Here is a 57,671-nt window from a genome sequence, read left to right on the forward strand (position 1 = left end):
ACAACACATTCCGTTTTAAGTCTTTTCCGACCACAAACCAAGGTTCCCCTGCTCCTCCAATTCCAAGTCCATGTCGCTGGCCAATCGTATAATACATTAATCCGTCATGTTTTCCCATCACTTTTCCATCCAGCGTTTCCATGTTGCCCGGTTGAGCCGGCAAGTAATTGCTCAAGAATTCTTTGAAGTTTCGTTCACCAATAAAACAAATGCCCGTTGAGTCTTTTTTCTTCGCTGTTGCCAGCCCCGCTTCTTCCGCAATTTCCCGGACTTTCTTTTTCTCCAGATGTCCGATTGGAAACATGACCTTTTTCAATTGTTCCTGCGTCAATTGATTTAAAAAATAGGTTTGGTCTTTATTTCGATCGACGCCACGCAATAAAACAACTTCACCGTCACGCTCTTCCACACGGGCATAATGCCCCGTTGCCAAATAATCCGCCCCAAGTTTCAATGCATGTTCAAGGAAAGCTTTGAATTTGATTTCCTTGTTGCACATCACATCCGGATTCGGCGTCCGTCCGGCTTTGTATTCTTCCAAAAAGTAAGTAAACACTTTATCCCAATATTCTTTCTCAAAATTCACCGCATAATAAGGGATTCCGATTTGGTTGCATACTTTGATGACATCTTCATAATCTTCCGTTGCGGTGCAAACACCGTTTTCATCTGTATCATCCCAGTTTTTCATGAAGATGCCGATCACATCATAACCTTGCTGCTTCAATAAATAGGCAGCAACAGATGAATCCACCCCACCGCTCATTCCAACAACGACACGAATTTGTGATGGGTCTCGAGTTTCTGTCATTTATTCCTTCACCTTTTCTAATTCAATGAATTCGTCATTCTTTTTACTATTCTTGCTGTTCTTTCCGCAGCTTGTTGAATGTCTGCCTCTGTCAATCCCAACCCGAAACTGAATCGAATGGAATTGCGAAGTTCCGGAGCACCTTTTCCGTACATTGCGACAAGCACGTGAGACGGGTCGATGGAACCTGCCGTACAAGCAGATCCGCTGGAAGCATAAACTCCATCCATGTCCAAATTCACAAGGAATGATTCAACATCCATACCTGGAAAACTGATGTTCAAGATATGTTTAAGGAAATATTCCTCATGTCCATTCACTTTATAAGAAATTTGTTCCTGTTCCAAAACCTCCAAAAAGATTTTTCGGAATTGGAGATAGGTTTGCCGTTTTGTTTCCATTTCCCGTTGTGCAATTTCAACGGCTTTTGCAAAACCGACGGCAGCATGGACATTTTCCGTTCCCGCTCTCCGTTTTCTTTCCTGGGAACCTCCGTAAAAAGTGGCGGTGAAAGGCGTTTTTTCCCGTTGATATAGAAAGCCGATTCCCTTAGGCCCATTGATTTTATGGCTGGAAACGCTTAAAAGATCGACATGCAGTTCATTCACATCGATTTTTTCCAGTCCATATGCCTGTACCGCATCCGTATGGAAAACCGCCTGATGGTTTTTCAGTAATTCCCCGATTTCTTTGATTGGTTGAATGGTACCCACTTCATTGTTTCCAAACATGATGGTCACTAAAATCGTATCTTCACGCAAAGCCTCTTTTACCGATTCCACCGAAATGCGACCGGTTTCATCCACGGGCAAATAGGTTACTTCAAACCCCGCTTTTTCAAGCTGTTCACAACTGTGTAGTACTGCATGATGCTCCACTGCTGTCGTAATAATATGTTTTCCTTTCGATTTTAAAGCTTGTGCCACCCCAAAGATGGCCGTGTTGTCCCCTTCTGTTCCTCCGCTTGTGAAAATGATTTCCGTATCTTTCGCACCGATGGATCGAGCCAATATGCTTCTCGCTTCATCCAAAACCTTTCTTGCATAGCGGCCTGCCGCATGGATGCTTGATGGATTGCCGTAAACATTCGTCATCGCTTCCGTCATTTTTTCAATCACTTCTGGGTGCACTGGTGAAGTTGCTGCGTGATCTAAATAAAAGGTTTGCATTCCGATAAACTCCTTTATTAAATGTAAAACATATATCCGTCATATTCGGTATCTTCGCTGTAATTTGCCAAATCCTCAATGGTTGTTGTATCAAGCACTTGTTTTACTGCGTCGCGGATTCGGATCCAAAGTTGTTGTTGAGGCGGCTCTTCATCTTCTATCCCCTCAACCGGCTGGATTGGTCCTTCCAACACGCGGATCACATCCGCCGCGGAAATTTTGCTGGGCGGTATGGCAAGTAAATAGCCCCCATAAGCACCGCGGACACTTTTCACCAAACCGGCGATACGCAAAGGTGATACCAACTGCTCCAAGTATGCCTCTGAAAGATTTTTTTCTTCCGCAATTTTGCGCAGCGGAAGAGGTCCATCCCCATAATGTTTTGCCAACTCAATCATAATTGTTAACCCATATCTGCCTTTTGTTGATATTCTCATCTTATACACCTCAAATTTCTATTTCCGATATTCTTAGTCAAGTATACCATAACACCTTTTATTCCACTTGGAAAAGGTCTATTATAATTTTATATGAAAACTTTTTATTAGTTCATCGGAGGATATACCATGCATAACGAACCTTTAGCTTTCCGAATGCGACCAAGAAATTTGGACGAAGTGGTTGGACAACAGCATATCGTCGGAAAAGATACCGTTTTATATAAAATGGTTCAAAACGGCTATGTGCCATCAATGTTATTATACGGTGAACCGGGAACCGGGAAAACTTCCATCGCTTATGCAATTGCGGGAAGCACAAAACTCCCTTTTTTTCCACTCAACGCGACAATTGCCGGAAAAAAGGATGTCGAACAAATTGTATCAGAAGCAAGGCTCAGTGGAAAAGTCCTATTATTTTTAGATGAGATTCATAGGTTCAATAAACTGCAACAAGATACATTATTACCCCATGTAGAAAACGGGTCAATCATTTTGATTGGGGCTACAACGGAAAATCCTTACCATGATGTGAATCCGGCCATCCGTTCCCGTTGCGGGGAGATTTTTCAATTAAAACGGCTGACCCCTGAAGAATTGGTGCAATTATTAAAAAGGGCACTGGCAGATGAAGAGCGGGGTTTAGGAAAATATTCCATCGACATTTCGGATGAACAATTGACGGACATTGCGATCGCTTCCAATGGTGATGCCCGGAAAGCCCTGACCCTATTGGAATCGGTCTTTCATGCTTCCGAAGAAATGGACGGTACGGTGAAAGTGGAAGACCGCATAATTGAACAATTGTCAAAACGCATAGGAATATATGGGGATAAAGCCGGTTCCCATTTTTATAATCTATTGTCCGCTTTGCAAAAATCGGTCAGGGGCAGCGATGTAAATGCCAGCTTATACTATTTGGCCAATCTGCTTGAGTCGGGGGATTTGATCGCAGTATGCAGGAGATTGCTTGTGATGGCCTATGAAGATATCGGACTGGCAAATCCCCACGTGGGGGCCCATGTCTATGCCGCAACGGAAGCGGCAAAAGTGCTCGGTTTGCCTGAAGCAAGAATTCCGCTGGCCAATGCAGTGATTGAAATGTGCCTGTCGGAAAAATCCAATTCGGCATACAAAGCGTTGGACGCAGCCATTCAAGCAATCCATGAAGGAAAAACCGGCGACATTCCGATGCATTTGAGGGATGCCCATTACGCGGGAGCGAAAACGCTCGGCCATGTCGGTTATCAGTATCCCCACGACCACCCTATCGGCACTTTTGGCGGATGGGTCAACCAGCAATATTTGCCTGACAATCTTCAGAATGCGGAATTTTATCACCCGGTGATTGCCGGTGAAGAGAAGCGGATGGCGTCAATCTATGAAAAATTGAAGGCATTAAAAAAATCGAATGAAGAAAAGTGATGCCTCCGTTCATTCCGATGAAAAGTGCCCATTGCCGCAAGATGGTTTTATTTCCCCACAAAAAAACCCCTAATTTGGTAAATGGATTTTCTCTCATTCATCTACCAATTAGGGGAATTTTTTTCGGGTAATCTTCTATTCTTCTCATAAGACTTCAAACTCATTAACCGTCATTGTTACACGTCAATCAATTTAGTACTTTTTGAACGCAATATGCTTTGAAATTTTCCAAACAATCAGCCAATCCATTATTTTTATCAAAATAATATTTTTCAAAATGAGCATTTTCATTGAATAATAAATCGTAAGTTTGACTGATTTCCTGCAAAAATTCGAAATTGCGCCCTTGCACATGAGGAAGGCAGCCTGCCGCATCATGCAATGCACTTTTGATCAGTTCTTTTTGTTCTTCGGTCATGTCTTTTTGGAGATTCATATATGCAACGGTTTTAAAATACAAGATCCTGCTGACATTGTCTATGAACAATGACCAGTACATTTCATTGTCCGGCAATCTTCCATCGTGTTCTTGAAGATAATTTTTGAAATAAGCGGTGAGTTCATCCAGCAGTTCTTTTAACTCCTCATACGCTTTATCCCATTTTTGTGACGTATCGATATAATTGAAAAGTATCCCATCCAATTCCTCTTGAAGCTGGAATAAATTTAAGATGCCATTCGTCACCTGAATTCTTGGCATAAAATACCCCCTTTGTTTGTGGTTGAAGCTATTATAAATATAACAATAAAACTCTTCTTTTATTTGCTGAAATAATAAAACGTGAAAAAATTGTATTAAGTCTGGTCTTTTATCTTCATTAGTAACAATTTTCGGAATTTGGGGGTATTTCAAAAAAATGCATCAAGAAGCATTGGATTTGAATCTGAAATTCAAAAATTGCGCTTGAAAAAACGGCACTTTGGCAGCTTATTGATTTACCCGCTTAATTGGAATATCTTTTAAAATCGAATTGATTACCCAGCTTGCACAAATCAGACCACAAACGGACGGACAATAAGCATTGGATGAAGGGGGCATTTTGGCTTTTCGGATTGGCGCATCGGGATTCCCCACTTCTTCCACAACATCAGATCTGATCACAATTGGGGATTCATCGGAAAAGACAACCGTAATCCCTTTTTTGATGCCTTCTTTTCTCAATTTCGTACGGATCACTTTTGCCATTGGATCTGTATGGGTTTTTGAAATGTCTGCAATACGGAATCTTGTCGGATCCGTTTTATTTGCGGCTCCCATGCTGGAAATGATCGGAATATTCCGTTTTAAACATTCTTTCATTAAATGAATTTTATAACTGATGGTGTCAGAAGCATCGATGACATAATCAATGTCATATTCAAACAGTTTTTCATAAGTTTCTTCGTTATAAAACATATGCAGGTGGATGACTTCACAATCCGGATTGATGTCCGCAATCCGTTCTTTCATCACTTCCGCTTTCGGTCTTCCAATCGTCGATAAATAAGCGACCAACTGGCGGTTAATATTGGTGATGTCGACCACATCTTTATCCACTAGAATAATGCGGCCGATACCGCTGCGGGCGCATGCTTCCGCAGCAAAGGAACCTACTCCGCCAATTCCCAAAATGGCGACGGTTGTATTTTTCAACTTTTGCAATCCTTCTTTACCAATAGCCAATTCATTTCTTGAAAATTGATGTAACATACCTTTCTGCCTCTCATTCTAATTTTTCTCATCGGAATTATAACATAACATAATGTTAATAGGGTATACGTTTCTATTTCCAATTGATTTTGTTCAAAATAAAAACTCCCCCATCTACATGGAGGAGTCATATTCCCGATTCGATTTTTTCAAGAGAATCCCAAAAAAACGGACGAATCCCGAAAGTGCCGTAGTGCGTAATTAACACTGTTTTGAACCCGCAGCTCGGCAGGTGGGTGCCCTCACTGACTCTTTAAACGTCCCCTGTATGGCGTTCAAATGGGGCATGTTTGCCAAGCCAGGATTTGGGCTCCCTATTTATAGGTGTTCGGTCAAAACTGTTAATGTAGCGCATTCACGCACACTTCAGGATTCGTTTGATTTTATGATAACATCCATTAACCAATATTGCAATGAATATGAAATGGAATACATTATTTTTTTGCTACTATTGTTAATAATCTGATTATTTTTTTGATTATTATTGCCATATAAAAGAGGCTGGGACAAAAGATAAAAAACACCATTTTCTCCCGTGAGAAAATGGTGTTTTTTTGATAATTGAAGAAAATTGATTTCCGTTTCGGGGACGCTTTCCGCGGGCCCGGCTCGAGCCTCCTCGGAGCTCAATCCTTCGCTCCTGCGGGGTCTCGAGAGGGCTCGTCGCAGGAAAGCTTTGAATTTACTTCCTTGAACTTGCTCCGCTTTGCGACTAAGCGTGCGCGACAGAAACTCGCCCCGTCACTTCAATCAATTTTCTATGGTATCGATTTTTTACAAAAAAACCTTTTTGCAGCTCGTTCATTTTATTAGTTATGTCCCAGCCTCTTTATCTTCATTTATTCTGGAAGATCGACTTTGATGTGCAATTCTTTCAATTGTTTTGGCGATACCGGGCTTGGCGCTTCCGTCAACAAGCAGCTGGCTGTGGCTGTTTTCGGGAAGGCAATCGTATCTCTCAAGTTGTTGCGGCCTGCCAGAATCATCACTAAACGGTCAAGGCCCATTGCGATTCCGCCATGAGGAGGCACGCCGTATTCAAAGGCTTCAAGCAAGAATCCGAATTGTTCTTGGGCTTGTTCTTTCGTAAATCCTAATAGTTGGAACATTTTTTCTTGCAAGTCTCTTTCGAAAATCCGCAATGAACCTCCGCCCAATTCGTACCCGTTCAACACGATATCGTAAGCTTGGGCGCGTACTTTTCCAGGATCCGTATCCATCAATTCGATATCTTCATCAAATGGACGAGTGAATGGATGGTGGGCCGCTGTATAACGTTTTTCCTCTTCATCCCATTCAAGCAATGGCCAATCTGTCACCCAAAGGAAGGCAAATTGGGATTCATCGATTAAGCCTAACTCTTTTCCTAGTTTGTTGCGCAATGCGCCAAGAGAAGCGGCAACGATGGAAGCATCATCTGCTCCGAACAATAATAAGTCTCCAGGTTCTGCATCTGTTGCTTTCTTAATATCTTCTACAATTTGGCCTTCAAAGAATTTAGCGATAGGGCCAGTAAATCCTTCTTCCGTCACTTTGATCCAAGCCAATCCTTTGGCACCGTAAATTGCAACAAATTCAGTCAACGCATCGATATCTTTGCGGGTAAACTTGTCATTTGCACCTTTGACGTTAATGGCTTTGACAACGCCGCCTTTTTCAACCGCACTTGTAAATACTTTAAAGTTGCAATCTTTTACAATGTCAGTGAGGTTGATTAATTCCAAGCCAAAGCGAACATCCGGTTTGTCGGAACCGAAACGATCCATCGCTTCTTGGTAAGTCATGCGCGGGAATGGCGTTTGCACTTCAATGCCTTTTACTTCTTTCATCACCGCAGCCAGCATGCGTTCCGTCATATCGATAATCTCATCCATGGACATGAAAGAAGTTTCGATATCCACTTGGGTAAATTCCGGTTGACGGTCTGCACGCAAGTCTTCATCACGGAAACAGCGGGCGATTTGGAAATATTTTTCAAATCCTGCCACCATCAATAATTGTTTGAATAATTGCGGTGATTGTGGAAGGGCGTAAAATTCCCCTTCATGCACACGGGATGGAACTAAATAGTCACGTGCGCCTTCAGGAGTGGATTTTGTCAAAATCGGTGTTTCCACTTCCAAGAATCCGTCATTTTGCAAGAAGTTGCGGATTGTACGGGTTACATCCGAACGCAATTTGAATGTGTTGTACATCACAGGTCTTCTTAAATCCAAATAACGGTATTTTAAACGGACATCTTCGTTGATATCCACGTAATCCTCAATGGCAAATGGAGGAGTTTTTGACGTGTTGATGATATGGATGTTTGATGCAACGACTTCGATATTTCCTGTTTTAATGTTTGGGTTGACTTGGCTTGGGTCGCGAAGCACAACTTGTCCTTCTATTTCCACTACATATTCATTTCTGATTTTATCCGCAATTTCACGGGCTTCAGGGGCTTCATCGCCAAATACCACTTGCACGATGCCCGTACGGTCGCGAACATCAACGAAAATCAGGCTTCCCAAATCTCTGCGGCGTTGTACCCAACCTTTTAAAACCACCTGCTGTCCATGATGTTCTTCTCTCAATTCTCCACAATAATGTGTTCTTTGTGCCATTTTAAATCCTCCAATTCTTTGCTTCTTAACTTAATTGTTGTTTTAAGAAATTAACAATTTCATTGATTTGGACTTTTTCTTGATTGCCGGTTTCCATATGTTTCACTACCACTATGCCTTCTTCAAGCTCTTCCTCGCCAATGATGACAACAAATTTCGCTTGCAGACGGTCCGCGGATTTCATTTGCGCTTTCATTTTGCGCATCATGTAGTCCATATCCGCCGAAATCCCTTTTAACCGGAAGGAGCTGATAAGTTCCACCGCTTTCAGTTTCGCTTCATCTCCAAGGGCAACGATGTAGGCATCAAGCCCATCATTGACTTCCAATTCCACACCCTCTGCTTCCAAAGCGAGGAGCAACCGTTCAATGGATAAGGCAAATCCGATTCCCGGAACACTTGGCCCTCCGATTTCTTCCACAAGGCCATTATATCTTCCGCCTCCGCATAAGGTTGTAATGGCGCCAAATCCTTCTGCAGTGCTCATAATTTCAAAGGCGGTATGGTTGTAATAATCCAATCCGCGCACCAGATTTGGATCAACCTCATATTCGATGCCCAATACATCCAAATACTTTTTCACTTGATCAAAATACTCTTTTGATGGCGGTGTCAAATAATCCGTCAATTTCGGAGCTGTTTCCATCAGTGGATGCTCCCGGTCCACTTTGCAGTCCAAAATGCGCAATGGATTTTTTTCCAATCGGTTTTTACAGTCATCGCAAAATTCATGGATGCTTGGTTTGAAATGGTTGATGAGCGCTGTTCTGTGGGCATCTCTCGTTTCTTTGTCCCCTAAAGAATTGATGACCAATTTTAAATCTTTTAATCCCAATGTTTGATAAATATCCATTGCAAATGAGATGATTTCCGCATCGATGGCAGGATCTGCGCTTCCGATGGCTTCAACGCCAAATTGTACAAACTGGCGATATCGTCCTGCCTGCTGACGCTCATAGCGGAACATCGGCCCCATGTATGACAGTTTCACCGGCTGTTCCGGAGCACCATACATTTTATGTTCCACATAGGCGCGAACCGTGGAAGCTGTTCCTTCCGGCCGCAATGTCAATGAACGGCCGCCCCGGTCTTCAAAGGTATACATTTCCTTTTGAACGATATCCGTCGTATCCCCTACACTCCGTTGAAAAAGTTCCGTATGTTCAAAGATTGGTGTCCGTATTTCTTTATATCGATAAACACGTGCCAATTCCCGTAAAACGGACTCGATTTTTTGCCACTTTGGCGTTTGTTCCGGCAAAATATCCTGTGTTCCTCTAGGTACTTTAAAAGCCATTTTGTATCTCCTTCCTGCAAACAAAATTTGGAACAAAAAAATGCTCTCATCCCTCATTACAAGGGACGAAAGCATATCACTTCCGCGGTTCCACCCTAGTTGACGTGCAGCATACACGTCCACTCAATACGGATAACGGCCGTTTCCGTTTTTCCCTACTCATTTTCAGGAAAAAGCCTCTCAAGTGTTCTTCACAAAAACCGTCAGTAGGAAAGATTTCAGCCTATGTCTTTCCCTCTCTGGACTTCAGGCAATTGCTACTCTCTTGGTCATGGGCTTTCGACAACATTTTCACATTACTTTTTATCATAATTGTGGAATGAAAAGTTGTCAACCATTTTCAAAAAAGTATAGATTTATGCCACACATACATTTTACAATAAAAAAGAGAATTCAACATTTATTGTCATTGAAAGTTGGATGTTTATGAAGCGAACATTATTTTTTCTCTGCATCATGCTGATCGTTACAAGCTTAACTACATATCTTCCATCCTTTGTTTCAGCGGACAATAAAGAAAACCGCATTGTCCATGCTGAAAAATTGCATTTGCGGGAAGGTCCCGGTTTATCCTACCCAATCCTCGATACCCTTGAACAAAATGAAAAGTTGAAGGTGTTGGATTCCGAGGGGGATTGGCTTTACGTCGAAACCGGCGGGAAGAAAGGCTGGGTGGCTTCCTGGTTGACACAAAAAGAGCAAAACCGGGATGCAAAAAAATATGCGGTTATCCAAGTCGATCACTTAAATATTCGGCTGGAACCATCCCTTGATTCTCCAGTGATCGGACAACTATTTACAGGAGAACAGGTGGCCGTGCAAGACGAGAGAGATCAATGGGTTCAAATCCAGTATCAGCAATCCACCGGTTGGGTTTCTTCGGATTTTATTACGATAAAAGAAGAAAAGTATGAAGAAAGCAATAACGCGACTGAAGAACCCGAAAGAATCGAAGCAGAGGAAGCGGATCATTTCACAATCACCGTCGATGCGGTCATCGTGCGAAAAAAACCGAATTTAAAATCGAAAGAACTGGGTATTGCGAATAAAGGCGAGGAATATACAGTCCTGGATCGGGATCACCATTGGCTTCAAATCGATTTTCACGGCAAAAAAGGATGGATTTACAGCTTTTACGGATCTTTTGACTCGGCAGCAAAGGATGAAGACAATCAATCGAATCGGATTACAATCATTTACAATGGTACAAATATCCGGGAAGAACCCAGCACTTCATCCAATGTGTTAATGAATGCCCAAGCCGGTGAGCAATATGATGTCATAACCGTAGATGGCGATTGGTACAAAATTCAGCTTCCGAATGATGAAATCGGGTATGTGGCTGGTTGGGTCGTTTCCACCAATGGACAACCACAATTGGAGGAAAAGAAAGAGAAACGGAAAAAAGGGACATTGAATGGTGTTACCATCGTGCTTGACCCTGGACATGGCGGGAACGACCAGGGAACCGCCGGACTCCGAAACACCATTGAAAAAGAAATCACTTTAAAAACCGCTGAACTGTTAAGATCCAAATTGCAGCAAGCGGGGGCAAACGTGTATTTAACCCGGGAATTCGATGTGTACGTCGGGCTCCAAAAGAGGGTGGCAATGGCCCATCAGCAGGCGGCGGACGCCTTCATCAGCATCCATTATGATGCCAGTGAAGACCGCACCATCTCGGGATTTACAACCTATTATTACCACTCTTATCAGGAATCCCTTGCCCAATATGTGCACGAAGGGGTGGCAAAGCAGTTGTCATTGCGTGACCGTGGCGTGCAGAAAGGGAATTATTTAGTCTTGAGGGAAAATAAACAAAATGCCGTTTTGCTGGAGTTGGGCTATTTAAGCAATCCTGGCGAAGAGAAAGTGATCAATACAGACCGCTTCCGTGAACAGGCAACCATGGGCATTTATGAAGGAATATTAAAATATTTTGATGATCAGTTAAAATAAAAAAGTGCGAAGTAGATTCGCACTTTTTTATTTTTGGCATTCTCCTTCTCACTTTTTATGGTGAAAAAGATAAAGCTGCCCGGAAAAGAACTTTCCAAGCAGCCTTTTTATATTACTTTGATTCCAGAATGATTGTCACCGGGCCATCATTGACAAGGGACACTTCCATCATGGCACAGAAAATGCCCGTTGCCACTTTTAACCCTTGTTCCCGCAATGCTTCATTAAAAGCGTTCCATAGGGGTTCCGCCTGCTCCGGCCGGGCAGCTTCCACAAAGCTCGGCCTTCTCCCCTTTTTCGTTTCAGCATACAAAGTGAATTGGGAGACGGATAAAATTTCCCCTCCATGCTCTTTAATGGAATGGTTCATTTTCCCTTGTTCATCTTCCCAAAGACGGATTTCCGCCACTTTCTTCGCTAAATAGTTCACATCGTCCATTGTATCCGAATGGGTAATGCCGACAAGCAATACATATCCTTTTTCGATTTGCCCTGTCACTTTTCCATCCACTGTCACTTTTGCTTCTTTGCTGCGTTGCAAAACAACTCTCATCGACAAACACACCTCAAAACGACTAATTTATCACCCGTTGCACAGAATAAATATCCGGCATTTGTTTTATTTTTTCAACCACTTTATGCAATACGGAAATGTTCGAAATTGCCAAAGTCAAATGAAGCGTTGCAATCTTATCATGGGCCGCGCGACCGGAAACCGCCAAAATATTCACTTTCGTTTCTGTCACGGCATGCATGACGTCATTTAAAATTCCAGGCCGGTCAAATGCGGAAATTTCAATATCGACAGGATATTCTTTTTTCATGGATGTGTCGCTATGTTCCCATTCCACTTCAATCAAACGGTCTTCACAGCCGGATTGCACGTTCGGACAATCTTTGCGGTGAACGGAGACCCCCCTGCCTTTTGTAATGAATCCGACGATTTCGTCTCCAGGGACCGGCGTACAGCATCGGGATAATCGGACCAATAAATTGTCGATCCCTTTGACAACAACGCCCATTTCCCCGCTGCTTTTCTTCTGTTTCTGGCTTTGCATCTCTTTTTGAAGTTTTTCAAGAGCTTCTTCCTTTTCACGCTCTCTGCGTTTTTTCTCGGCAAGGCGGTTCACCACCTGCTGAGGAGTGATTCCCCCGACGCCGACCGCAGCATATAAATCTTCTTCATTGGCAAAATTCAATTTATTTAAAACCCGTTGCAAATTCTCTTCGGATAGAACTTCTTTTACATCAAATTCTTGGGCTTTTATTTCTTTTTCAATCAATTCTTTTCCTTTTAGCACATTTTCTTCGCGCAAGTGCTTTTTGAAGAATTGTTTGATTTTGTTTCGCGCCTGGGAACTTTGCGCAATTTTCAACCAGTCCCTGCTTGGGCCAAAGGATTGTTTGGATGTCAATATTTCAACAATATCGCCCGTTTTCAGCGGCGTATCAAGAGGCACCATTTTACCATTCACTTTGGCGCCGATGGTACGGTTTCCAACCTCCGTATGCACACGATACGCAAAATCGATTGGAACGCTGCCTGCAGGCAATTCAATGACATCCCCTTTTGGCGTAAACACATAAACCATATCGGAAAATAAATCCAATTTGAGCGCTTCCATAAACTCTTCCGCATTGGAAGATTCGATTTGGAACTCCAAAATTTCACGGAACCAAGTGAGTTTTTGGTCGATGCTTTCCTTATTTGGATTGACCGTTTTCCCTTCTTTATATGCCCAGTGCGCAGCAATCCCGTATTCCGCGATTTTGTGCATTTCTTTCGTGCGGATTTGCACTTCCAACGGATCCCCATATGGACCAATGACCGTCGTATGAAGGGATTGATACAAGTTCTGTTTCGGCATGGCGATATAATCTTTGAAACGGCCAGGCATCGGCTTCCAAAGGGTATGAACAATCCCTAAAACCGCATAGCAATCTTTGATGCTATCAACAATGATACGGACAGCCAATAAATCATAAATTTCATTGAACTCTTTATTTTGCAGAACCATTTTCCGATAAATACTATAAATATGTTTCGGACGGCCGTAGATTTCTGCTTCAATATTGACTTCTTTTAATTGGGAGCGGATTTCTGCCATGACATTTTCCAAATACGCTTCCCGTTCCGTACGTTTTCTTTTCATTAAGCTGACGATTCGATAATATTGCTGAGGATTTAAATAGCGGAGAGCCGTATCTTCCAACTCCCATTTCACCTTCGAAATTCCGAGGCGATGGGCAAGAGGAGCGAAAATTTCCAACGTTTCTTGGGAAATCCGACGCTGCTTTTCTGCGGATAAATGCTTTAACGTACGCATATTGTGAAGGCGGTCAGCTAATTTAATCAAAATGACACGAATATCCTGTGCCATTGCAACAAACATTTTTCGATGATTTTCTGCTTGCTGCTCTTCTTTTGATAAATATTTAATTTTTCCTAATTTTGTGACACCATCGACGAGCATGGCCACTTCTTCCCCAAACTCGGCCACCAAATCTTCCCGGGTAACCGAAGTATCTTCCACCACATCATGAAGGAAGCCTGCAGCCACCGTTTCCGGATCCATTTGGAGATCCGCCAAAATTCCCGCCACTTGAATTGGATGAATGATATATGGTTCTCCCGATTTACGAGTTTGTTCCTTATGCGCTTCTTTTGCCACCTCATAAGCTTTTTTCACAAATTCGACGTGCTCATCATTCATATAAGTTTTTACTTTTGCGAATACATCTTCGGGCGTCAAAATTTGCTCCTTCGCCATGATTTGTCCACCTTCAAAAAATTTTCTGTTTAATAGTATAAGATTAATTTTATAAAAAAAATATATAAAATGTAAAGTCAAGTCTTCGAATATTGCTTTCAATCAACATTTTAGAATACTGTCGGAATTTGTCAAAATTTTTCTGCTGTAATGGATTTCTTTAAATTATATAGTAAAAGAATTCGCACCGCTTTTATTTCGTGCGAATTCTTCAATGGAAATCAATATTGGATCAATGTTTTGATAGGATAATTTCCAATTCTTTCGCGGCCATTTAATTCTGTCAGCTCAATGAGAAATGCACAACCAACCACTTTGCCTCCAAGTTTTTCAACGATTTGGATCGTTGCATCCACCGTGCCGCCAGTTGCAAGCAAATCATCAATGATTAACACTTTTTGGCCGGGTGAAACGGCATCTTTGTGCATGGCAAGAACATTCGTCCCATATTCCAAATCATATTCCACACTCACGACTTCCCTTGGCAATTTTCCTGGTTTACGAACCGGCGCAAAACCGATGTTCAAAGCGTATGCCACTGGGCAGCCGATAATGAATCCCCGCGCTTCCGGTCCAACGATGATTTCCGCTTCGACCTCTTTTGCAAATTCAACAATTTTGTCAACCGCATATTTGAATGCCGCCCCATTATCCATCAATGGTGTAATATCTTTAAAGCTGATCCCTTCTTTTGGAAAGTCTTCCACAATCGCAATATATTCTTTTAAATCCATTCAAATTTCCTCCTTAGGAATATGAAAAATCCTTGATTCGTTCATTAAACCATTGCTTCAACTCAGAATAAGTGGAATACAAAAACTGTTGTTCCAATTCGATTTGCTGTTTGCGCAATTGATATGTGGCCGCTTCTGCAAGGGAGCGTTTTTCGGCAAATTGATTCACTGTAATCAAACCATTTTCTATTGTAACAAAACCGAGTTCAAAAAACACCTTTGTCATAAATTTAATGTTTTCCCCATTCAATCCCAGATGTCTAGATAAATGGGGGATATGCTCGTTCAAGTCAACAAATGGACGGCTCTTTAGCAACGTGTAATAATGCGCAAAATGTTTGCGTGTCGGCATCCCGTTAAAGAACAGAGAATTTGGTGTATAAAAAACTGCATAAATCCGCTTTGGTTTGACGTTTTCAATCAACATTTCCATTTCATGAAGCTGTTTTGGCAAGTCCAGTAACACCAGATACGGCGAAACGGAATCAGAGATCCCATCCCCGATGAACTGTACGGATGGCAGCATTCCGCGGAAGTACTGGACCGTTTCCTCCCGAAAAGCCACAAAGGCAGATTCCATGGGGATCGTTTTCAACAATTGATTCACATTTGCTTTTCCCCGATAATCGAATAATTGCCACTCGGAAGTTTGGACATCCGAAATGAAAAATTGCGCCTTTTTCCGGCCTTGCCATTCGTTGATTTGCAAATCTCCGGCAACGGACAATTTAACGCCATAAGTGATTTCATTATACAAATGGCCTTTGTTGAATCCGACCGCATCAATGATTCCATGGGCATTTTCCAGTTCCATTTTAATATGATCTTCGTTCGCCCCGATTTTTCGCATCGATCGGACAGAGACTTGCTGAATCGCAAATATCGGCTTTTCAAACCCAACGCCAAAGGGTTTCAATGCCTGCACTTCTTCAATGGCTTCCACCGTAGCCTCACTTAAATCGACCAGCACATCTATCGACAACTTTGGCGTCAACAATTCTTCGGTCAAACATTCCGATGCTTGCTGATGGAGACGATTCCGCAATTCATCGATATTGTCAACGGATAATGTCATCCCGGCAGCCATCGGGTGGCCCCCAAAATGAGGGAGAATATCCCGGTTTTTCGCAAGTTCATTGTAAAGATGGAATCCGTCGATGCTTCTTGCGGAGCCTTTCGCAAGGCCGGTCTCCGGATCGATGGATAAGACAATCGTTGGTTTGTAATATTTCTCCACCAAACGGGAAGCAACAATCCCAATGACGCCCGCATGCCACCCTTCCTTTGCAACGACCAGCACCAAGGAGTTTCCTATTTCAGGATTGTTTTCAATGATCTCAATGGCTTCTTTGGTTATCTCATTGACAAAGTCTTTCCGTTCATTATTTTTTTGATTTAATAATTTTGCACCAACCGCAGCGCTTTGCATATCCTCACTCATTAAAAATTCCACGCCGGGTTTTGCATCATCCAAACGGCCAATCGCATTTAAACGGGGGCCAAAATAAAATCCGATGACCTCTTCATCGATTTCATGCTGTTTCACACCTGAGACCTCACATAATGCCTGAACCCATGGCCGGTTTGAATGCCGGATATATTCAATCCCCTTTTTTGCAAGGTACCGATTTTCCCCTCTCAATGGCACCAAATCCGCAATGGTACCGATTGCCACATACTCGAATAAATGTTCAGGCACTTCTCCATATAAAGCGTGAGCCAGTTTAAATGCCACTCCTACCCCCGCCAATTCGCCAAAAGGATAATGCCCTTCCGGAATTCTCGGATGAACGATAACGTCTGCAGGTGGAAGCTCATCCCCCGGTTCATGATGGTCCGTTACAATGACATCCATGCCAAGCTCTTTCGCCAGCCGAATCGGTTCAATCCCGCTAATCCCATTATCGACGGTAATAATCAATTGAATTCCATTTTCATGGGCCTTTCTGAACAATTCTTCATGCGGGCCGTAGCCATGGACAAAGCGGTTCGGGATTTCGTAGTCAACATCCGCTCCCAAATCAAGCAGCACATTGAGCATGACCGTTGTACTTGTAATACCGTCTGCATCATAATCTCCGTAGATCAATATTTTTTCTCCCCGTTCCAGGGCGAGCTCAATGCGTTCCACCGCTTCTTTCATTCCCGATAACAAATAAGGGTTATGTAAATGATCGTCATCTGTATAGAAAATATCCTTCGCTTCATCAATCGTTTGGACTCTTGAAGCCAATATTTTTGCAGCTAAACTGGAAATGTCCAATTCCTTTTGAAGTTGTTGAACAAACATTTCATCGGGTCTCTGAATCTTCCACGTTTTCGTAGACTCTATCATTTTCCTCACTTCCTCACGAAGTTCATTATACCGAAATTTCAATAGAATTGGATATGAATTTTATAGAAGCCGGCAGACAAAAAAAGATGCTCCCAAAGTACGGGAGCATCTTATTCAAACGGTCATTAAACAACCGGCTCGTCTGAACCCCATTGTTTTTTCTCTTTTTTCTTCAACGTTGTACCTTTCTTGTCCATTTCTCTTGATTTAAGCGTATACCAAATCTGTGCCGCGATACAAATGGATGAATACATACCCGTTACCAAACCGATCAGCAAGGCAATCGAGAAGTTTCGGATAGCCGGCGCCCCGAAGATCAAGAGTGCAACGACAACGACAATGACCGTCAACACCGTGTTCACGGAACGTCCCATTGTTTGGCGGAGAGATTTATTAACAATGTCCGCAAGCGCTTCTTTTGTTTTGATTTCACCTTTATGGTCGACATTTTCACGGATACGGTCGAAGGTAACAATCGTATCGTTGATGGAATAACCGACAATCGTCAAGATCGCGGCGATAAACGTAATGTCAACTTCTATACGGAACACACTAAAAATCGCAACCATGAAGAATACGTCATGGAGCAATGAAGCAATCGCACCAACCCCCATTCTCCATTCGAAGCGTACAGCCACATAAATGATAATTCCTATGGCAGCGATGGCTAATGCTTTAATCGCATTTTTCACCAATTCCCGGCCAACCGTTGGGGAAACGGTGCTGACATTTGGTTCATGGCCATAGTCATCCATGATCGCCTTTTTCAAATCCAATGTTTCTTGTTGTGTGAAGTCTTTTTTATACGTTGCAACAGCGGTATCGCTGTTTTCTCCGCTGATGACCAATTCATCCGGAGCAAATCCGATTTTATCCAAATAATCGGCCATTTTTTCCTGAGTTGTCGGTTCATTTGTCAAAATTTCCACACGCGTACCGCTGGAGAAATCGATGCCCAAGTTCAACCGGAAAATGCCAATCATGATAGCCCCAAGAATGATGATGACCAACGAAATGGCATAGAATTTTTTGCGGTTATGAACAAAGTCGAAACGGTCAAAATTCGTGGACAAATCTAATGTTTCCACGCCTTCTGAAGGATCGTGAATTTTTGATTTGCGAACGCCATAGAAGAATGGATTTTCGAATTTGCCGCTTTTCACAAGCAATCCTAGCAGCACACGGGACAACCAGACAGAAGTTAAGAAACTCAATAAGATGGAAATGATTAACGTTGTTGCAAATCCTTTAACAGAACTTGTACCGAAGTAGAATAATACAACCGCAGCAAGCAAAGTTGTGAGCTGCGCATCAATAATCGCGCTCAAGGATACTTTGGATCCGATTTTAAATGCTTCTTCTGCGGATTTTCCGACCCGGAGTTCCTCCCGTATCCGCTCGGCCGTCAAAATGTTCGCATCCACGGCCATCCCGATACCGAGCACGAGTGCGGCAATCCCCGGCAACGTCAACACGGCACCAATCCAATTTTGGATGAGGAGCACCAAGTATGAGAATACCGTTAACGTGATGATGGAAATGAATCCAGGCAAACGGTAGTAAAGCAACATGAAGATGAAGATTAATGCTACGCCGACGATGCTGGCGAATACTGTGCTTTGTAATGCTTGTTCACCAAACTGAGCGCCCACGGATGTCGCATAAATTTCCGTCAATTTTACCGGTAGCGCCCCTGCATTTAAGATACTTGCCAAGTTTTTTGTTTCCTCAACGGTAAAATTACCGGAAATCATGACGTCCGTTGTATTTAATGTTTGATTTACCGATGCTGCCGAAATGTATTTTGGATCAGGTTTTGCCGCTTCTTTTTTGAAAGAATCTTTTCCTTCTTCAAAGTCCATCCAAATTACAAGCAGATTTTCCCCTTGCGGCATTTTGGAAATTTTCGAAGTGATTTCAGCAAATTTTTGCGCGTCTTTCAAAGTTAATGTTACAATCGGCCGGTTTTGATTGTCGAAAGAAGCCGCCGCACCGCCCTCTTTCAAATCCGAACCGTCCAATAATAAATTATCGTTGACGTCACGGAATGTTAAATTCGCCGTACTTGATAACATTTCCCGTGCAGACGATTGATCGTCAATTCCTGCAAGCTGAACGCGGATGCGGTTTTCCCCTTCAACCTGTATGCTTGGCTCACTTACACCGAAAGCGTCAATCCGCTTTGATAAGGCGGTCGTCGTATCCGCAACGATATCATGGGTAATTTTTTGCCCATCTTTCAAAGGTTGTACTTCATATAAAACTTCGAATCCGCCTTGCAAGTCAAGCCCCAGTTTTACATCTTCCAAAACGCCTTTTACTGTATAACCCATCGCTCCAAAAAGGACGGCTACAGCCACAATAAAGGCTATGATACGGCTTTTTGAATTCATCTAAAATCCTCCTCGATGCAATATGTACAAATGCTTGTACATACATAAACACATGAAAGCATATCTTTACAATAATCTTTCGAACAAGGGACGCTGAAAAATTTATCGTGATATTCCCGGACCCTGCGGAATAGACTTGAAATGAAAAATCATCGTTCGAAATAATTGTAAAAATATACCTTTCCATTTCCTATGTAACAAACTAATTATGGAACACGAAAGTCAAACTGTCAAACTGATTCTAGTTGTTTTCTGTGTCAGAATTGTTATGTTTTGCAGGATTTAACAGTTCTTTCAATTCATCCTGATTCAATTCGGAAAACCAGTTCGTCGATTGAAACTGCTGTATTTGCAAATGACTGACAATTTCTGAAGCCCTTAAAGAAAAAATCGTCGAAACCACCTCATGAATCCGGATTTCAGCCAAGTTTTTCTTCCGCCATTTCTTTTGGAGGCAAAAATTCCAAAGATCTTCGATTGCAATACCTTCATAACCATTTAACTTTATTTCTTCCAATTTACTGTTCAACACCGGCAAGACCTGCTTAAATAAGCGCTCATGTTCGACCATCGTTATTTCATCACTCCACCGTTCTGTTTTAACTGAATATTTGAAAGCATACAAATATTGTAACGAAAAAAACATTACTTGAGAAGGGACTGTAGGAATGGCATCTTTTGTTAGAGGGACAATTTTTCTCACCGTTGTCATTTTCTTATCAAAACTTTTCGGATTCATATATAGAATGCAATTTATGAGAGTGGCAGGGGAAGAAGCTGTCGGAGTTTATATGACGGCCTATCCCGCGTATATCTTTTTCGTTTCCGTTTTGCAGCTTGGCATTCCGATCGCGGTGGCAAAAGTGATTGCGGAACTGTATGCGAAACGTCAAATGGGACAACTTCATTCGGTCATGAAAACCGCTTCAGTTTGGTCCGTTTTATCCATCATTTTATTTACGCCCGTTTTAATCATTTTCATCCCATTTTTAGCAGAAACCCTTTTACATAATGAAGGAACAAAAATTACCCTGTATATAGCTTTAGGTGCTGTTCCGATCATCGTTTTTTCAGGTCTGATCCGGGGATTCTTGCAAGGCATCGCCATCATTTCGGCAACTGCCTGGTCCCAAATGATCGAACAATTGGTGCGCATCGTATTGATTACCTTGGCATTGCCTTTTTTTGTCGTGCCGGACAACCCTGAATTGACTGCAGCCTATGCAATGGCAATTACCGCCATTGGCGAATTGATCTCATTCATCTATTTATACATCCACTATGTAACAAAAAAAGGGAAACTGAAAAAACCATCTTCCACCAAACCTTATCCTGCAATGCCTTTACTGCGAATCGCCATTCCCAGTGCCGGGAGCAGATTGTTTGGAACGTTCACCTGGTTTTTGGAACCGATCGTCTTTTTGAAAGCCTTGACATTGGCCGGACTGACTGCGGCAGGTGCAACAACCCTGTACGGAATCATTTCCGGCGTACATGTACCTTTATTGTTATTCCCTTCTTTCATTCCGAATGCATTGGCCATTGTGCTGATTCCTGCGGTAAGTGATGCGGTGGCAAGAAACAATCACAGGTTATTGAACGATCGCATCGGAGTAAGTTTGCGCCTTTCATCCATTATCGGTGCATATGCGGCCACTTATTTTTTCCTCCATGGCGATGAACTCGCAATGCGCCTCTTTCACTTGGAGGAAAACCGCGGTTTTATGAAGATCCTGGCGCCGATTTTCTATTTCTACTATATACAAAGCCCTCTCCATTCCATTTTGCAGGCAATTGATGAAGCCAGACCGGCGATGATGAACTCCATTTACGGAGGGATCGGAAAATTATTTGTCATGTTTGTACTGGCTTCCCAACCATTTATTCAAGAATACGGAGCGATTATCGCCATCGGATTCGGAGTATTGGTGACATCGTTTTTACATATGGCAACACTCAGAGGGCATAAAATGATCAGTTCCGGGTTCCGGTTTTTTGCCATTCCTTACGTGATTTTTATCATTACTTGTTTCATCCAAAATTATTTGCTCAGTAAAATCTCATTTGGCTTTTGGAAAGACAGTGCATTGACAATCCTGTTGTTGACGTTCCTTCTGCTTCTGACAAATCAATTTAAATGGAGCGATTTTCGATATTTACGATCCGTTTTTGGTCGCAGATTTTAATTGAATATGCAAATCATAATTTTCATAACAACAGTAAAAAATTTCCTCGGGATTGTCATACCCTTTCTTTTTTAAGGTTTCCAACAGCCATTCCCTGTCTTTTTCAATAAATTGCAAATGCCGGTCCACAATATAGCCGTCCACGATCAATGGGAAAACTACCGGTTCATCGTCTCTTAAAAAGATTGATAGTTTACCGGACGGTTCCAGAAATGCATATTTGATTTGTTGGACGGATGAAATGCGCTGTTCACGCATTTGCTGGAACAAGTCATCCAAATTGTAGCGCTGCTTTTTCATTTCCTCTTGATTGATGACGCCGTCTTCCACAATAATCGATGGATCTCCATCGATTAAATCGCGCAGTTTTTTACTTTTTAATGCAAGCATTGAATTTAAATATTGAATGCCTAATAAAATCAAAATTGGAAAAACATTCTCAAATATGGGCTTTTCCAACTCATCTATAGAGAAAGCCACACATTCTGCAATCAGCACAAAAACGACCAAATCCATGATGCTCAATTCGCCGACTTCCCGTTTTCCCATCAGGCGAAAGACGATTAAAACAAGAATATATAAAAAAACGGTTCGGAAAAGGATCTGCAAATATATTTCCATACACCCACACCCTTTCTTTTCTATTGTTTGCGAAGTGCCCATCAACTATGCAAAATAAAAAAGGTTTACCTTTATAGGAAACAGGTAAACCTTTTTCTTCATTTTTTCTATTCCACTTGATTAATCGTTGATTACTCGTCCAATTGCTTGACGTTCAAATTTTAAGCGGGTTTTCCCATCTACAAGAAGATAAACCACTGAATCTTCCAAAGACTCGACTTCTCCGTGAAGCCCCCCGATTGTCACCACTTTATCTCCGCGTTTTAAATTATTTTGCATTTCTTGCGTAGCTTTTTGGCGCTTTTGGGCTGGACGAATCAAAATGAACCACATCGCCACAAACATAATGATGATCGGTAGTAAATTATATAATGTTTCCACTTGTTGACTCCCCTTTCTGATTCTCACTTCATAAGTATAGTATAAAACATTGGTAAAAATCGATTTTATTTTCTAATTTATTTAAAAAAACTCGTTTTTTTCAATCTTTCATTTTTTATGCATCAAAAATTCTTTGCATTCGGCTTATTGAAGCCATATTGTTCGAAAAATTCATCACGGAAGTCAAGCAACCGGTCTTCCCTGATAGCCTGTCTCACTTTTTCCATCAATCTTAACAAGAAGTAAAGATTGTGGTACGTTGTCAGTCTCAATCCAAAGATTTCGCCTGTCCGGAGCAAATGGCGCACGTAAGCACGGGAATAGTTTTTGCATGCATAACAATCGCAGTTTGGATCGAGTGGGCCAAAATCCCGTGCATATTGGGCGTTTTTGATCACAAGGCGGCCTTGTGATGTCATGAGCGTGCCGTTACGGGCAATTCTTGTAGGCAACACACAGTCAAACATGTCAATGCCCCGGATCGCCCCTTCAATCAAAGCATCCGGTGAACCGACTCCCATTAAATAGCGGGGCTTATTCTCCGGCAGTAATGGGGTTGTAAATTCAAGAACGCGGTACATGACATCTTTTGGTTCCCCTACCGATAAACCGCCGACCGCATACCCTGGCAAATCCAGTTCCACAAGGGCTTCCGCGGAACGCTTTCTTAAATCTTCAAATTCGCCGCCTTGGACGATGCCGAACAAACCTTGCTCTTCCGGACGTTGATGGGCTTCTTTGCACCGCTTTGCCCAGCGCGTTGTCCGGTCGACGCTTTGCAGCATATAGTCGTAGGATGCTGGATATGGGGGACACTCATCAAAGGCCATGATAATGTCTGACCCCAAATCATTTTGAATTTGAATGGATTTTTCAGGGCTCAAAAACAGTTTGTCCCCGTTCAGATGGTTGCGGAAATAAACCCCTTCTTCTTCAATTTTCCGAAGATCGCTCAAGGAAAATACTTGAAATCCGCCGGAATCGGTCAAAATCGGACGGTCCCAATTCATAAATTTGTGGAGGCCGCCCGCCTCTTTCACGATATCATTTCCCGGTCTGAGCCATAAATGGTATGTGTTTGACAAGATGATGCCTGCCCCGATTTCTTTCAGCTCTTCAGGCGACATCGTTTTTACCGTCGCCTGCGTTCCCACAGGCATGAAGGCTGGTGTTTCAAAAGAACCGTGCGACGTATGGACGATCCCTAACCTCGCGCCTGATTGTTTACATGTTTTTATATGTTCATAACGAATTGCTGGTTGAGTCATCAATAATTCCTCTCTTCATCTAAAGTATAAACAGTACTTCGATTGATTGAGTTCTATTGTTTCGGTCTGATGTACATCGCATCCCCGAAACTGAAGAAACGGTACCGCTCTTTGATCGCTTCACTGTATGCATGGAAAATCGTTTCTTTTCCGGCCAATGCGCTGACAAGCATGACAAGGGTGGATTTAGGCAGATGGAAGTTTGTAACAAGTCCGTCAATGCATTTAAATTCATAGCCCGGATAAATAAAAATATCCGTCCATCCCTGTTCCGCCTTGATTTTCCCATCATATTTGGAAGCGACGGTTTCAAGGGTTCTTGTGGATGTGGTGCCGACAGCAATCACTTTTCCGCCGTTCGCCTTCACGCGGTTGATCGTTTCAGCGGCGCTTTCACTGATGCTGTAAAATTCTGAATGCATCTTGTGTTCCTCGATTGTATCGCTTGTCACCGGACGGAAAGTGCCCAATCCAACATGAAGGGTGATGAAGACAATTTCCACCCCTTTATTCCGGATCTGTTCCAGCAGTTCTTCCGTGAAATGAAGTCCCGCAGTGGGCGCCGCAGCCGAACCGACTTCTTTTGCATAAACCGTCTGGTAGCGTTCTTTATCTTCCAACTTTTCATGAATATATGGTGGCAGCGGCATTTCTCCGAGCTTGTCCAGCACTTCATAAAAAATGCCGTCATAATGGAACTCGAAAACCCGTCCGCCGTGTTCGAGGATGTCCGTGCAGGTCGCTTTCATCCGTCCATCCCCAAAGGTGATGGTTGTGCCGATTTTTACCCTTTTGGCCGGTTTGACCAATGTCTCCCACTTGTCATCTTCCAATTGTTTTAATAACAATACTTCCACGTGCGCCCCTGTTTCTTCCTTCACGCCAAAAAGCCGTGCAGGCATCACGCGGGTATCATTCAACACAAGACAATCACCGGGATTCAGCTCATTTATAATATGCGAAAATTGATGATGTTCAATCTCCTTTGTAAAAGGTGTCACCACAAGAAGTCTGCTTGCGGCGCGATCCTCGAGCGGTGTTTGGGCAATCAATTCTTCAGGTAAATCAAAATCAAATTCTTCTATTTTCATACTTAAACTTCCTTTTACTTAGTTTCATGATAAGTATAACCAAGATGTTCAAAAGCTAGTTTTGTCGCAACCCGGCCACGTGGCGTCCGTTGAATAAATCCGATTTGCATCAAGTAAGGTTCGTACACATCTTCAATGGTGATGCGTTCTTCGCCGATCGAAGCAGCCAACGTATCGAGTCCGACCGGTCCCCCGTTGAATTGGACAATCATGCTTTGCAGCAATTTATGGTCAATCTGATCCAATCCAAAACGGTCCACTTGAAGCAGTTCCAAAGCCTGTTTGGCAATGTCAAGGGTAATCCATCCGTTCCCGATCACTTGCGCATAATCCCGCACCCGTTTCAGCAAGCGATTGGCAATCCGGGGAGTCCCGCGGGAGCGTCTCGCAATCTCCTCTGCCGCTTTGTCATCAATATCCACTTCAAACAGTTTACTACTTCTTTTGACAATTTCAATCAAAGATTCTTCATCATAAAAATCCAGTCTCAATAATACGCCGAAACGATCCCTTAAAGGTGCTGACAATGAGCCGACCCTTGTTGTCGCCCCCACCAATGTGAAAGGCGGCAAGTCCAATCGGATGGATCGCGCTTCAGGTCCCTTTCCGACGACGATATCAAGACAAAAATCTTCCATCGCGGGATAAAGCACTTCTTCTATTGCCCGGGAAAGCCGGTGTATTTCATCAATAAAAAGAACATCCCCCGGTTCCAATGAATTGACAATGGCCGCCAAGTCACCCGGCCGTTCAATGGCAGGACCGCTCGTAAGCCGTATATTGACCCCCAATTCATTGGCAATGATATTGGCCAATGTGGTTTTCCCGAGTCCTGGGGGGCCATACAGCAGCACATGGTCCAAGGACTCTTTCCTCATTTTTGCCGCTTCAATAAAAATCTTTAAATTCTCTTTCACTTGTTGTTGCCCGATATATTGGGACAACCATTGGGGTCTGAGGGAAAGCTCGTATTGTTGTTCCGATTCATTTGCTTCGCTAGATACGATCCGATCCACTTGCCGCCCTCCTTGTTACTTCGTGTTTAACAACAGTTTTAATGCATATTTCATATAGTGTTCGGTTGTTTCCAAATCTTCTTTGGCTTTTAATTCCGGCAGGATTTTTGCCAATTCTTTTTCAGAATAACCCAATGCCTTAAGGGCCAACACGGCCTCATCCAACTCTTGTTGATGGGAATTGCCCCCGAATAACGGCAGTTCATCCTGGGCGCTTGGAAGTTCCACATGTTCAAGAAGGGAACCAAGTTTTCCTTTTAAATCAAGAATCATTTGTCTTGCGGTTTTCTTGCCAACGCCAGGAAACTTCACTAAAAATGCCTCATCTTCCATTTCAATCGCGGCAACAACTTGCGATGGATTGCCGCTCGCCAAGATGGACAAAGCGCTTTTCGGACCAATGCCGGACACTTGAATCAGCTTCCGGAAAAGTTCCCGCTGTTCCAATGTTTTAAAACCGAACAACTGATGCGCATCTTCACGGATATGCATATGTATAAAGATTTTTTGATTTTCATTATTTACTCTAAAGGCATATGGATTTGGCGTCATCACTGCATAGCCAATCCCGCTTTGCTCCAACACGATGTATTCCGGGGTGATTCGCGTCACCTGTCCGATGATATAATCATACATGTTCATTCCTCACAATCACCCGTGTTTATTCAATAAACACTTTATAGAAAACAAAAGAAAGACCGTCTTATGATGACGGTCACCTATTTTCTATTTCCATTCTATATTATCATAATCTCGTAGTTTATCCCACTTCAAACATTTCCTGAATTTTTTCCGTTGTTGCGATGAATTCAGGCCAATGTCTTAACGCGTTTTCCGTAAACGGCATTATATATTCTAAAAAAGCATCTTTTTCATGATCCCCCAGATACAAAACATATTGCCATTCTCTCAATAGTTCGTTTGGGTATTGCAAGTAGTGTAATTTTGGGAGGCAAATCTCTCTTAAATATTTATTTTCTTGTAATAATGTTTCAATGTCATAATCCATATTTGGAAGTGCCCGGTGCATCCACAAAATCATTTCCTCCGCCGCATCGCCAACGACCGCCAAATCGAAATCGATCAATTTCATTCCATTCTTTGTGATTAAGAAATTATGATGAACCACATCCCCATGGAGCAGGCTCAATCGGTTCGGAGTTGGTCCCGGTTTTTGACGAATCTTTTTCAACGCTTTGTTTGCGTAAAGGACAATATCATAAAAGTGGTGGCGCAAATATTTTACCAGCTCATTTTCTTGCAGTAAGAAACGTTCCAACCTTGCATTCCACTTTTGTATTAGATTGAGTTTTGGAATGACGGAATAACGACTCCACTCGATCAGATGATTCGTTTCATGGAGCTCTTTTAGAATTTTCACCGCTTTCCTGCGATGTTTCGCTTTGGCAAAATCCGCGCTGTAACTGTTCTTTTGCCAACCTTGAACAAGTGAATAAGGTTCATTTGATTTTTTTAAAGGAATGATGTGGGGAAACTGAATTTTTTCCAATTCTTCGTGAATAAGTGCCACTTTTTCAAATACGTGAATTTGATCGTACTTTTTTATGAACAATGTTTCATTTCCTTTATGTTGCTTCCGAATATTATTTTTGATTTGCATTTAATATGACCACGGTTTAAATTGTGGTGCACAAGGATTCATACCCGCTGGATATTGCTGAAAATATGGATGCGTCCCCTGTTCGAAATGCGGATACATTGGTTGCGGCATGTATTGATTGGCTGGTGGATAATATCCTTGTTCCATTGGGAAAAAGCCTTGTGGAAATTGAGCATAATCATATGAAGGCAATGTTGCTTGTTCAAAACCTTTATAATCCTGATATTGTTCCTGGGATTGGCTATAATCTTCACTGATTGTCACCTGCTCTTTTGTTTCTTCCCCTTCCGAAGCGGAGTCGTACAGCCAATCTGCATCATCTTGCACTTCTTCAATAGTTGCATCCATTTGCGGCAACGCTCCGGCATATTGCTGGTGTTCGTAGTCCAACTCCTGTGTCGGCAGAACTCCATATGGCATTCCAAATCCTTGCGGCATCATCTGATACTGCATTTGCGAATAGTCCGGGCAAGGCGGCAACATGTGTGGGCCCGCGAAATATGGTTGAGCATGGTGGTGAACATGTTCAGGTTCCCTGCAACCGCAGTGTTCCACTCTTCGCGGTTTGCAATGGCAAGGATGAACTTGCTGTGGAATGCAAGGGATATAGATTGGTTGCGGCACAGGAACATATTCAACATGTGTCTGAGGCACCGGTATATATTCCACTTCTTTTTCAATCACTTTTTCCTTCTCTTCTTCCTTTTTCTCTGCTTGTGGTGCTTGTTGAGGGATTTCTATAAAAATCGGCTGCGGCATCACCGGTTGCGGAATTGGCATGAATTGCGGCTGTGCCATGTGGCGCTGTATGTTTAAATGCGGAGAAAAATCCAAATGGAATTCCGTCTTTTCATGTGGATGCACTTGTTGAGGAATTGGCACAATTTGTGGCACTGGCGGTGTCGGTGGAATTTCCGGCAATTTCATTTCCTTTTCCACCGGCTGTTTTTTCTCCGGTAATACAATTTCTTTTGCCTTTGGCGGAGTCTCCGCTTTCTTTTCCTTTTTCGGCGCTTCAACCGTTTTTGCTTTTTCAGGCAACTCTTTTTGGACTTGCGACGGTTTCCGAATGGAATGGTCATCTGGTAAAATAATTTCCATACCAGGCACAATGTAATCCGGATTTGCTAAATGGGAATTTAGTCTTTTTAACTCCTCAAAATCGATTCCATATTGCTTGGCAATTTTCCAAAGTGTATCTCCTTTTTGTACAATGTGTGTTCGCACAAACATCCTCCTTCTCTCGTTTTATAATATGTCGGTTAAACAAAAAGGTCACAAAAATATGCGCTTACATCCACCTCGTGTTAAACTATGTTTTGAAGGCTTATCCGTATACACATAATTTGTTGATTAGAAGGTGTTGCTCTATGAAAAAAATGCTTGGGGAAGAACGAAGAAATGAATTATTGAATTTGTTAAAGGATGCAAAAAAACCGATTACCGGAACTCAATTAGCAAAATATGCAAACGTCAGCCGGCAAGTGATTGTGAACGATATGAATTTGTTGAAGGCCCGCAATTTGCCAATCATTTCAACCAGTCAAGGGTATTTATATTTGAGTCAGGAAGATACCGATTCGCTCATTGAAAAGAAAATAGTATGTATACATACAGCGGAAGAGGCGGAGGATGAAATGATGACGATCGTTGATTGCGGGGTGACGATCAAGAACGTCATTGTCGAACATCCGGTATACGGGGAAATTACCGCTTCGATGATGTTGTCATCCCGGATAGACGTGGAAAATTTTCTGAATAAAGTGGAAGAAACGAAGGCAACTTACCTTTCCGTCTTAACTAACGGCACGCATCTGCATGTCATTTCCGCTCCAACGATCGAACAAATCGAAGAAGCTGAAAGAAGACTTCGGGAAAAGGGATATTTGGTGGAGGAATAATCAAATAAGAGCCAATGAAGATCGAGAAGGCGTCACAATCTTCATTGGCTCTTTTTTGATGAAGGGTAATGAACTTATAATAATTGGGAAATGATTGGAAAAATCGGGCTGTTTGGAATCTTTTGCTTTCCAAACAGCCCCTTCTTATGAAAGAAACCGTTCCAAATCTTCTTTCCCGGGCAGTGGGCATGCATCTTTTTTTCCAAAGAGATGGCGGTTTTTTGCCACCATATCATACAGAACATCCCGGAGAAAAGTCGGGAGTATCCAAAATAAATAAAAAACCTTCCATGGACCGCTCAACTTTCTGCAAATGCGCAGCACTGCGGCGGATTTTGCATAATACCTTCCATTTTCAATAAGGATCAAACTTTCCAAACCGGAAGGAACTTGATAATGGGCGCATAAATGTTTGCCGATTTCGCTTTCCAGGGAAGCAAATTGAAAAATTTTCCGGGGATCTCTTTTGATGATAAATTGCACGCCACGGTGGCAAAAACCGCATTCCCCATCAAACAGCACAATCTTTTTCAGCATTCATCACTCCGATGCATTATATGTATAATAAGTTCCGAGTGATTTGACGGTGCATCCGAGCGATTGCAATTCCTCCAAAGCCCATTTCATCATCGGTTCATTTTCATCCGCGAGCACATCAATGATAAAGAAATAGTTGCCCAAACCCGTTTTCAACGGACGGGATTCAATTTTGCTCAAGTTCAATTTTCTCCAGGCAAAAACGGAAAGCACTTGATGCAAGGCTCCCGAATCATCATGAGGCAGCGTCAGCATCAGCATCGTTTTCGGCTGGCCATCCGAATTTTCGATCGGCAAGCGGGTATTGTGCTTGGATAAAATCACAAAGCGGGTATGGTTGAAATGGAAATCATGGATATTTTCCTCAACGATTTCCAAACCGTACTTTTCCGCAGAAGAGGCATTCCCAATGGCCGCAATGCATTTATCAGGGTTTTCCGCCACCATCTTTGCCGCTTCCGCCGTGGAGGTTGTTTGGTGCAACGGCACATGGCTAAAGCGATAAAATAAATATTTATGGCATTGAGCCAATGCATGGGGATGGGAATAGATCCCTTCAATTTTTTCCCAATTATCTTTTTGCGCTTTATTCACCATTAAATGCTGCTGGATTTTTAGTTTGATTTCCCCAATAATATATAAATTGGCTTCATGGAATAAGTAATCGATCGTCAGTGGCACCGTGCCTTCCAAAGCGTTTTCCAAGGGCACAACGGCATAATCCACCATATCATTCGTTACAGCGTCAATGCATTCCGGAATTGTTCTATAAGCAATGATCCATTCATTTGGGAATACATCCCTTGTTGCCAGATACGTAAAAGAAGCTTCCGGCCCTAAATAGGCAACCCGGTACTTCCATTCATTGTTCGTCACCATTAAGCCTCCTATCAACCATTCATGACACCATTTATCCGCAGAATTTATCATAAAGCTCCAGAGCTTATGACTTCTGCTGATTCAACAAATTCCAAATCGTTCATCTTTTTGATCAGTTCATGCAAATCCATGATCATGCTCGTTACATCCAAGGAAAGGGTTACGTTGGCCCGGCCTTGAATCGGAATCGTTTGATGGATTGTCAAAATATTGCAATGGGCTTCTGTAATAATTTCCAATACTTTGGCCAATGTCCCCTTTTGATCCTGCAATTGGATAATCATGGTCAATATTCTCTCTTTTACGATGGAGTGAAAGGGAAAGACGGCATCCCGATATTTATAAAAGGCGCTTCTTGAAAGATCCACTTGTTTCACCGCATCCCATATCGAGTTGACCTTGCCCGATTCCAATAACCGCTTTGCCTCCAATGTTTTTTGCATCGCATCGGTCAGCACATCTTCCCGCACCAGATAATAGCGTTGTTCAGCAACATTTTTCATCTCCATCCCCCCCCAATTATTCGATGAATTCAAACTCATAATCCAAAATTCTCACCGTATCCCCGTCTTGGGCTCCACGTTCCCTTAAAGCGTCATCCACGCCCATATGGCGGAGCTGTCTTGCAAAACGGCGGACCGATTCATCCCGGCTAAAGTCTGTCATCTTAAAGAGCCGTTCGATCGTATCCCCACTTAGAACATAAGCGCCATCATCATCGCGGGTAATTGCAAAATCCCGTTCTTTTTTCTCATGTTTATATAAAACCGTTGCATCGCTTTCATCCGCGATATCATGCAATTCGAAATAAGGGGTTACTTCCAACAAGTCTGCGATTTCATGCAGCAATGGTTTAAGCCCTTTCTTTGTAAGAGCGGAGATTGGGAATACTTTTATGTCATCCCCGATTTTTTTCTTAAATTCTACCAAATTTTCTTCCGCACTAGGCATGTCCATTTTATTGGCAACTACGATCTGAGGACGCTCTGTCAGGCGCAAATCGTATTGTTCCAACTCTTTGTTGATCTTTACATAATCATCGTAAGGGTCCCGGCCTTCCATACCGGACATATCCACCACATGAACAATGACTCTCGTGCGTTCGATATGGCGCAAGAATTGGATGCCCAAACCGACACCTTGATGGGCCCCTTCAATTAATCCCGGCAAATCGGCCATGACGAAGCTTCGGCCATCATCCGTTTCGACAACGCCAAGATTGGGAACGATGGTTGTAAAGTGGTAAGCGCCGATTTTCGGCTTCGCTGCGGAAACTACGGAAAGCAATGTCGATTTACCGACACTCGGGAAGCCGACAAGGCCCACATCCGCCAACAATTTTAATTCCAATATAACATTTAATTCTTGCCCCGGCTCACCCTTTTCCGCAATTTCCGGCGCCGGATTTGCCGGTGTGGCAAAGCGCATGTTTCCCCGTCCTCCGCGGCCGCCTTTCGCTATGATTGCCCTCTGTCCATGTTCAACCAAATCCGCAATGACTTTCCCGGTCTCTTCATTGATGACTACCGTGCCTGGAGGGACTTTTACAATCAAATCTTTGGCATTTTTTCCGTGCATTCCTTTGCTCATGCCATTTTCGCCGCGGGACCCTTTAAAATGGCGGTTGTAACGGAAATCCATCAATGTGCGCAAACCTTCATCCACTTCAAACACAACGTTCCCGCCGCTTCCTCCGTCGCCTCCAGCCGGTCCGCCATAGGGAACATATTTCTCGCGGCGGAAGGCCACCATTCCATCCCCGCCGTCTCCGCCTTTAACATATATTTTTACGTGATCAACAAACATACTTTCACTCCTTAATGGTTAAAACATATTTCCAATGATCGAAGGATTCTTTTTCAACCGACATTCCCACATGGTTGTCCAATATCTCTGAATGGAAAGGCTCAACGTCCCACTTTCCATGCAAGTCAAAGGTGATTTTCACGATCTCTTCATTCGCTTCCACTTCCATCAGTAATTGCTGCTCGGTATATGGGTCGAGATGAGGATAAACACGCTGAATCGTCTTTTCTAAGTATTCGACAGTTTCCTCATCTTTTTTCACCTTTGGCGTCATTGTCACATTACTTTTTAGCAGAAACTCGATTGAGGGAAAACGATACGGGAAGGTTTGAATCCATTCGACGGTTTTCGGCCAATTCAATTTATTCAAATTTGAAAAAGATTTATATTGATTGCAATAATTTTCTATAATTTTTTTCGCGTCGTCAATCCGGTCCAAATCCAAATTCATTTTGATCAATTGAAGCTGATTAATAAAATCATGGTTTGCAGCCCTCAAAATTTCACGAATAGAAAGTTTCGTCAACTCCCCCACTCCCATACAGTACTGCTTAGGAATACCTTTTTTAGTATAGCAAGTTTTCATTCGTATTTCTTCTTTCAGACCGACTTTTTTTAAATATAAAAAAGGACTGCACGTTTGCAGTCCTTTCAAATCCGTTCACATTATGCTTCTTTAGCAACAGGGTATACACTTACTTTTTTCTTGTCGCGTCCCATACGTTCGAAACGTACGATACCATCAACTTTAGCGTAAAGTGTATCGTCACCACCGCGGCCTACGTTCAAACCTGGATAAATTTTTGTACCGCGTTGGCGGTAAAGAATTGATCCTCCAGTTACGAATTGACCATCCGCACGTTTAGCGCCAAGGCGTTTTGCTTCAGAGTCACGACCGTTTTTAGTAGAACCTACCCCTTTTTTGGAAGCGAAGAATTGAAGGTCTAATGATAACAAGTATTTCACTGTGTTCCACCTCCTACTTGCTTGTACTTGATTTGAATATATTGGCCGTAGTTTTGTACCATCGAATATACTTGTGCTGTCATCACTTGCACAATCAATTGCAATTTCTCATCCAATTGAGCATCTATATCCGTCGGCAAGTCTACTTTCAAGTAGCCTCCACCCTCGGTTGCCTGTTCGATTTTCGGTTCAATATTCAACAGTGCATAAATCGCATTGACCGTACCGATGGCGATGGTCGATGCGCCCGCACATACCAAATCTTTTCCCGGTTCATCGTATTCGGCATGTCCAGAAAACTCAAAGGCAGATACACGGCGATTTTCGTCGTGATGAATGGTTACCGTAATCATCCGGCCACCTCTTATGCATTGATTGATTCGATGACTAATTTTGTGTATGGTTGACGGTGACCTTGTTTACGACGATAGTTTTTCTTAGGTTTGTATTTGAAAACAGTGATTTTTTTGCCGCGGCCTTCTTTCACCACTTTCGCAGTTACAGTTGCGCCTTCTACTGTTGGAGTACCAACTTTCACTGTTTCGCCACCTACGAAAAGAACTTTATCGAAAGTTACTGTTTCGTTAGGCTCAACACCTAATTTTTCTACGTAGATTTCTTGTCCAGCTTCAACTTTGTACTGTTTACCACCAGTTTCAATAATAGCGTACATTTCATTGCACCTCCTCTAGTCTAAGACTCGCCTGTGGAAAGGTGATCAAAAGATGCTTAAAAACCCTCCCAGAGCGGTTGTAGCACAGGTGCTACATAACAAATGAAATGTTATCACACTCAATGGGTTAAGTCAATCGATTCAATACATATTTTTCAAAAGCAATCCGGTATTTCCGATACCGCCATTCTTGAATCACCTTGATCCAAAGAAAGATGGCTAGAATAAAGAGAAAGATCGTTTTGGGCAGCAATACAAAAGTGATGATGACCGACAACGTGATCAGTATGAAAGAAATGGCTAGAAACAATTCGTACGTTTTCGCCTTTTTCGAGAAGATCAAAATGAAGGAAAAAACGATTCTTCCCCCGTCAAGCGGCCAGACAGGAATCAAATTAATCAGCAAAAGCACCATTTGAATTTTGATCAACGGCTTGGCCAACAAAGGATCCAAAAAGGGAGCCATCAACATGCAGCAGAATGTGGCGACGGGTCCGCCTATACTGATGAGAAGTTGCTTGTGTGGGGATAAAGCATAACCGCCCTTCAATTCTATTTCCCCACCATACGGCATGATGACGCAACGTTCCACCTTTACCCCCAGAAGCCAAGCGACAAGAAGATGCCCCAGTTCATGAATCAGCAATGAAGATAAAATGAGGGCATAATAGGAAACATTCCCATACAGGATCAACCCGAATAAAAGGGGTAAAAATAATGGATGAATGGTCATACGCATCATGGCCGCATATGCTCTTTCATCCATAATAATGTCTCTTCCAAGTTTAAAATGTTCCCATCCTTTTCCACTTGAATGTACAAATCTCCCGGTTCTTTCTTGCCGATCGTACTTCCTCGTTCGATCGATGTATAAGGCAGCAATGAGAAAGAATCCACATTGCCATAAGTCACTGTCGTATCATCTTCATAATAGACTGAAATCGTTTTCCCCGTATCTTTGGAATATCCCGTGTAGACGACGAGTCCATGGTCGATGGCAACCAGTGGCACCGATTCCTCATAGGTGAACAGATAGCCTTTGTAATAGGGCTTAACTTGTACAAAGGTCAGCAGTTCCTGATTAATCGGCTCTGAAGAAACAGCGATTGTGTCTTTTGAATCTTTATCAAAAATCTCCCGAAGCATGTTGCGCATGAAGGTCAAATCTTCAGAGCTGTACACGATTCTTTTCACATCAATCGGAATCTTCCCGGTCTCCTGGAGATGGTTGCCGGCGAGCACACAGATACAAAGGAACAATGCTGCAATCCATTTCCACTTTTTAGCCATACCCTCATCCATTCCCATTTTTCCTTATTATATGAACGAGATGAAAATACGATTCTATTTGTTGAAAAATGAGAATGGGAGGAAAACAGAAAAAGACTGTCCAAAAGTAACGCCCGCTTTGCCGGTATTTTGTCCAACAACAAAGCGACGAATCTTTTATACAGCCTTTTTATAGGAATCCATTATTTTGAAAAAATCGAAATCAGTCTTCTGAATACACCTTTTTGCCCTTCATCCAACGTCATTAATGGCACCGATTCACCCAATATTCTCCGCGCAATGTTGCGATAGCCCAATGAAGCTTTATTATTCGGATCCATGACAATCGGTTCCCCTTTATTGGATGAGGCAATGACATCCTCGTTATCAACAATAATACCTAATAGATCAATAGAAAGATGGGTAGTAATTTCATTGATGTCCATGCAATCGCCCTGATTGATCAAATCTTTTCGAACCCGGTTGATGATCAGCTTTGGTGGATTGATTTCCTCTTGTTCAAGCAAACCGATGATTCGGTCGGCATCCCGCACGGCAGAAATTTCAGGTGTAGTGACCACAATGGCGCTATCTGCACCGGCAACGGCATTTCGGTATCCTTGTTCAATTCCTGCCGGACAATCGATCAGAACATATTCAAATTCCCGTTTCAGTTCGTCAATCAATGCTTTCATCTGTTCAGGTGTCACTGCATTTTTATCCGTCGTTTGGGCAGCAGGCAACAAAAACAACTTATCATCAACGCGTTTATCTTTCACTAATGCTTGATGAATTTTACAGCGCCCTTCCACTACATCCACCAAATCATAGATGATTCGATTATCGAGGCCAAGTACGAGATCCAAATTTCTTAGACCGATATCTGTATCCACCAAGCACACTTTTTTGCCTTGAAGTGCCAAAGCTGTACCTAGGTTAGCTGTTGTTGTTGTTTTTCCAACTCCGCCTTTACCTGAAGTGATTACAATCGCTTCCCCCACATTAGCTACCTCCTTTTGTGTTTAGTAATGGCCGTATTTTTCGCACTTCTTGTAATCGGTCATATGAAATAATTCCTTTTGTATTTATATATGCAAATAATTGCTCCGCATGTTCTCTTACAATCGGTTTTTCATTCGTCATCACTTCGATGACATCCGCTATGTAAATATGGGTCGGCTCGAACCAGGAAGCGGCGATAATCGCATCCCGGTTTCCGCCAATTCCTGCGTGAGCAACCCCTTTTAATTTCCCAAGCACATAAATGTTTCCGCCAGCTTCAATCTTTCCATTCGGATTCACATCGCCGATGACAATGATATCCCCTGGCGCCTGAATAATTTGCCCTGAGCGCACAATGCCTACGTATGTATCGCATTGATTCCCTTGGTTTTTTGCATCGTTTTCTTCCACTGTAATGACATTGCTAAACACTTTTGATACAACCATTTTTCCGGGGTGTTCAATAATATTGATCAATTCTTGTTTTTGCGGTTCGAGAAGGTAGCGATAGCCTAAATCGAGAGAGACATTCACTCTACCATCGATTCCACCTTCTGACACTTTTCGCTCGAGTTCTTCAACTAAGTCGCTGTAGGCGCACTGATCATCAAGCCGAAGCACTAAGCCGTCTTTTGTCCCTTTCATATGGACAAGCTGTTTTTTCATAAGAGTGACACCTCTCGCTTGGTTAAATTAAGAAAGTTCACGAATCTTTTGCAACACTCTCGCATCTATTAAATATTTAAAGGCCCAGCCAAGCATCATCAAGTAAAGAAAATTAGCCAAAATTGAAGGGATTAATCGATTCATGAAAAATTCCATAAATGGCAAATTTGTGAATTGAATTAAAAGGAAGAAATAATATAATACCATTTCCATTAAAGCAACCAATAATACGGATAAAATGGTTGTAATCGTCAAATGTTGATGGATATATTTTACAGACCAACTGGCAATATAACAAACGAGCGGGTACAACACAGTGTATAAACCAATGATATCAATGTAAAACACATCGTACAAGAGTCCAAAAATCAAACCATATAATACCGCGCGTTTTGGATTGTAATAAATGGAAAGAAAAATCAAATAAAGGATAAGAAAACGGGGCACAAAATAAAAGAGTTCCCCGTTCCATTCAATCGGTGAGAACAATGCAAATTCGGGCTCCAATAAAAATAATATGATGGCTGTCAATGGAATCATTAAACGGATCCACATTATTCTTCTTCACCCTCACCCGGAATGCCCGTATTATTTGTCAAATCTGCATTTGTTCCTTCACCATCAGATCCATCGATCACTGTTGCACTGCGTTTGGCAACGATTACTTTCTCCAGCATTGAAAAATCAGCTGCCGGTTTAATATAGGCCATTTTCGTCAAACCAAAATCTTCAGTCGTCACTTCTGTAATTTCCCCGATGAGAATGCCTTTCGGGAAGATGCCTCCCAAACCGGAAGTCACCACTTTATCGCCTTTATTAATTTCCAAACTGGAATCAATCCGTTTTAATATTAATTCATTACGCTCTTCGTCATATCCTTCTATCAATCCGTAAGCGACATTTTTTTCACTTTGAACCACTGCTGAAACCCGGAAATTTGGATTATTCGTATACAATAATTCCACTTCAGATGTAAATGGGGTAACAAGGCTGATTTTACCAATTAATCCTTTTGTCGTAATAACGGCCATATTTTTCTCAACCCCATGGGAAGATCCTTTGTTGATGATGATTTTTTCTTCCCATTGATCAGGATTTCTTGCGATGACAGTCGCACGAAGCGGCTCATAGTCTCTTAAACTATCTTCATTGTTTAATAGTTCACGCAATTGTTCATTTTCCGACTTCAGTGTATTCACTTCTGCCTGTAAGACAGCAAAATCTTCCAATCTCGTTTTTAACCGCTGATTTTCTTCATACGTGTTCAGAAGGGATTGGATATTTTGGAATATTCCAGTTATGTAGTTAGCCGGCTTGGCGACAATGCTTTGTGCCAAGCCAACTGAATCTTTGATGAATTGTTCGGGGAGAGTCGCATTTTGACGATCGCGTAATGAAAAACTGATCAATGCCACAAGTAAAATTGTACCAACCAAAAGTACAATGATTTTTTTATTTGTAAAATGTGGCATTGCTATCCCCCCTTATTTTTTTATCTGTTGAGATCGGATCAGATCAATATGCTCCAATGCTTTACCAGTACCGATAGCCACGCAGTCCAATGGATTTTCCGCAATAAATACCGGCATTTTCGTTTCATCGCTGATCACTTTATCAAGATTTCTTAAAAGTGCCCCACCGCCTGTGAGGACAATCCCTCTTTCCATTACGTCCGCTGAAAGTTCAGGCGGAGTTTTTTCCAACGTTTTCTTCACGCCATCAATAATGGCTGCAATCGCTTCTTTCAACGATTCGGAAATTTCGCTTGCCGAAATTTCGATTGTTTTTGGCAAGCCTGTCAAAAGGTCTCTGCCTCGGATTTCCATCGTTTCATCCACATCATCCACACGGGCAGTACCAATTTCCATTTTGATTTGTTCTGCCGTTCTTTCCCCGATCGTTAAGTTATACGTTTTGCGAATGTAACTGATGATCGCCTGATCCATCGCGTCTCCGGCAATGCGGACCGATTCGCTTGTCACAATGCCTCCCAAGGAAATAACAGCGACTTCGGTTGTTCCGCCACCAATGTCGACAACCATCGAACCGGTAGGATCCCAAACCGGAAGATCTGCACCAATGGCAGCCGCAAATGGTTCTTCAATCGTAAAGGCTTCTTTTGCACCCGCTTGACGGGCTGCATCAATCACCGCACGCTGCTCGACAGAAGTGATGCCATATGGGACACAAATCATGACATTCGGTTTTTTCCAATTCGATCCTGAATTTTTTAACGCTTGTTTTAAATAGTATTGAATCATTGCAGTGGTAATGTCGAAATCTGCAATAACTCCGTCTTTCATTGGCCGTATGGCTACAATGGAACCTGGTGTACGGCCGATCATATTTTTAGCATCATTACCAACTGCAACAATATCCCCCGTTTTTGTATTTTTCGCGACTACGGACGGTTCACGTAATACGATTCCTTTTCCTTTGACAAAAACTAATGTATTTGCTGTACCGAGATCAATACCTACGTCTTTATTACCTAATCCAAACAAATTTTGTACTTCCTTTCTATTACGGCTTTGTTTCTCTAAGACTGTCCAAAATCATAAATTTTATTATAGCGGATTACGTCGAAAAATTATAGTGTCAGGGATAGTTTTCCCAATCATTTTCATGTAACACCTACATTTTTCGCATTTATCATTGTATTGCTAAATAGTTGATGACACAACGAAAAATTTCTTGTTATAATTTACAATCCCATTACAAATCCACTCAATACAAGACGAATTTTACGGATTTTGGTTCACTGAAATATGCTTGTCATGAAAAAAGCCGAAAATCCAAAAAATAGGGGACTTTCGACTTTTTTGGAATCAGCATGTCATAATTGACACATTCATTAAATATAGCCTTGCTCTTTTAAACTATAGTATTGATGATCGCCTATGATGATGTGGTCAATTAATTCAATACCGATGATAAAACCGGCTTCCTGAAGCCTTTTTGTCACTTCAATATCTTCCGGGCTCGGCGCCGCATTTCCGCTTGGATGGTTATGGGCGCAAATGATCGAAGCCGCCGAACGTTTCACCGCTTCTTTAAAGATTTCGCGGGGATGGACAATCGATGAATTCAAGCTGCCGATAAAAATCGTCTGCTTATGGATCACTTGATTTTTCACGTTCAAATACAACGCCACAAAATGCTCCTGTTGCAAAGAAGCCATTTCGGGCATCAAAAAAGACGCGGCATCTTTCGGAGAGCGAATCGTAAAACGGGACTCCACCTGCTTTTGGGAAAGCCTCCTCCCCAGCTCAATCGCCGCAAGCAACTGCACCGCTTTCGCCTGTCCAATCCCTTTGATCGACATGATTTCTTCCAAAGTGGCGTGTTTTAATTCATGCAATTTTTCAAAATAAATCAGCACCCGATTGGCCAAGGATAGAACGGATTCCCGCTTTGTGCCCGTTCTCAGCAAAATGGCGATGAGCTCCTGGTTGGATAAACTTTGAGGTCCTTGTTTAATTAACCTTTCCCTTGGACGATCATCGACGTGCAAATCGCGAATCAACAAATCAGGAAAAGTGCCGATGGACATGAATCAAGCATACCCCCTACAGTTCGATGATATTGAGTTCCACCAACTTTTCAAAAAGTGATGCAATCGGCAGTCCGACAACTGTATTGTAGTCGCCTTCAATCCGGTCGATAAATAAGGCGCCACCTGTTTGGATTCCATAACCACCAGCTTTGTCAAAGGGGTCTTTCGTCTCGACATATTTTTCAATCAATGGTCTTGGAAGATGTTTAAAATACACATCGGTCACTTCCACAAAGGATTCCGCCTGACGATCTTTTGTAATGATAGCCACGGCCGTCATCACTTGATGGCGATTCGATGATAGTTTTTCCAAATGTTGAATCGCTTCTTCCTTCGTTTTCGGCTTATGAAGAAGCTCATCATTGAACACGACAATCGTATCTGCACCAATCACCGTTTTCCCGGGACAAAGAGTCGCCACATCCTGCGTTTTCAATAGCGCTACTTTTTGGACATAGTCTTTGAAATCCGTTGCTTGGACAGATGTTTCCTCCACACTGCTGGCAATGACTTCGAACGGGACTCCCAACTTCGAAAACAGTTCTTTTCTTCTTGGTGAGGCTGACGCTAAAACGAGTTGATGTGTTGTTGTAAATTTCATTTCCATTCCTCCTATACATAATATAGCCGAGGAATGGCATTTTGAAAAATGCATCGAACGACAGGATTTTTACAATTTGCCCATTTTTTGCCCGTTAAAATTTGATTTTCAAACAGTCGTTTTCGGTGAAATAATGGGCTAAAAGATGCATCCGAACCACCGATGAATCGCTTGAAATGCTTGATAATGCATAGGTGATCGTCTCCCAGTCGGAAGGCATTTTTTCCTCTTTTTCGTCCCCTTGAAAATTTATTTTTGAAGGATCCTTATTTTTTAATAGAGACGGAATGTTTTGTAATTCCGGCTTTTTGCATCCTGCGGCGGATAAAGTAAAGGGCTTGACAAAAGATGGGGGATCCTCCGATAGCACAACCCCTTCTTTCGTCGTAGCAACGCTGGACCAGACATAAAAACTTCCGTCAATTTCAACAACGGCGCTCGTATTTAGACTTGGATAGCCGTACACAAACTCCGTCGCTTTTTCAAAAGTGGAAAATACACCGTGCTGGTTGGCAAAAAATTGCTCAGTAAAACGCTCTTCTTCACCCGTTTTTTCCGTATTTTGGGAACTTACAGGAATCAAATCATTCTGTTTAGTTTTTTCGGTATAAGTTGAATCCATCGAATTCAAAATGAGAATAAATACGAGAACGCCTACCAATCCCGTAATAGAGCCTAATAGAGCCGCCCGCATCATTTCCCGCCGCCCAATGATATGTGGAAATTTCATCGAATCACCCTTTTCAATCACGAATCCGTACGATTTTTGGCCGAACAACGCCCATATTATTTCTTATGTTTATGTTTTATTGAAAATGAGCATTCAAGGTTATTTATTCGCATCAATTCTTCTGAAAAGGGTTTATCGTTTTCTATCAATCGGCAGGCTCGAATCTATGACTCATGCGTAGCATCGATCAGCCCATTCCGGATTTCAGCCAGCAAATAAAGAGAACCGGTGACAAACGTTATTCCGTCAAAATTTCCGGCCGATTGGATAAAAGGAATGATTTCCTGCAATTTTTCCTTCTTCTTCGCATGGGACAAACACAGTAAATCTTCCGCTTTCGCCGCCCGGGGATTTTCGAAATCGACAAAATAAAATTCATCGCCAACCGATTCCAATAATCGCAGCACTTGCTCAATGTCTTTATCTTTCACCATTCCAACAACAAAGCGGATGGTGTCATCAGGAAAACGCCGCTTAATGGTTTCGACAAGTTTTTCGACGCTTGCAGGATTATGGGCTCCATCAAAATATACGTTTGGTAACACCCGCTCAAACCGTCCTGCCAGGCTTGTCATTTCCACTCCCTTACGAATGGATTCCTTCGATACTTCCAATTGGAAGATTTTCGCCACTTCCAAAAAAGCGGAAATCGCCAATGCCATATTCACTTTCTGATGTTCCCCTGCCATCTTTCTTGCCAGGCGATCGATCATGACTTCTTCCTGCTTGTGCACATACACTTCTCCCTGCATATCGTCTTGAACATAAAAGGAGTCGCCATAAACGTATAATGGAGCCTTTTCAGCAGTCGCCTTCCGCTTTACGACGGAAAAGGCTTCTTCCGGCAAACTTCCGGCAATGACAGGTTTGCCGCATTTAATGATGCCCGCTTTATGATAAGCGATTTGTTCAATGGTATTGCCCAAAATTCGGGTATGGTCATATGCAATGCTTGTAATGACGGAAACCAGTGGAGTCACCACATTTGTGCTGTCTTCCAATCCGCCTAATCCGGTTTCCAACAGAACCAGATCCACTTTTTCATTTGCAAAATGGAGAAAAGCCGCGCAGGTAAGCAGCTCAAAATCCGTTAAGAGGCCGCTCACCCCCGCTTTTTTCATTTGCTGAAATACAATGTCCATTTGTTCTTGAGTGATCGGCTTGCCATTCACTTGAATTTGGTCATGCACATCCACAATGCAAGGGGATGTGAATTTTCCCACTGAAAGCCCGTGATGAAGGGCAATTTGTTCCAGAAAGGCAATGGTGGAGCCTTTCCCGTTCGTCCCTGCCAAGTGGACAACCCGGAGATGCTTGTGAGGGTTTTGTAAAAGGGTCAACGCTTTTTTCATTCCCTCCAATCCCGGTTTAATGGCAGGGTCGCTTTCCACATTCCATTTTTCTTTATATTGGTCAAAGTTCAATATCATAAGCTTCTTTCCTTCGCTTTTAGAAATTTCCGCACTTCCGCGATAAAAAAGATGGACCCCGTCACAATCAGCAGTTCATCCTTTTGAAGCTTTTCCATTTCTTTTGCCACCAGCTCCTTCCAGTTTTCATTCACCACTACGGAAGGATGTTTTGAATGGCTGGCCAATTCCTTTGCCTTTGCAGACCGCGGTATGGGAAGTTCCGTGAAAAAGATGGCATGGGCCGCTTCATCCAAAATCGAGATACTCCCGATATAATCTTTATCACTCATCACAGAGTAGATGAACTTATACTTTTGGTTCGGGTATTGCCTGATAAGGGTGTCGATTAAGGCTTGTGTCCCTTCCGGATTATGGGAACCGTCCAAAATGATTTGCCCGCCAATTTGTTCGAAACGCCCCGGCCAAAAGGCATTTTCCAATGCGGATTGAATCCGTTGATCGGTAAAACGGGTAAATCCCATGCTTCTTAAAATCGTTGCAGCGGTCAAAGCGCAACTAGCATTGGCAATTTGATGCGCCCCCAGCATTTGTAAAGCAACATTGTATTTCACATTTCCTAATTGGTATGTAAAATGCTGCTTATTATTCAACATGCGAATATCTGTGGCAAAGAAATCTTCTCCGTAGATGAAAAGGGGTGCGTTTTTTTGTTCCGCTTCAAGTTGAATGACTTCCAATGCATCTTTGTCAGTTACAGCAGTCACCACCGGAACATTTCTTTTAATGATGCCCGCCTTTTGATAGGCAATTTCTTTATGCGTGTTCCCCAGTATGTGGGTGTGATCGAGCGACACCGTTGTAATGATGGAGCAAAGGGGCGTGATGACATTTGTGCAGTCAAAACGGCCGCCAATTCCCGCTTCAATAAGTGCGATATCTGTCTGTTCTTCCGCAAAGTACATGAAAGCAATGAGCGTCATCAATTCAAAAAAGCTCGGATATTCTCCGTCGATTTGTTCAATGATTTGAAATAAATGATTGGCAAGGGCTAAAAACCGTTCATCCGAAATTTCCGCCCCATTGATTGTAATGCGTTCATTCACCCTTTCCAAATGGGGGGATGTAAAAGCTCCAACTTTATATCCTGCCTGCTGCAGCATCTCTCTTAAATAATTGACGGTGGAACCTTTTCCATTGGAACCGGCGATATGAATAAAAGGCACCTTTTCATGCGGATTGTTGAGCTCAGGCAAAATTTTGTTCATCGCATGAAAAGGCTCCCCTTTATGTATTTCTGCCCGTAAGCCGTACATAAACTTTATGCATTCTTCCATTGATGTAAACAAAATGAATCCGCCTCCTAACCTCCCCTTATTTTACTCCAAAAGCGGTGGTGTGGCATTAAAAATGGTAAGACTGATGCCATCTCATACGCGAATGACGCTCATCTTTTTTGGGTGATTCGCCTCTTTTGAAAATATTTCATTGATCGGACGGTTTGATCCCCGGATTTGTGCGGATGCAGCTTGATCGGTTAATTTCTCCTGCTTTCGCGGATGGTTCTTTTGCTTGCTCGGATGACTACCCTGCTTGCTCAGATAATTCCTCCTCTTTTGCTCGGATGACTCACTTGATCGGCTAACCCACAGTTCCTAGTATAATTCCCCCGCTCACCCAAATGGCTATCCAATGACCCAAAATCCAAGGGACTTATCCAATACCGCCGTTCATCCAACAAAAATTCGCCAAACCGATGTTTCCATCGATCCGGCGAATTTCAATTCAACACGGCTTTATTTCATGTTTTTTAACTCATCCAAACGTTTTTTCACTGTATCGTATTTTTCTTGGTAATCCGCAAGTTTTTCGCGTTCTTTCGCAACGAGCGCTTCCGGTGCCTTTTTCACGAAATTCTCATTGGAAAGTTTGCCGGATACCAATTTCACTTCTTTCGCCCATTTATCCAATTCTTTTTCGAGGCGGGCAATTTCTTCTTCCAAATTGATTAATCCTGCAAGCGGCAAGAACAATTCCGCTCCGGTAACAACGGCTGTCATCGCTTTTTCAGGGGCTTCCACTTCCACCCCGATCACCAATTGATCAGGATTGCAGAATCTTTCAATATACGCTTTATTATCTTCCAGGATTTTTACCGTTTCCGCATCTTTCGCTTTAATGAATAGCGACACTTTTTTACTGATTGGCGTATTCACTTCTGCACGGATATTGCGCACGGAACGTATAATGTCCATAAGAAGTTTCATATGGCCGGACTCTTCTTTGAAATCAAATTCCGGTCTCACTTTTGGCCATTCGGCAACGGCAATGGATTCGCCTTCATGCGGAAGATGTTGCCAAATTTCTTCCGTAATAAATGGCATCATTGGATGAAGCAGACGCATCGTGTTGTCAAGCACATAAGCCAATACTGAACGGGTCGTGAGTTTAGCCGCTTCATCATCGCCATATAAAGGAAGTTTCGCCATTTCAATATACCATGAACAGAAGTCGTCCCAGATGAAGTTATACAATTCACGTCCCACTTCACCAAATTCATAACGTTCCGCCAAATCCGTCACTTTCTCAATCGTTTCATTCAAACGGGTTAAAATCCATTTATCGCTGACATTTAATTCGCCTGTCAAATCGATTTCTTCGTATTTCAAACCGTTCATGTTCATAAGCGCAAAACGGGATGCGTTCCAAATTTTGTTCGCAAAATTCCAGATTGCTTCCACTTTTTCGTTTGTGTAACGGAGGTCTTGGCCTGGTGTAGAACCTGTTGCCAAGAAGTAGCGTAAAGAGTCCGCACCGTACTGATCAATAACATCCATTGGGTCAACACCGTTTCCAAGGGATTTACTCATTTTTCGCCCTTCGCCGTCACGAACCAAACCGTGGATGAGCACATCTTTGAATGGTCGTTTGCCGGTAAATTCAATACCTTGGAAAATCATGCGGGCAACCCAGAAGAAAATGATGTCATAACCTGTCACTAACGTATCTGTCGGATAGTAACGTTGATACAATTTGTTGTTTGTATCCGGCCAGCCCATTGTGGAGAATGGCCATAAGGCACTTGAGAACCACGTATCCAATACATCCGGATCTTGCGTCCAATTTTCCGCATCTTTTGGCGGTTCTTTGCCAACGTAAATTTCGCCCGTTTCATTATGATACCAAGCCGGAATTTGATGGCCCCACCAAAGCTGACGGGAAATGCACCAGTCACGGATGTTTTCCAACCAATGAAGATACGTATTTTCAAATCGTGGCGGTACAAAATTCACTTTATTTTCTTCGTCTTGTTGCAATTTCAATGCTGCCTCCGCAAGCGGCTTCATTTTCACGAACCATTGTTTTGACAAGTAAGGCTCTACAATTGCACCTGTACGCTCAGAGTGGCCAACAGAATGCACATGCTCTTCGATTTTAATTAAGTATCCTTGCGCTTTTAAATCTTCCACGATTTGTTTGCGGCATTCGAAGCGGTCCAATCCTTGATATTTGCCCGCTTTTTCATTCATTGTACCGTCTTCGTTCATCACTAAAATGCGCTCCAAATTGTGGCGGTTGCCCACTTCAAAGTCGTTCGGGTCATGGGCAGGCGTAATTTTCACAACCCCTGTACCAAATTCCATGTCCACATATTCATCGGCCACAATTGGAATTTCACGATTTACAAGCGGTAAAATGACTGTTTTGCCAATATACTGTTTGTAACGTTCGTCTTCAGGGTGAACCGCTACCGCCGTATCTCCAAGCATTGTTTCAGGGCGTGTTGTCGCCACTTCCAAGTAGCCGGAACCGTCGGCAAGCGGATATTTCATGTGATAGAAGGCTCCAGGGATTTCTTTATAAATTACTTCGATATCGGATAAAGCGGTTTTTGCTTCCGGATCCCAGTTGATGATGCGTTCGCCGCGGTAAATCAATCCTTTTTCATAAAGACGTACAAACACTTCTTTTACAGCATCGGATAAACCTTCATCCAAAGTAAACCGCTCTTTTGTATAGTCCAAAGACAATCCTAATTTCGCCCATTGTTCGCGAATATGGCTTGCGTATTCTTCCTTCCATTCCCATGTTTTTTCAAGGAATTTCTCGCGTCCTAAATCGTAGCGGCTGATTCCTTGTTCGCGAAGTTTGGCTTCCACTTTTGCTTGTGTCGCAATTCCCGCATGGTCCATTCCCGGAAGCCAAAGGGCATCATATCCTTGCATGCGTTTCATGCGGATGATGATATCTTGCAATGTTGTATCCCAAGCGTGGCCAAGATGCAGCTTCCCGGTTACGTTTGGAGGCGGAATTACAATGGTATACGGTTTTTTATCGCTGTTTGGTTGTGATTCGAAAAATTTTCCTTCCAACCACCATTTGTAACGACCTTGCTCAACAGACTTCGGGTCGTACTTTGTCGGCATTGACACGTTTTCTGTCATGACTGTTCCTCCTTTAGTTGAATCAAATTTTGGCAAAAAGAAAAACTCCTTTATCCGAAAAGGACGAAGGAGTTCGCGGTACCACCTTTTTTCCATTTAGACCATAAAACGTCTAAACAGCTCTCATTCCGATAACGGTGTTTAACCGGCTTTTACTACTGGATTCATAAAAGCTGCTCCATGGCTACCTTCAAATGATTGCATGCGGAAACTTCTCAGCTGCCGTTTCCTCTCTGTGGCATGCATCATCATTCTACTCTTCCAATTCATTGCATCCGCATATTCAACTGCTTAAATCATTGTATAAAATTTAACAGCAGTTTTCAAGTTTCAGGGAAATGAAAGGAGTGATTTCCATGTCTTTTTTAAAAAAAAGAAGAAAATGTTATAATCCCTGGCTATTACCCCCTTGGATCCGAAAAGTGCGTTTTTACGCAAAACACATTTGCATTCCGATCACCGTGTTTCAAGCCATTCACACGCTCTTCGTCCCAACGACGGGCGATGTGCTGCTGCTTTTCATTCTCGCACTCATTTCATGGTTGTTATGGACAGATATTATTTAAATTTCAAAAGGCTATAGGATTCGGAAAGTTCGTTGTAAAAATCATCCGTATCTGAAGGGACCTTGAATCTTTCATCAATCAAGATTTTGCTGGAAGACTCATTAACATGTATCGCTTCATTCTCTTCTTTACGGATTTTTTTGGCTTCTTCCACAAAGTGGGAATGTCCGATTGGTTCCCCTTGAATAGAATTGCTTTCATTTGCCGATTCATCCAACGGTCTGATGAAATCTACGTAATTTGATAACGATTCATCTTCAATAGCTTCCGAGAAATTTGGTGCACTTTCCTGCACTTTATACAATTCTTCATTCACCAGTGGATGCTCCAATGTGGCAGGGGGCTGGTCGGTTTTGGCTCTTTCCAAAACTTCCCCCGTATTCGCGGCCACTACGGCTACCCGTTCCGCCACTTTCTCTTCGGATTCCACTTGGAATAAAGCGCCTGCCACCGGCTCGTCAAAAGTGCAGTTCACTTCCCATTTAAAGGTGCAGCTTGAGCCATCGTATACAAAAAAGGATATATCCTCAACATGCAATTCCGGCTGAGAAGTTTGCGCAACTTTCTCCTTTGGCAAATCCACTTCTAAAGGCAATGAATATTCAAAGTATCCTTCATCGCCTTGCAAATCAATATATTCGATCAATGTACCTTCGCTGAAATTCGGTTTGATCGCAGGATTGAATCTCACCGTCGACTTGATATGATAAATGCCCGTCAAACGAATGGAATCTTCCGTCTCTTCCTGTTGCCAACGGGGGATGACTTGGACCGATATAACTTCTTCGACAATCCCGTATTCTTTTGAAAAGATAAACTGCGTCATCATTTCCCAATTAATTTTTGCCATGTGTTTCCCTCCCGTACTACTCTATGCCCGAAAAATCGAAGTATGATAAATGGCATTTCAAAAATTTTGACAAAAAAAGAGCGTCTTTCCCTTCATTAAAGGAAAAGACACTCTGATCATCAGCGGGCCAATTTGGCAAACACTTTATGGAATGCATCAATGGTTTTCGCGATATGTTCTTCTGTATGGGCAGTGGAAATAAACAATCCTTCAAATTGGGAAGGCGGCAAGTAAACCCCTTCTTCAAGCATGAGACGATGATATTCTGCAAACAGTTCCAAATCGGATGTTTGGGCGGATCTAAAATCAACGACATCCTCATTTGTTAAGAATAAACCGATCATGCTGCCTGCACGGTTCACTGTATGCGGGATGTTGTATTTTGTTGCCGCTTCACGGATTCCTTCTTCCAGCATGTCTCCCAGCTTTTTAAAATATTCGTAACTCTCAGGAGTTAAACGGGATAAGGTTTCAATCCCCGCAGTCATCGCCAATGGGTTTCCGGATAATGTACCAGCTTGATAGACCGGTCCGCTTGGCGCCACTTTTTCCATGATTTCCCGTTTTCCTGCATAAGCGCCAACAGGTAGTCCTCCGCCAACCACTTTACCTAAGCATGTCAAATCCGGTTCAATGCCATAATAGCCTTGGGCACAATGATAATCCACTCGGAATCCTGTCATCACTTCATCAAAGATAAGAAGCGCGCCATATTGTTTCGTAATTTCACGCAATCCTTCCAAGAAACCTGGTTTTGGCGGAACAACCCCCATGTTTCCGGCAACTGGCTCCACAATCACCGCCGCAATTTGGTCGCCCAATTTTTCAAATGTCGCTTTTACAGCTTCCAAATCGTTATAAGGAGCAGTTGTCGTATTTTTTGCCACATCCGCCGGTACCCCTGGGCTGTCTGGCAAGCCGAGCGTTGCAACACCAGAACCGGCTTTGATCAATAAAGAGTCCCCATGGCCATGGTAAGAACCTTCAAATTTCATGATAATATCCCGTCCAGTGTAGCCGCGGGCAAGACGGAGCGCAGCCATCGTCGCTTCCGTACCGGATGAAACGAAGCGCACCATCTCCACGGAAGGAACCCGCTCTATGACAATTTCGGCAAGCTTATTTTCAAGTAAAGTTGGAGCACCGAATGAAGTACCTTTTGCCGCTTGCTCCTGAATAGCTTTCACCACATCCGGATGGGAGTGTCCCAAAATCAACGGACCCCAGCTAAGTACATAGTCGATATATTCATTGCCGTCAATGTCGCGGATAATGGCGCCTTCTCCGGATTCGATAAATACCGGATCTCCATTGACGGATTTAAAAGCTCGTACAGGGCTGTTCACCCCGCCTGGCATTAAATTGACAGCTTCTTTAAATGCTTTGATTGATTTTTCATACGTACGCATATTATTTCTCCTCCAACCAACGAGCTACATCTTTTGCATGATAAGTGATGATTAAATCCGCACCGGCACGCTTCATTCCCACCAATGTTTCCAATACAACGGATTTTTCGTCAATCCAGCCGTTCAAAGCCGCCGCTTTTACCATTGAATATTCTCCGGAAACATTGTAAGCCACCACCGGAACCGGATAACGGTTTTTCACATCGCGAATAATATCCATATACGCAAGGGCAGGTTTCACAATTAAGAAATCGGCTCCTTCTTCAATGTCGGATTCCGCTTCACGGAACGCTTCCAAACGGTTGGCCGGATCCATTTGATACGTTTTTCGGTCGCCGAATTTTGGCGCTCCTTCCGCCGCATCACGAAACGGACCGTAATAGCTGGAAGCGTATTTTACGGCATAGGACATGATCGGCACGTCCTGGAATCCCGCTTCATCCAAAGCTTTGCGGATAGCCGCAACAAATCCGTCCATCATATTGGAAGGGGCGATGATATCCGCACCCGCTTTTGCTTGGGAAACCGCTGTACGGGCCAATACATCAAGGGAAGGATCATTCAAAATTTTGTCTCCTTCCACTAGACCGCAATGGCCATGATCCGTAAATTCACATAGACATGTATCCGCAATGACCATCAGTTCAGGATAACGTTCTTTGATTTGTTTTGTCGCTTTCTGCACGATGCCATGATTATGGAAAGCTCCAGTTCCTACAGCATCTTTTTCGGCAGGAATTCCGAATAAAATCACCGCAGGAATTCCAAGGGATACCACTTCGTCAATTTCGGCATCCAAATTGTCCAATGAAAGTTGATAAACACCCGGCATGGATTTTACAGGATTTTTGATGTTTTCCCCTTCAATGACAAAAATCGGGTAAATTAAATCTTCCTTATGCAAATGGTTCTCCCTTACCATTGAACGAATGGTCGCATTTGAGCGTAGTCTACGATGTCTTCTGAATTCTAATTCTGACATTACATTTCCTCTCCTTTTGCAATCGCTTCTATGACAGACTGCATTGTATATTTTTGTGGAAAATATGTAACGTGGGCACCATATTTTTCAACGGCGCCTTTTGTTATATGACCAATGCAAGCAATTTTTGCCTGGTTCCAGCCGATTTCAGGCACTGCATATTTATGGAAACAATCCACCGCCGATGGGCTGGCGAAAATGAGGATCGGCTGTCTGCTGTTTCGGACCGTTTCTACGATTTTGTCAATGGATTCCTTGTTTTCAACGGTAGTATAAACCGTCCATTCATCAATCGGAAAAGGCAGCCCTTTTTTTAATGTATCCTTTGCCAATCCCCCCCGAATAAATAGACATTTGGGGGATTCGCCACTGACGGAAGGAAATTCTTTTACAAAGGTGTCAGCGCTGAAGATGGAGGGCATGAAATGGACTGTGAATCCATATCGCTCCAGCAACGCGGCGGTCTTTTCGCCTACAGCTGCAATTTTACCGGAAAGCTGCGACAAATTGAATTGATGCCGCTCTATTTTTTTCCAAAAAAACTCGACTCCATTTTGGCTGGTAAAAATAAGCCAATCATAATGCTTGCAGGAAGCCAATCGTTCATAATCATCCGCTTCCGTCACTTCCACAGTTCTAATGAGCGGACAAACGACCGCTTCCCCGCCCTGTTGGACAATCGTGTCAACAATCGATTGTGTTTTTTTGGAACCGGTTAATAAGATTGTCTTTCCTTCCAACGGCTTATGCATTTTCCGCTTTCACCTTTTCAATTAAATCATAGGCACCTTGCTCTGTTAAAATTTGGGCAAGTTTTTTGCCAACTTCTTCAGGATTTTGTCCTTTCACTGTTTCTTTATAACAAATGGAACCATCTGGAGAAGCAACTAAACCGGTCATCTTCACTTCTTCCCCATCCACCGTCGCATAACCGGCAATCGGCACTTGACAGCCGCCATCCATCGCCGCTAAAAAGGCGCGCTCGGCAATCACCGCTTTTTTCGTATTTTCATCCGTTAATTTTGCAAGTTCCGTCAAAAGTTCTTCGTCATCTTCACGGCACTCGATGCCCAGTGCCCCCTGAGCGACAGCAGGAAGACAAATGGTTGTGTCCAGATATTCCGTTACCACATCCTTTGACCAACCCATGCGGTTCAAACCTGCCGCGGCAAGAATGATGGCATCAAAATCTTCCGTTTCAAGTTTTCTCAAGCGGGTATCGATGTTTCCGCGAATCCATTTGATTTCAAGGTCCGGACGCACCTGTAAAAGCTGTGCACTGCGCCGTAATGAACTTGTTCCAACAACGGCACCTTCCGGCAAATCTTTAAATTTCACATGATTTTTTGAAATCAGTGCATCCCGAGGGTCTTCCCTTAGCGGTATGCAGCCAACCGTCAATCCGTCAGGCAATACTGCCGGCATATCTTTCATCGAATGCACGGCAAAATCGATTTCTTTCTCAAGGAGCGCCTTTTCGATCTCCTTGACAAATAATCCCTTCCCGCCGACTTTCGACAACTGCACATCCAAAATTTTATCACCTTTTGTCACGATTTCTTTGACTTCAAATTCGAACGGCATTCCGGCTTTTTTGCATTCGTTGATGAACCAGTTAGTTTGTGTCAGTGCCAATTTGCTTTTTCGAGAACCTACAATAATTTTTCTCATGATGGACCTACCTTTCTGCTAATACCATAAGTGGAAATGTGATAATTTGCTTCCTAAAAAGAAATTGATTAATACAACAAAATAAGCATATATTTGAATCCATGCAAAAGAAGTGCCGGTTATTTTTCCCCTCTGCTTTAACAGCAGCACAACGACATAGATGATAAGAATAACGAAAGAACCGACAATTTTTGCATCAAAAATCGAAACAGAATCCACCTTCATAAATGCAGATTCCAACCCGAGCAATATACTGATGACCAAGATTGGGATGCCGATGATGATGGAGTAGTTCATCCATTGGGTCATTTGGGTCAAAGAAGGCAGCCGGGACCAAATCTTGGTATATTTCTTCTTTTTCAATAAACGATAAAGAACTAAATATAATATTGAAAAAACAAAAGAAATGGAAAATGCTGCATAGGCAAATATGGCAAAACTTATATGTATAAACAGCATTTCTGATTCTAATGTTTTTAATACAGGGTTCAAATTATTTGGCGCAAATAACCGGATGGTCATAAAAACAAATCCGAGGATATTGACGAAAAACACCGGCAAATCGACTCTTGCAATGCAATGCAAAAAAATCGACAAGGTTACAAGCAGCCAGGCGTAAAAATATATTCCTTCAGAAAGGGACAGAATCGGGAAACGTTTCGTTTCAAAAATATTTATTATAATAAAGGCCGTCTGCATCACCCATACAATGGAAATCAGCCAAAAAGCGGAACGACGGATGAAATCCTTTTTATAAAAATAATCTGTAAAATACAACATAATACTGATTGCATAAAGGACAACCATCATTTGATAAAGGTTGGACATCACTTCAGTCATACGAAACCCTTCTCCATCCAATACGTCTTAATCTCCAAACTAAAAGCGTTTCCGTATCAATAGTTTACCACATAGATACGAAAACGCCTTAAATTTCTTGCTTAAAATGATAATTTTGGTTGATTTTGAATATCTTGAACAGGTTCCTTTTCTGCGGCTGCCTTCAATTGTTGATTGCGAACTTCTTCTTGAACAAGTTCTTCGATTCCAAAAATTTGTTGATACAATTGAAGATTTTGGTTTGCTTTTGGTGAGTTGGCAATTTCCTTCGCCTGAAGGATTGGTTCCTTTAACAATTGATTGATGATGGATTTCGTATGCTTATTTAAAATTTTACGTTCCCGTTCTGTTAAATTTGGCATTTTATTTTCGATGCTTTTCATCGTTTCTTGCTGGATCATATCCGCTTTTTTGCGCAATGCCGCGATAATCGGCACTACACCCAGCGTTGCGATCCAGTCTTTAAATTCGTCAATCTCCTGTTCAATCATTCTTTCGATTTGTTGGGCGGCTTGTTTTCGTTCTGCCAGGTTTGCTTCCACAATTCCCTGCAAGTCATCGATATCGTATAAGAACACATTTGGCAAATCGCCGACTTTCGGATCGATATCCCTTGGAACAGCGATATCAACCAAAAATAACGGTTTCCCTTTACGCAAAGACTCCACAAATTGCATCAATTCATAGTCGATGACATAATGCGGCGAACCTGTTGAACTGATTAAAATGTCCGTATCCAGTAAAGTGCATTGCAATTCCTTGATCGATTTTGCTTGTCCATGGAATTTTTCCGCTAGCGACACCGCTTTTTCAAAGGTGCGATTCAATACCGTTACTTTACCTACACCGTTCCCATAAAGATTTTCCATTGCCAGCTCGCCCATTTTTCCGGCACCTAAAATCGTTACGTGCTTATGTTTCAATGAACCAAAGATTTTCTTGGCAAGTTCGACAGCAGCATATGAAACAGAAACGGCATTTTCGTTGATTGTCGTTTCTTTATGCGCTTTTTTCGCAAAGGTGATGGCTTGTTTGAACAATCGGTTAAAAATCGTTCCCGTTGCACCGATTTCTTGCGCCTCAAGAAAACTTTTCTTCACTTGTCCCAAAATTTGCGTTTCGCCAAGAATCATCGAATCGATTCCTGCAGTTACGCGGAAAAGATGTTCCAAAGACTCTTCGCTTTCACGTATATATAAATATTGTTCGAACTCTTCAATCGGGATGTTGAACCAGTTTGATAAAAAACGTTTTATATAATAACGGCCTGTATGCAACTGATCAACGACCGCATATATTTCCGTTCTGTTACAAGTTGATACGATCACATCTTCAAGTATGCTCTTTTCTTTTTTCAACGCAGCCATCGCTTGTGCTAATTCACTTTCAATGAACGACAATTTTTCGCGAATTTCGACTGGCGCAGTTCGATAATTCAAGCCGACAACAAGTGTGTGCATGAACTTAACACCTCTCACGAACTATTTCATAACTTTAATTCTATCACAAAGAAAGCGCTATCCAAACGCAAATTGTGAAAAAGTTATGAAAAATATTTTTAATTTAAAATTATTCTAATGTAAGAATAACAAAATTCAGGCCCATTTTCAATGATAATAAACTTCAGGGTTAGTATTCATCAAATTTCGACAATTTACACTTTTGAATACATAAATAAAGAGCAATTTGGAAAATATAACGTTTTCCAACTTGCTCTGTTGTGAACTATGTATGGAATCACATGAACTTTTGAATTACAGCCCATGTTTCTTCCACTCCTACCCCAGTTTCCGCTGAGAACAGGATGAGAGGTTCTTCTTTATCCATTTCCAGCGTCTCTCTAACAACTTTTTTATGTTTATCCCACTTGCCTTTTGGAATTTTATCCGCTTTTGTTGCAACGACGATGGTTGGAATATTGTAGTACTTTAAAAAGTCATACATCATGCGGTCGTCTCCGGTAGGCGGATGCCGCAAATCCACAATCAATACGACCGCTTTCAAAACGCTGCGGCCGGTCAAATATCGTTCGATCATTTTGCCCCAGGCCTCGCGCTCTTTTTTGGAAACTTTGGCGTAGCCGTAGCCTGGAACATCCACGAAAAACAGCTCATTGTTGATTTTATAAAAGTTCAGTGTTTGTGTTTTCCCAGGCTTTGATGACGTACGGGCCAAAGATTTTCGGTTGAGCATTTTGTTGATGAAAGATGATTTCCCTACATTTGATCGGCCGGCCAAAGCAAACTCGGGGAGACCATCATCAGGGTACTGCTCCGGCTTTACGGCACTGATCACCATTTCCACTTGACTGATTTTCATTTAAAACCCTCCAACAAGGGCGATATTCAACACTTCTTCCGCTGTTTTAACAGGTTTAAAGGTCAACTCTCCGCGAACCGTTTCAGGAATATCATCAATATCCCGCTCATTGTCCTGAGGAATGATGATAGTTTTTAGTCCCGCACGGTGAGCACCCAAGGATTTTTCCTTTAACCCCCCAATCGGGAGAACTCGCCCTCTCAATGTTATTTCTCCGGTCATGCCGACTTCTTTTCTGATCGGTTTATTGGAAATGGCAGACACAAGAGCCGTGGCAATGGTAATCCCCGCGGATGGTCCATCTTTTGGTACCGCCCCTTCAGGCACGTGGATATGAATATCGTGCTGTTCAAAATAATCCGCATCCAAGTTGAGTCGATCGGATAAGGAACGGACATATGAAAGTGCCGTTTGGGCAGATTCTTTCATTACATCTCCCAATTTACCTGTAAGTAAAAGTTTTCCTTTGCCCGGTGTCAACGATACTTCAATTTGAAGCGTATCGCCGCCAACGGTTGTGTATGCCAATCCGGTAGCTACACCTACTTGGTCCTCCAATTCCGCTTGGCCGTAACGATATTTATGTTTGCCGAGCATTTCAACCAAGGATTTCGAATTGACAGTCACCCTTTTGCGTTCGCCGGAAACAATCACTTTTGCAACTTTGCGGCAAACGGCTGCTATTTGGCGTTGAAGGCCGCGTACCCCCGCTTCCCGAGTGTAGTAGCGGATCAAATCAACGATGGCTTCTTCTTTAAATACAATTTGAGATTTTTTCAAGCCGTTTTCTTCCAACTGTTTTGGAATGAGATGATTTTTTGC

At 42.5% G+C, this 57,671-nt stretch carries 56 protein-coding genes, 1 other RNA gene and 3 other annotated features (2 of these 60 cut by a window edge); of the genes, 5 read left to right on the top strand and 52 right to left on the bottom strand.

Annotated features, from left to right (window positions below; translation table 11 throughout):
- The 3 genes in view from mnmA to cymR are tightly spaced (at most 17 nt apart) and all read right to left on the bottom strand, a layout consistent with a single transcriptional unit that may run on beyond the window.
- Positions 1 to 811: the 5' portion of a tRNA 2-thiouridine(34) synthase MnmA gene (gene mnmA, locus ACFPOH_RS10395; protein ID WP_342469114.1), read on the bottom strand. The gene continues 311 nt to the left of window position 1, outside the view; only the first 811 of its 1,122 coding nucleotides appear in the window; it begins with the start codon at positions 809 to 811; the stop codon falls past the left edge of the window.
- A 17-nt stretch (positions 812 to 828) separates the two neighbouring features.
- A complete protein-coding gene (locus tag ACFPOH_RS10400; RefSeq protein ID WP_342469113.1) occupies positions 829 to 1,980 on the bottom strand; it encodes a cysteine desulfurase family protein in 1,152 nt (383 codons plus the stop codon).
- A 17-nt stretch (positions 1,981 to 1,997) separates the two neighbouring features.
- Positions 1,998 to 2,417 (bottom strand): cysteine metabolism transcriptional regulator CymR, encoded by a 420-nt coding sequence (cymR, locus tag ACFPOH_RS10405; protein WP_342469112.1) that lies wholly within the window; start codon positions 2,415 to 2,417, stop codon positions 1,998 to 2,000.
- 129 nt (positions 2,418 to 2,546) lie between these two features.
- On the opposite strand from cymR, the gene ACFPOH_RS10410 reads away from it, so the two are divergent.
- Complete coding sequence (locus tag ACFPOH_RS10410; RefSeq protein WP_390309571.1) at positions 2,547 to 3,842, top strand: replication-associated recombination protein A; 1,296 nt, start codon at positions 2,547 to 2,549, stop codon at positions 3,840 to 3,842.
- 187 nt (positions 3,843 to 4,029) lie between these two features.
- Here ACFPOH_RS10410 and ACFPOH_RS10415 read toward each other — a convergent pair whose 3' ends face one another.
- From ACFPOH_RS10415 to hisS, 5 genes are all read right to left on the bottom strand, one after another.
- A complete protein-coding gene (locus ACFPOH_RS10415; RefSeq protein ID WP_342469109.1) occupies positions 4,030 to 4,542 on the bottom strand; it encodes a hypothetical protein in 513 nt (170 codons plus the stop codon).
- A gap of 228 nt (positions 4,543 to 4,770) precedes the next feature.
- The gene (locus ACFPOH_RS10420; protein ID WP_390309573.1) at positions 4,771 to 5,532 is read right to left on the bottom strand and encodes a tRNA threonylcarbamoyladenosine dehydratase; all 762 of its coding nucleotides are present in this window, start codon (positions 5,530 to 5,532) and stop codon (positions 4,771 to 4,773) included.
- Positions 5,533 to 5,704: 172 nt separating this feature from the next.
- Positions 5,705 to 5,908: non-coding RNA, 6S RNA (gene ssrS, locus ACFPOH_RS10425), on the bottom strand.
- A gap of 463 nt (positions 5,909 to 6,371) precedes the next feature.
- A complete protein-coding gene (aspS, locus tag ACFPOH_RS10430) occupies positions 6,372 to 8,138 on the bottom strand; it encodes an aspartate--tRNA ligase (protein WP_342469107.1) in 1,767 nt (588 codons plus the stop codon).
- A 25-nt stretch (positions 8,139 to 8,163) separates the two neighbouring features.
- Positions 8,164 to 9,435, bottom strand: a complete 1,272-nt coding sequence (gene hisS / locus ACFPOH_RS10435; RefSeq protein ID WP_342469106.1) for a histidine--tRNA ligase — start codon at positions 9,433 to 9,435, stop codon at positions 8,164 to 8,166.
- Positions 9,436 to 9,493: 58 nt separating this feature from the next.
- Positions 9,494 to 9,717, bottom strand: a binding site (T-box leader).
- 144 nt (positions 9,718 to 9,861) lie between these two features.
- On the opposite strand from hisS, the gene ACFPOH_RS10440 reads away from it, so the two are divergent.
- Positions 9,862 to 11,394 (top strand): SH3 domain-containing protein, encoded by a 1,533-nt coding sequence (locus ACFPOH_RS10440; RefSeq protein ID WP_390309575.1) that lies wholly within the window; start codon positions 9,862 to 9,864, stop codon positions 11,392 to 11,394.
- Positions 11,395 to 11,506: 112 nt separating this feature from the next.
- On the opposite strand, the gene dtd is transcribed toward ACFPOH_RS10440, so the two are convergent.
- From dtd to ACFPOH_RS10470, 6 genes are all read right to left on the bottom strand, one after another.
- Positions 11,507 to 11,947 carry a D-aminoacyl-tRNA deacylase gene (gene dtd, locus ACFPOH_RS10445; protein ID WP_390309577.1) on the bottom strand — a complete coding sequence of 147 codons (441 nt, stop codon included), beginning with the start codon at positions 11,945 to 11,947 and terminating at the stop codon, positions 11,507 to 11,509.
- A gap of 22 nt (positions 11,948 to 11,969) precedes the next feature.
- Positions 11,970 to 14,165, bottom strand: a complete 2,196-nt coding sequence (locus ACFPOH_RS10450; protein ID WP_342469103.1) for a RelA/SpoT family protein — start codon at positions 14,163 to 14,165, stop codon at positions 11,970 to 11,972.
- Between the two features lie 221 nt (positions 14,166 to 14,386).
- Positions 14,387 to 14,899 (bottom strand): adenine phosphoribosyltransferase, encoded by a 513-nt coding sequence (locus ACFPOH_RS10455; protein ID WP_342469102.1) that lies wholly within the window; start codon positions 14,897 to 14,899, stop codon positions 14,387 to 14,389.
- 13 nt (positions 14,900 to 14,912) lie between these two features.
- The gene (gene recJ / locus ACFPOH_RS10460; protein ID WP_390309580.1) at positions 14,913 to 17,234 is read right to left on the bottom strand and encodes a single-stranded-DNA-specific exonuclease RecJ; all 2,322 of its coding nucleotides are present in this window, start codon (positions 17,232 to 17,234) and stop codon (positions 14,913 to 14,915) included.
- 125 nt (positions 17,235 to 17,359) lie between these two features.
- Positions 17,360 to 19,627 carry a protein translocase subunit SecDF gene (secDF, locus tag ACFPOH_RS10465; protein ID WP_390309582.1) on the bottom strand — a complete coding sequence of 756 codons (2,268 nt, stop codon included), beginning with the start codon at positions 19,625 to 19,627 and terminating at the stop codon, positions 17,360 to 17,362.
- A 241-nt stretch (positions 19,628 to 19,868) separates the two neighbouring features.
- The gene (locus ACFPOH_RS10470) at positions 19,869 to 20,198 is read right to left on the bottom strand and encodes a post-transcriptional regulator (RefSeq protein ID WP_342469098.1); all 330 of its coding nucleotides are present in this window, start codon (positions 20,196 to 20,198) and stop codon (positions 19,869 to 19,871) included.
- A gap of 97 nt (positions 20,199 to 20,295) precedes the next feature.
- Here ACFPOH_RS10470 and ACFPOH_RS10475 point away from each other — a divergent pair, with 97 nt between their 5' ends.
- On the top strand, positions 20,296 to 21,813 hold the full coding sequence (locus ACFPOH_RS10475) for a putative polysaccharide biosynthesis protein (RefSeq protein WP_342469097.1): 1,518 nt from the start codon (positions 20,296 to 20,298) through the stop codon (positions 21,811 to 21,813).
- Here the strand turns inward: ACFPOH_RS10475 and ACFPOH_RS10480 are convergent.
- The 8 genes from ACFPOH_RS10480 to safA form a co-directional block, all read right to left on the bottom strand.
- Positions 21,784 to 22,434, bottom strand: a complete 651-nt coding sequence (locus ACFPOH_RS10480; RefSeq protein WP_342469096.1) for a DUF421 domain-containing protein — start codon at positions 22,432 to 22,434, stop codon at positions 21,784 to 21,786. The two genes, ACFPOH_RS10475 and ACFPOH_RS10480, sit on opposite strands and share 30 nt — an antisense overlap.
- A 120-nt stretch (positions 22,435 to 22,554) precedes the next feature.
- Positions 22,555 to 22,815 carry a preprotein translocase subunit YajC gene (gene yajC / locus ACFPOH_RS10485; RefSeq protein WP_342581584.1) on the bottom strand — a complete coding sequence of 87 codons (261 nt, stop codon included), beginning with the start codon at positions 22,813 to 22,815 and terminating at the stop codon, positions 22,555 to 22,557.
- Between the two features lie 122 nt (positions 22,816 to 22,937).
- Entirely contained in the window at positions 22,938 to 24,083 is a 1,146-nt protein-coding gene (gene tgt, locus ACFPOH_RS10490; RefSeq protein WP_342469094.1) for a tRNA guanosine(34) transglycosylase Tgt, read from the bottom strand.
- A 53-nt stretch (positions 24,084 to 24,136) separates the two neighbouring features.
- Positions 24,137 to 25,174 (bottom strand): tRNA preQ1(34) S-adenosylmethionine ribosyltransferase-isomerase QueA, encoded by a 1,038-nt coding sequence (queA, locus tag ACFPOH_RS10495; RefSeq protein WP_342469093.1) that lies wholly within the window; start codon positions 25,172 to 25,174, stop codon positions 24,137 to 24,139.
- Positions 25,175 to 25,188: 14 nt separating this feature from the next.
- Positions 25,189 to 26,190: a Holliday junction branch migration DNA helicase RuvB gene (gene ruvB, locus ACFPOH_RS10500; RefSeq protein ID WP_342469092.1), complete on the bottom strand. Its 1,002-nt coding sequence runs from the start codon at positions 26,188 to 26,190 to the stop codon at positions 25,189 to 25,191.
- A gap of 15 nt (positions 26,191 to 26,205) precedes the next feature.
- Positions 26,206 to 26,826 carry a Holliday junction branch migration protein RuvA gene (ruvA, locus tag ACFPOH_RS10505; protein ID WP_342469091.1) on the bottom strand — a complete coding sequence of 207 codons (621 nt, stop codon included), beginning with the start codon at positions 26,824 to 26,826 and terminating at the stop codon, positions 26,206 to 26,208.
- A 124-nt stretch (positions 26,827 to 26,950) separates the two neighbouring features.
- Positions 26,951 to 27,763: a phosphotransferase gene (locus tag ACFPOH_RS10510; protein ID WP_342469090.1), complete on the bottom strand. Its 813-nt coding sequence runs from the start codon at positions 27,761 to 27,763 to the stop codon at positions 26,951 to 26,953.
- A gap of 48 nt (positions 27,764 to 27,811) precedes the next feature.
- The gene (gene safA / locus ACFPOH_RS10515; protein ID WP_342469089.1) at positions 27,812 to 29,038 is read right to left on the bottom strand and encodes a SafA/ExsA family spore coat assembly protein; all 1,227 of its coding nucleotides are present in this window, start codon (positions 29,036 to 29,038) and stop codon (positions 27,812 to 27,814) included.
- A gap of 143 nt (positions 29,039 to 29,181) precedes the next feature.
- Here safA and ACFPOH_RS10520 point away from each other — a divergent pair, with 143 nt between their 5' ends.
- Positions 29,182 to 29,712, top strand: a complete 531-nt coding sequence (locus ACFPOH_RS10520; protein ID WP_342469088.1) for a transcription repressor NadR — start codon at positions 29,182 to 29,184, stop codon at positions 29,710 to 29,712.
- Positions 29,713 to 29,856: 144 nt separating this feature from the next.
- Here the strand turns inward: ACFPOH_RS10520 and ACFPOH_RS10525 are convergent, their stop codons facing one another.
- From ACFPOH_RS10525 to ACFPOH_RS10625, 21 genes are all read right to left on the bottom strand, one after another.
- On the bottom strand, positions 29,857 to 30,249 hold the full coding sequence (locus ACFPOH_RS10525; protein WP_390309588.1) for a thiol-disulfide oxidoreductase DCC family protein: 393 nt from the start codon (positions 30,247 to 30,249) through the stop codon (positions 29,857 to 29,859).
- Between the two features lie 3 nt (positions 30,250 to 30,252).
- The gene (gene pheA, locus ACFPOH_RS10530; RefSeq protein WP_342469086.1) at positions 30,253 to 31,125 is read right to left on the bottom strand and encodes a prephenate dehydratase; all 873 of its coding nucleotides are present in this window, start codon (positions 31,123 to 31,125) and stop codon (positions 30,253 to 30,255) included.
- A gap of 50 nt (positions 31,126 to 31,175) precedes the next feature.
- Positions 31,176 to 31,631 carry an ACT domain-containing protein gene (locus ACFPOH_RS10535; protein WP_342469085.1) on the bottom strand — a complete coding sequence of 152 codons (456 nt, stop codon included), beginning with the start codon at positions 31,629 to 31,631 and terminating at the stop codon, positions 31,176 to 31,178.
- A gap of 16 nt (positions 31,632 to 31,647) precedes the next feature.
- Positions 31,648 to 32,934 (bottom strand): GTPase ObgE, encoded by a 1,287-nt coding sequence (obgE, locus tag ACFPOH_RS10540; RefSeq protein ID WP_390309589.1) that lies wholly within the window; start codon positions 32,932 to 32,934, stop codon positions 31,648 to 31,650.
- 4 nt (positions 32,935 to 32,938) lie between these two features.
- Positions 32,939 to 33,460, bottom strand: a complete 522-nt coding sequence (locus tag ACFPOH_RS10545) for a Spo0B domain-containing protein (protein WP_390309591.1) — start codon at positions 33,458 to 33,460, stop codon at positions 32,939 to 32,941.
- Positions 33,461 to 33,600: 140 nt separating this feature from the next.
- On the bottom strand, positions 33,601 to 33,891 hold the full coding sequence (gene rpmA / locus ACFPOH_RS10550) for a 50S ribosomal protein L27 (RefSeq protein WP_208652241.1): 291 nt from the start codon (positions 33,889 to 33,891) through the stop codon (positions 33,601 to 33,603).
- A gap of 5 nt (positions 33,892 to 33,896) precedes the next feature.
- Entirely contained in the window at positions 33,897 to 34,253 is a 357-nt protein-coding gene (locus ACFPOH_RS10555) for a ribosomal-processing cysteine protease Prp (RefSeq protein WP_342469081.1), read from the bottom strand.
- An 11-nt stretch (positions 34,254 to 34,264) separates the two neighbouring features.
- On the bottom strand, positions 34,265 to 34,573 hold the full coding sequence (rplU, locus tag ACFPOH_RS10560) for a 50S ribosomal protein L21 (RefSeq protein WP_342469080.1): 309 nt from the start codon (positions 34,571 to 34,573) through the stop codon (positions 34,265 to 34,267).
- A gap of 13 nt (positions 34,574 to 34,586) precedes the next feature.
- Positions 34,587 to 34,662 (bottom strand) — a sequence feature (ribosomal protein L21 leader region).
- 38 nt (positions 34,663 to 34,700) lie between these two features.
- Entirely contained in the window at positions 34,701 to 35,339 is a 639-nt protein-coding gene (locus tag ACFPOH_RS10565; protein WP_390309594.1) for a site-2 protease family protein, read from the bottom strand.
- Positions 35,312 to 35,863: a peptidoglycan DD-metalloendopeptidase family protein gene (locus tag ACFPOH_RS10570; RefSeq protein WP_390309596.1), complete on the bottom strand. Its 552-nt coding sequence runs from the start codon at positions 35,861 to 35,863 to the stop codon at positions 35,312 to 35,314. The genes ACFPOH_RS10565 and ACFPOH_RS10570 overlap by 28 nt, the downstream gene beginning before the upstream one ends.
- Before the next feature lie 182 nt (positions 35,864 to 36,045).
- Positions 36,046 to 36,843, bottom strand: a complete 798-nt coding sequence (gene minD, locus ACFPOH_RS10575) for a septum site-determining protein MinD (protein WP_342469077.1) — start codon at positions 36,841 to 36,843, stop codon at positions 36,046 to 36,048.
- Between the two features lies 1 nt (position 36,844).
- On the bottom strand, positions 36,845 to 37,510 hold the full coding sequence (locus ACFPOH_RS10580) for a septum site-determining protein MinC (protein ID WP_342469076.1): 666 nt from the start codon (positions 37,508 to 37,510) through the stop codon (positions 36,845 to 36,847).
- A gap of 27 nt (positions 37,511 to 37,537) precedes the next feature.
- Positions 37,538 to 38,065: a rod shape-determining protein MreD gene (gene mreD, locus ACFPOH_RS10585; RefSeq protein WP_342469075.1), complete on the bottom strand. Its 528-nt coding sequence runs from the start codon at positions 38,063 to 38,065 to the stop codon at positions 37,538 to 37,540.
- A complete protein-coding gene (gene mreC / locus ACFPOH_RS10590; RefSeq protein ID WP_390309599.1) occupies positions 38,065 to 38,982 on the bottom strand; it encodes a rod shape-determining protein MreC in 918 nt (305 codons plus the stop codon). The genes mreD and mreC overlap by 1 nt, the downstream gene beginning before the upstream one ends.
- 12 nt (positions 38,983 to 38,994) lie before the next feature.
- Positions 38,995 to 40,014 (bottom strand): rod shape-determining protein, encoded by a 1,020-nt coding sequence (locus tag ACFPOH_RS10595; RefSeq protein ID WP_342469073.1) that lies wholly within the window; start codon positions 40,012 to 40,014, stop codon positions 38,995 to 38,997.
- A gap of 350 nt (positions 40,015 to 40,364) precedes the next feature.
- Complete coding sequence (gene radC, locus ACFPOH_RS10600) at positions 40,365 to 41,063, bottom strand: RadC family protein (protein ID WP_342469072.1); 699 nt, start codon at positions 41,061 to 41,063, stop codon at positions 40,365 to 40,367.
- A gap of 16 nt (positions 41,064 to 41,079) precedes the next feature.
- The gene (locus ACFPOH_RS10605; RefSeq protein ID WP_342469071.1) at positions 41,080 to 41,667 is read right to left on the bottom strand and encodes a Maf family protein; all 588 of its coding nucleotides are present in this window, start codon (positions 41,665 to 41,667) and stop codon (positions 41,080 to 41,082) included.
- A 94-nt stretch (positions 41,668 to 41,761) separates the two neighbouring features.
- Positions 41,762 to 42,397, bottom strand: a complete 636-nt coding sequence (locus tag ACFPOH_RS10610) for a hypothetical protein (protein ID WP_342469070.1) — start codon at positions 42,395 to 42,397, stop codon at positions 41,762 to 41,764.
- A gap of 164 nt (positions 42,398 to 42,561) precedes the next feature.
- Positions 42,562 to 43,827 (bottom strand): bifunctional folylpolyglutamate synthase/dihydrofolate synthase, encoded by a 1,266-nt coding sequence (locus tag ACFPOH_RS10615; RefSeq protein WP_342581595.1) that lies wholly within the window; start codon positions 43,825 to 43,827, stop codon positions 42,562 to 42,564.
- On the bottom strand, positions 43,824 to 45,116 hold the full coding sequence (locus ACFPOH_RS10620; RefSeq protein ID WP_390309602.1) for a bifunctional folylpolyglutamate synthase/dihydrofolate synthase: 1,293 nt from the start codon (positions 45,114 to 45,116) through the stop codon (positions 43,824 to 43,826). Before ACFPOH_RS10620 ends, ACFPOH_RS10615 begins: the two co-directional genes overlap by 4 nt.
- Before the next feature lie 447 nt (positions 45,117 to 45,563).
- The gene (locus tag ACFPOH_RS10625; RefSeq protein WP_342581597.1) at positions 45,564 to 48,212 is read right to left on the bottom strand and encodes a valine--tRNA ligase; all 2,649 of its coding nucleotides are present in this window, start codon (positions 48,210 to 48,212) and stop codon (positions 45,564 to 45,566) included.
- 56 nt (positions 48,213 to 48,268) lie between these two features.
- Positions 48,269 to 48,491, bottom strand: a binding site (T-box leader).
- Positions 48,492 to 48,568: 77 nt separating this feature from the next.
- On the opposite strand from ACFPOH_RS10625, the gene ACFPOH_RS10630 reads away from it, so the two are divergent.
- Positions 48,569 to 48,778, top strand: coding sequence for a hypothetical protein (locus ACFPOH_RS10630; protein ID WP_342469066.1), 210 nt, complete (start codon positions 48,569 to 48,571; stop codon positions 48,776 to 48,778).
- On the opposite strand, the gene ACFPOH_RS10635 is transcribed toward ACFPOH_RS10630, so the two are convergent.
- From ACFPOH_RS10635 to lon, 9 genes are all read right to left on the bottom strand, one after another.
- Positions 48,771 to 49,628, bottom strand: a complete 858-nt coding sequence (locus ACFPOH_RS10635; protein WP_390309604.1) for a hypothetical protein — start codon at positions 49,626 to 49,628, stop codon at positions 48,771 to 48,773. The genes ACFPOH_RS10630 and ACFPOH_RS10635 overlap by 8 nt on opposite strands.
- A gap of 119 nt (positions 49,629 to 49,747) precedes the next feature.
- Positions 49,748 to 51,037: a glutamate-1-semialdehyde 2,1-aminomutase gene (gene hemL, locus ACFPOH_RS10640; protein WP_342581600.1), complete on the bottom strand. Its 1,290-nt coding sequence runs from the start codon at positions 51,035 to 51,037 to the stop codon at positions 49,748 to 49,750.
- A gap of 1 nt (position 51,038) precedes the next feature.
- Positions 51,039 to 52,019, bottom strand: a complete 981-nt coding sequence (hemB, locus tag ACFPOH_RS10645) for a porphobilinogen synthase (RefSeq protein ID WP_390309607.1) — start codon at positions 52,017 to 52,019, stop codon at positions 51,039 to 51,041.
- Complete coding sequence (locus tag ACFPOH_RS10650) at positions 52,019 to 52,771, bottom strand: uroporphyrinogen-III synthase (RefSeq protein ID WP_342469062.1); 753 nt, start codon at positions 52,769 to 52,771, stop codon at positions 52,019 to 52,021. Before ACFPOH_RS10650 ends, hemB begins: the two co-directional genes overlap by 1 nt.
- Complete coding sequence (gene hemC / locus ACFPOH_RS10655; RefSeq protein ID WP_342469061.1) at positions 52,764 to 53,690, bottom strand: hydroxymethylbilane synthase; 927 nt, start codon at positions 53,688 to 53,690, stop codon at positions 52,764 to 52,766. The genes ACFPOH_RS10650 and hemC overlap by 8 nt, the downstream gene beginning before the upstream one ends.
- A gap of 18 nt (positions 53,691 to 53,708) precedes the next feature.
- Positions 53,709 to 54,530: a cytochrome c biogenesis protein CcsA gene (gene ccsA / locus ACFPOH_RS10660; RefSeq protein ID WP_342469060.1), complete on the bottom strand. Its 822-nt coding sequence runs from the start codon at positions 54,528 to 54,530 to the stop codon at positions 53,709 to 53,711.
- A 101-nt stretch (positions 54,531 to 54,631) separates the two neighbouring features.
- The gene (gene hemA, locus ACFPOH_RS10665) at positions 54,632 to 55,990 is read right to left on the bottom strand and encodes a glutamyl-tRNA reductase (RefSeq protein WP_390309610.1); all 1,359 of its coding nucleotides are present in this window, start codon (positions 55,988 to 55,990) and stop codon (positions 54,632 to 54,634) included.
- A 277-nt stretch (positions 55,991 to 56,267) separates the two neighbouring features.
- Positions 56,268 to 56,849, bottom strand: a complete 582-nt coding sequence (gene yihA, locus ACFPOH_RS10670; RefSeq protein ID WP_342469058.1) for a ribosome biogenesis GTP-binding protein YihA/YsxC — start codon at positions 56,847 to 56,849, stop codon at positions 56,268 to 56,270.
- Positions 56,850 to 57,671, bottom strand: partial view of an endopeptidase La gene (gene lon / locus ACFPOH_RS10675; RefSeq protein WP_342469057.1) — the 3' portion only. It continues 1,497 nt past the right edge of the window; only the last 822 of its 2,319 coding nucleotides appear in the window; its start codon lies beyond the right edge, outside the window; it ends in the stop codon at positions 56,850 to 56,852. It lies immediately after the preceding gene.

It is taken from the genome of Ureibacillus suwonensis (genome assembly GCF_042655065.1).
Taxonomy (GTDB): domain Bacteria; phylum Bacillota; class Bacilli; order Bacillales_A; family Planococcaceae; genus Ureibacillus; species Ureibacillus suwonensis.

Bases quoted from the DNA above. Each gene is read 5' to 3' on its own strand.
- ACFPOH_RS10420 (WP_390309573.1), bottom strand. From the start codon at position 5,532: ATGTTACATCAATTTTCAAGAAATGAATTGGCTATTGGTAAAGAAGGA.
- radC (WP_342469072.1), bottom strand. From the start codon at position 41,063: ATGTCCATCGGCACTTTTCCTGATTTGTTGATTCGCGATTTGCACGTC.
- ccsA (WP_342469060.1), bottom strand. From the start codon at position 54,530: ATGACTGAAGTGATGTCCAACCTTTATCAAATGATGGTTGTCCTTTAT.
- dtd (WP_390309577.1), bottom strand. From the start codon at position 11,947: ATGAGAGTTGTTTTGCAACGCAGCAAAGAAGCAAAAGTGACAGTGGAT.
- obgE (WP_390309589.1), bottom strand. From the start codon at position 32,934: ATGTTTGTTGATCACGTAAAAATATATGTTAAAGGCGGAGACGGCGGG.
- mreD (WP_342469075.1), bottom strand. From the start codon at position 38,065: ATGTGGATCCGTTTAATGATTCCATTGACAGCCATCATATTATTTTTA.
- recJ (WP_390309580.1), bottom strand. From the start codon at position 17,234: ATGATAGAGTCTACGAAAACGTGGAAGATTCAGAGACCCGATGAAATG.
- secDF (WP_390309582.1), bottom strand. From the start codon at position 19,627: ATGAATTCAAAAAGCCGTATCATAGCCTTTATTGTGGCTGTAGCCGTC.
- ACFPOH_RS10470 (WP_342469098.1), bottom strand. From the start codon at position 20,198: ATGGTCGAACATGAGCGCTTATTTAAGCAGGTCTTGCCGGTGTTGAAC.
- hemC (WP_342469061.1), bottom strand. From the start codon at position 53,690: ATGAGAAAAATTATTGTAGGTTCTCGAAAAAGCAAATTGGCACTGACA.
- aspS (WP_342469107.1), bottom strand. From the start codon at position 8,138: ATGGCACAAAGAACACATTATTGTGGAGAATTGAGAGAAGAACATCAT.
- ACFPOH_RS10615 (WP_342581595.1), bottom strand. From the start codon at position 43,827: ATGATATTGAACTTTGACCAATATAAAGAAAAATGGAATGTGGAAAGC.
- tgt (WP_342469094.1), bottom strand. From the start codon at position 24,083: ATGACTCAACCAGCAATTCGTTATGAACATATAAAAACATGTAAACAA.
- ACFPOH_RS10565 (WP_390309594.1), bottom strand. From the start codon at position 35,339: ATGGATGAAAGAGCATATGCGGCCATGATGCGTATGACCATTCATCCA.
- queA (WP_342469093.1), bottom strand. From the start codon at position 25,174: ATGAAAATAGAAGAATTTGATTTTGATTTACCTGAAGAATTGATTGCC.
- ACFPOH_RS10570 (WP_390309596.1), bottom strand. From the start codon at position 35,863: ATGGCTAAAAAGTGGAAATGGATTGCAGCATTGTTCCTTTGTATCTGT.
- ACFPOH_RS10475 (WP_342469097.1), top strand. From the start codon at position 20,296: ATGGCATCTTTTGTTAGAGGGACAATTTTTCTCACCGTTGTCATTTTC.
- ACFPOH_RS10400 (WP_342469113.1), bottom strand. From the start codon at position 1,980: ATGCAAACCTTTTATTTAGATCACGCAGCAACTTCACCAGTGCACCCA.
- ACFPOH_RS10580 (WP_342469076.1), bottom strand. From the start codon at position 37,510: ATGAAAAAACAGCTTGTCCATATGAAAGGGACAAAAGACGGCTTAGTG.
- hemB (WP_390309607.1), bottom strand. From the start codon at position 52,019: ATGTCAGAATTAGAATTCAGAAGACATCGTAGACTACGCTCAAATGCG.
- ACFPOH_RS10535 (WP_342469085.1), bottom strand. From the start codon at position 31,631: ATGAAAAATGTTGCTGAACAACGCTATTATCTGGTGCGGGAAGATGTG.
- hemA (WP_390309610.1), bottom strand. From the start codon at position 55,990: ATGCACACACTTGTTGTCGGCTTGAATTATCGAACTGCGCCAGTCGAA.
- mreC (WP_390309599.1), bottom strand. From the start codon at position 38,982: ATGCCACATTTTACAAATAAAAAAATCATTGTACTTTTGGTTGGTACA.
- ACFPOH_RS10410 (WP_390309571.1), top strand. From the start codon at position 2,547: ATGCATAACGAACCTTTAGCTTTCCGAATGCGACCAAGAAATTTGGAC.
- ruvA (WP_342469091.1), bottom strand. From the start codon at position 26,826: ATGTATGATTATATCATCGGACAGGTGACGCGAATCACCCCGGAATAC.
- ACFPOH_RS10520 (WP_342469088.1), top strand. From the start codon at position 29,182: ATGAAAAAAATGCTTGGGGAAGAACGAAGAAATGAATTATTGAATTTG.
- ACFPOH_RS10650 (WP_342469062.1), bottom strand. From the start codon at position 52,771: ATGCATAAGCCGTTGGAAGGAAAGACAATCTTATTAACCGGTTCCAAA.
- ACFPOH_RS10450 (WP_342469103.1), bottom strand. From the start codon at position 14,165: ATGGCGAAGGAGCAAATTTTGACGCCCGAAGATGTATTCGCAAAAGTA.
- ACFPOH_RS10635 (WP_390309604.1), bottom strand. From the start codon at position 49,628: ATGGCAAAAATTAATTGGGAAATGATGACGCAGTTTATCTTTTCAAAA.
- ACFPOH_RS10555 (WP_342469081.1), bottom strand. From the start codon at position 34,253: ATGATTACGGTAACCATTCATCACGACGAAAATCGCCGTGTATCTGCC.
- ACFPOH_RS10455 (WP_342469102.1), bottom strand. From the start codon at position 14,899: ATGGATTTAAAAGAATATATTGCGATTGTGGAAGACTTTCCAAAAGAA.
- yihA (WP_342469058.1), bottom strand. From the start codon at position 56,849: ATGAAAATCAGTCAAGTGGAAATGGTGATCAGTGCCGTAAAGCCGGAG.
- rplU (WP_342469080.1), bottom strand. From the start codon at position 34,573: ATGTACGCTATTATTGAAACTGGTGGTAAACAGTACAAAGTTGAAGCT.
- ACFPOH_RS10525 (WP_390309588.1), bottom strand. From the start codon at position 30,249: ATGCTGAAAAAGATTGTGCTGTTTGATGGGGAATGCGGTTTTTGCCAC.
- ACFPOH_RS10610 (WP_342469070.1), bottom strand. From the start codon at position 42,397: ATGAAATTTCCACATATCATTGGGCGGCGGGAAATGATGCGGGCGGCT.
- ACFPOH_RS10415 (WP_342469109.1), bottom strand. From the start codon at position 4,542: ATGCCAAGAATTCAGGTGACGAATGGCATCTTAAATTTATTCCAGCTT.
- cymR (WP_342469112.1), bottom strand. From the start codon at position 2,417: ATGAGAATATCAACAAAAGGCAGATATGGGTTAACAATTATGATTGAG.
- ACFPOH_RS10605 (WP_342469071.1), bottom strand. From the start codon at position 41,667: ATGAAATTTACAACAACACATCAACTCGTTTTAGCGTCAGCCTCACCA.
- hisS (WP_342469106.1), bottom strand. From the start codon at position 9,435: ATGGCTTTTAAAGTACCTAGAGGAACACAGGATATTTTGCCGGAACAA.
- ACFPOH_RS10625 (WP_342581597.1), bottom strand. From the start codon at position 48,212: ATGACAGAAAACGTGTCAATGCCGACAAAGTACGACCCGAAGTCTGTT.
- ACFPOH_RS10480 (WP_342469096.1), bottom strand. From the start codon at position 22,434: ATGGAAATATATTTGCAGATCCTTTTCCGAACCGTTTTTTTATATATT.
- hemL (WP_342581600.1), bottom strand. From the start codon at position 51,037: ATGCGTACGTATGAAAAATCAATCAAAGCATTTAAAGAAGCTGTCAAT.
- ACFPOH_RS10440 (WP_390309575.1), top strand. From the start codon at position 9,862: ATGAAGCGAACATTATTTTTTCTCTGCATCATGCTGATCGTTACAAGC.
- ACFPOH_RS10630 (WP_342469066.1), top strand. From the start codon at position 48,569: ATGTCTTTTTTAAAAAAAAGAAGAAAATGTTATAATCCCTGGCTATTA.